This is a genomic window from Micromonospora fiedleri, from assembly GCF_016774385.1.
In the GTDB taxonomy this organism is placed as follows: domain Bacteria; phylum Actinomycetota; class Actinomycetes; order Mycobacteriales; family Micromonosporaceae; genus Micromonospora; species Micromonospora gifhornensis.
Genome location: NZ_JAETXL010000007.1, coordinates 400,832 through 457,540, shown reverse-complemented (window position 1 = coordinate 457,540; position 56,709 = coordinate 400,832). Strand labels below are relative to the sequence as shown.

At 70.2% G+C, this 56,709-nt stretch carries 50 protein-coding genes, 2 tRNA genes and 1 other RNA gene (2 of these 53 only partly in view); 26 read left to right on the top strand and 27 right to left on the bottom strand.

Translation table 11 applies throughout. The features are described from left to right. From JMF97_RS21840 to pgfA, 3 genes are all read left to right on the top strand, one after another. On the top strand, positions 1–4,107 hold the 3' portion of the coding sequence (locus JMF97_RS21840) for an alpha-(1->3)-arabinofuranosyltransferase (RefSeq protein ID WP_238359771.1). 267 nt of this gene lie to the left of the window's left edge; only the last 4,107 of its 4,374 coding nucleotides appear in the window; its start codon lies beyond the left edge, outside the window; it ends in the stop codon at positions 4,105–4,107. Then, the gene (locus tag JMF97_RS21835; RefSeq protein ID WP_203223207.1) at positions 4,104–4,925 is read left to right on the top strand and encodes a class I SAM-dependent methyltransferase; all 822 of its coding nucleotides are present in this window, start codon (positions 4,104–4,106) and stop codon (positions 4,923–4,925) included. The genes JMF97_RS21840 and JMF97_RS21835 overlap by 4 nt, the downstream gene beginning before the upstream one ends. Before the next feature lie 68 nt (positions 4,926–4,993). Then, the gene (pgfA, locus tag JMF97_RS21830) at positions 4,994–6,136 is read left to right on the top strand and encodes a cell envelope lipid trafficking protein PgfA (protein ID WP_203223206.1); all 1,143 of its coding nucleotides are present in this window, start codon (positions 4,994–4,996) and stop codon (positions 6,134–6,136) included. Positions 6,137–6,196: 60 nt separating this feature from the next. On the opposite strand, the gene JMF97_RS21825 is transcribed toward pgfA, so the two are convergent. Next, complete coding sequence (locus JMF97_RS21825; protein WP_203223205.1) at positions 6,197–7,867, bottom strand: DUF885 domain-containing protein; 1,671 nt, start codon at positions 7,865–7,867, stop codon at positions 6,197–6,199. Positions 7,868–8,002: 135 nt separating this feature from the next. Beyond that, on the bottom strand, positions 8,003–8,602 hold the full coding sequence (locus JMF97_RS21820; RefSeq protein WP_203223204.1) for a Uma2 family endonuclease: 600 nt from the start codon (positions 8,600–8,602) through the stop codon (positions 8,003–8,005). Between the two features lie 123 nt (positions 8,603–8,725). Here JMF97_RS21820 and JMF97_RS21815 point away from each other — a divergent pair, with 123 nt between their 5' ends. Further along, positions 8,726–9,712 (top strand): DMT family transporter, encoded by a 987-nt coding sequence (locus JMF97_RS21815; protein WP_203223203.1) that lies wholly within the window; start codon positions 8,726–8,728, stop codon positions 9,710–9,712. 230 nt (positions 9,713–9,942) lie between these two features. Here the strand turns inward: JMF97_RS21815 and JMF97_RS21810 are convergent, their stop codons facing one another. The 3 genes from JMF97_RS21810 to JMF97_RS21800 form a co-directional block, all read right to left on the bottom strand. After that, the gene (locus JMF97_RS21810; protein WP_203223202.1) at positions 9,943–11,004 is read right to left on the bottom strand and encodes a PHP domain-containing protein; all 1,062 of its coding nucleotides are present in this window, start codon (positions 11,002–11,004) and stop codon (positions 9,943–9,945) included. A 67-nt stretch (positions 11,005–11,071) separates the two neighbouring features. Then, a complete protein-coding gene (locus JMF97_RS21805) occupies positions 11,072–13,984 on the bottom strand; it encodes a glycosyl hydrolase (RefSeq protein ID WP_203223201.1) in 2,913 nt (970 codons plus the stop codon). A gap of 179 nt (positions 13,985–14,163) precedes the next feature. Then, positions 14,164–14,868, bottom strand: a complete 705-nt coding sequence (locus tag JMF97_RS21800; protein WP_438803772.1) for a M23 family metallopeptidase — start codon at positions 14,866–14,868, stop codon at positions 14,164–14,166. Positions 14,869–15,046: 178 nt separating this feature from the next. On the opposite strand from JMF97_RS21800, the gene JMF97_RS21795 reads away from it, so the two are divergent. The 4 genes from JMF97_RS21795 (at position 15,047) to JMF97_RS21780 (ending at position 16,989) form a co-directional block, all read left to right on the top strand. Next, complete coding sequence (locus JMF97_RS21795) at positions 15,047–15,388, top strand: hypothetical protein (RefSeq protein WP_203223199.1); 342 nt, start codon at positions 15,047–15,049, stop codon at positions 15,386–15,388. Between the two features lie 87 nt (positions 15,389–15,475). Continuing rightward, a complete protein-coding gene (locus tag JMF97_RS21790) occupies positions 15,476–15,643 on the top strand; it encodes a hypothetical protein (RefSeq protein ID WP_203223198.1) in 168 nt (55 codons plus the stop codon). Positions 15,644–15,776: 133 nt separating this feature from the next. Beyond that, positions 15,777–16,304 (top strand): tRNA adenosine deaminase-associated protein, encoded by a 528-nt coding sequence (locus tag JMF97_RS21785; RefSeq protein WP_203223197.1) that lies wholly within the window; start codon positions 15,777–15,779, stop codon positions 16,302–16,304. 241 nt (positions 16,305–16,545) lie between these two features. Further along, entirely contained in the window at positions 16,546–16,989 is a 444-nt protein-coding gene (locus JMF97_RS21780; RefSeq protein ID WP_203223247.1) for a nucleoside deaminase, read from the top strand. A 55-nt stretch (positions 16,990–17,044) separates the two neighbouring features. Here the strand turns inward: JMF97_RS21780 and JMF97_RS21775 are convergent, their stop codons facing one another. Then, entirely contained in the window at positions 17,045–17,500 is a 456-nt protein-coding gene (locus tag JMF97_RS21775) for an acyl-CoA thioesterase (protein WP_203223196.1), read from the bottom strand. Further along, on the bottom strand, positions 17,500–18,135 hold the full coding sequence (locus JMF97_RS21770) for a TetR/AcrR family transcriptional regulator (protein ID WP_203223195.1): 636 nt from the start codon (positions 18,133–18,135) through the stop codon (positions 17,500–17,502). The genes JMF97_RS21775 and JMF97_RS21770 overlap by 1 nt, the downstream gene beginning before the upstream one ends. Before the next feature lie 47 nt (positions 18,136–18,182). Here JMF97_RS21770 and JMF97_RS21765 point away from each other — a divergent pair, with 47 nt between their 5' ends. After that, the gene (locus JMF97_RS21765) at positions 18,183–18,338 is read left to right on the top strand and encodes a hypothetical protein (protein WP_203223194.1); all 156 of its coding nucleotides are present in this window, start codon (positions 18,183–18,185) and stop codon (positions 18,336–18,338) included. Positions 18,339–18,416: 78 nt separating this feature from the next. Here the strand turns inward: JMF97_RS21765 and deoD are convergent, their stop codons facing one another. Next, positions 18,417–19,124, bottom strand: coding sequence for a purine-nucleoside phosphorylase (deoD, locus tag JMF97_RS21760; protein WP_013736384.1), 708 nt, complete (start codon positions 19,122–19,124; stop codon positions 18,417–18,419). Between the two features lie 75 nt (positions 19,125–19,199). Here deoD and JMF97_RS21755 point away from each other — a divergent pair. Beyond that, positions 19,200–19,286, top strand: a tRNA-Ser gene (locus JMF97_RS21755). 130 nt (positions 19,287–19,416) lie between these two features. Here JMF97_RS21755 and JMF97_RS31450 read toward each other — a convergent pair. Next, positions 19,417–20,295 carry a DUF4231 domain-containing protein gene (locus tag JMF97_RS31450; protein WP_238359770.1) on the bottom strand — a complete coding sequence of 293 codons (879 nt, stop codon included), beginning with the start codon at positions 20,293–20,295 and terminating at the stop codon, positions 19,417–19,419. Positions 20,296–20,701: 406 nt separating this feature from the next. On the opposite strand from JMF97_RS31450, the gene JMF97_RS21745 reads away from it, so the two are divergent. The 3 genes from JMF97_RS21745 to JMF97_RS21735 are packed head-to-tail and all read left to right on the top strand — an operon-like array spanning position 20,702 to position 25,742. Then, positions 20,702–22,360, top strand: coding sequence for an FG-GAP-like repeat-containing protein (locus tag JMF97_RS21745; RefSeq protein ID WP_203223193.1), 1,659 nt, complete (start codon positions 20,702–20,704; stop codon positions 22,358–22,360). Next, positions 22,351–24,051 (top strand): FG-GAP-like repeat-containing protein, encoded by a 1,701-nt coding sequence (locus tag JMF97_RS21740; RefSeq protein WP_307817039.1) that lies wholly within the window; start codon positions 22,351–22,353, stop codon positions 24,049–24,051. Before JMF97_RS21745 ends, JMF97_RS21740 begins: the two co-directional genes overlap by 10 nt. Positions 24,052–24,101: 50 nt before the next feature. Beyond that, complete coding sequence (locus tag JMF97_RS21735; RefSeq protein ID WP_238359769.1) at positions 24,102–25,742, top strand: FG-GAP and VCBS repeat-containing protein; 1,641 nt, start codon at positions 24,102–24,104, stop codon at positions 25,740–25,742. Between the two features lie 58 nt (positions 25,743–25,800). Here the strand turns inward: JMF97_RS21735 and pruA are convergent, their stop codons facing one another. From pruA to JMF97_RS21685, 10 genes are all read right to left on the bottom strand, one after another. Then, positions 25,801–27,426, bottom strand: coding sequence for an L-glutamate gamma-semialdehyde dehydrogenase (gene pruA / locus JMF97_RS21730; RefSeq protein ID WP_203223191.1), 1,626 nt, complete (start codon positions 27,424–27,426; stop codon positions 25,801–25,803). 19 nt (positions 27,427–27,445) lie between these two features. Then, positions 27,446–28,375: a proline dehydrogenase family protein gene (locus JMF97_RS21725; RefSeq protein ID WP_203223190.1), complete on the bottom strand. Its 930-nt coding sequence runs from the start codon at positions 28,373–28,375 to the stop codon at positions 27,446–27,448. Between the two features lies 1 nt (position 28,376). Then, the gene (locus JMF97_RS21720; protein WP_203223189.1) at positions 28,377–29,324 is read right to left on the bottom strand and encodes a carbon-nitrogen hydrolase family protein; all 948 of its coding nucleotides are present in this window, start codon (positions 29,322–29,324) and stop codon (positions 28,377–28,379) included. 27 nt (positions 29,325–29,351) lie between these two features. Beyond that, a complete protein-coding gene (locus JMF97_RS21715; protein ID WP_203223188.1) occupies positions 29,352–30,590 on the bottom strand; it encodes a metal-dependent hydrolase family protein in 1,239 nt (412 codons plus the stop codon). A 17-nt stretch (positions 30,591–30,607) separates the two neighbouring features. After that, positions 30,608–31,303, bottom strand: a complete 696-nt coding sequence (locus tag JMF97_RS21710; RefSeq protein WP_203223187.1) for an ABC transporter ATP-binding protein — start codon at positions 31,301–31,303, stop codon at positions 30,608–30,610. Continuing rightward, on the bottom strand, positions 31,290–32,084 hold the full coding sequence (locus JMF97_RS21705; RefSeq protein WP_203223186.1) for an ABC transporter ATP-binding protein: 795 nt from the start codon (positions 32,082–32,084) through the stop codon (positions 31,290–31,292). Before JMF97_RS21705 ends, JMF97_RS21710 begins: the two co-directional genes overlap by 14 nt. Then, complete coding sequence (locus tag JMF97_RS21700; protein WP_203223185.1) at positions 32,081–33,109, bottom strand: branched-chain amino acid ABC transporter permease; 1,029 nt, start codon at positions 33,107–33,109, stop codon at positions 32,081–32,083. Before JMF97_RS21700 ends, JMF97_RS21705 begins: the two co-directional genes overlap by 4 nt. After that, on the bottom strand, positions 33,106–33,981 hold the full coding sequence (locus JMF97_RS21695; RefSeq protein WP_203223184.1) for a branched-chain amino acid ABC transporter permease: 876 nt from the start codon (positions 33,979–33,981) through the stop codon (positions 33,106–33,108). Before JMF97_RS21695 ends, JMF97_RS21700 begins: the two co-directional genes overlap by 4 nt. Positions 33,982–34,047: 66 nt before the next feature. After that, positions 34,048–35,283: an ABC transporter substrate-binding protein gene (locus JMF97_RS21690; RefSeq protein WP_203223183.1), complete on the bottom strand. Its 1,236-nt coding sequence runs from the start codon at positions 35,281–35,283 to the stop codon at positions 34,048–34,050. Further along, positions 35,274–35,789 (bottom strand): hypothetical protein, encoded by a 516-nt coding sequence (locus JMF97_RS21685; protein WP_203223182.1) that lies wholly within the window; start codon positions 35,787–35,789, stop codon positions 35,274–35,276. Before JMF97_RS21685 ends, JMF97_RS21690 begins: the two co-directional genes overlap by 10 nt. A 139-nt stretch (positions 35,790–35,928) precedes the next feature. On the opposite strand from JMF97_RS21685, the gene JMF97_RS21680 reads away from it, so the two are divergent. After that, entirely contained in the window at positions 35,929–36,519 is a 591-nt protein-coding gene (locus JMF97_RS21680; RefSeq protein ID WP_203223181.1) for a TetR/AcrR family transcriptional regulator, read from the top strand. Between the two features lie 26 nt (positions 36,520–36,545). Here the strand turns inward: JMF97_RS21680 and JMF97_RS21675 are convergent, their stop codons facing one another. From JMF97_RS21675 to JMF97_RS21665, 3 genes are all read right to left on the bottom strand, one after another. Then, positions 36,546–37,076, bottom strand: a complete 531-nt coding sequence (locus JMF97_RS21675; RefSeq protein WP_203223180.1) for a thioredoxin domain-containing protein — start codon at positions 37,074–37,076, stop codon at positions 36,546–36,548. Between the two features lie 39 nt (positions 37,077–37,115). After that, the gene (locus JMF97_RS21670; RefSeq protein ID WP_203223179.1) at positions 37,116–37,673 is read right to left on the bottom strand and encodes a hypothetical protein; all 558 of its coding nucleotides are present in this window, start codon (positions 37,671–37,673) and stop codon (positions 37,116–37,118) included. Positions 37,674–37,928: 255 nt separating this feature from the next. Further along, positions 37,929–38,013: transfer RNA gene (locus JMF97_RS21665), tRNA-Ser, on the bottom strand. 81 nt (positions 38,014–38,094) lie between these two features. Between JMF97_RS21665 and ffs the strand changes: the two genes are divergently transcribed. From ffs to JMF97_RS21620, 9 genes are all read left to right on the top strand, one after another. Beyond that, positions 38,095–38,184: signal recognition particle sRNA small type (gene ffs / locus JMF97_RS21660), an RNA gene on the top strand. Between the two features lie 173 nt (positions 38,185–38,357). Continuing rightward, complete coding sequence (locus JMF97_RS21655; RefSeq protein ID WP_203223178.1) at positions 38,358–41,273, top strand: DNA polymerase III subunit gamma and tau; 2,916 nt, start codon at positions 38,358–38,360, stop codon at positions 41,271–41,273. 213 nt (positions 41,274–41,486) lie between these two features. Further along, positions 41,487–41,795: a YbaB/EbfC family nucleoid-associated protein gene (locus JMF97_RS21650; RefSeq protein ID WP_013736363.1), complete on the top strand. Its 309-nt coding sequence runs from the start codon at positions 41,487–41,489 to the stop codon at positions 41,793–41,795. Between the two features lie 7 nt (positions 41,796–41,802). Then, complete coding sequence (recR, locus tag JMF97_RS21645) at positions 41,803–42,396, top strand: recombination mediator RecR (protein WP_013736362.1); 594 nt, start codon at positions 41,803–41,805, stop codon at positions 42,394–42,396. Positions 42,397–42,720: 324 nt separating this feature from the next. Then, positions 42,721–44,385: an ABC transporter substrate-binding protein gene (locus JMF97_RS21640; RefSeq protein ID WP_203223177.1), complete on the top strand. Its 1,665-nt coding sequence runs from the start codon at positions 42,721–42,723 to the stop codon at positions 44,383–44,385. Between the two features lie 77 nt (positions 44,386–44,462). Further along, entirely contained in the window at positions 44,463–45,467 is a 1,005-nt protein-coding gene (locus JMF97_RS21635) for an ABC transporter permease (protein ID WP_203223176.1), read from the top strand. Continuing rightward, on the top strand, positions 45,464–46,432 hold the full coding sequence (locus JMF97_RS21630; RefSeq protein ID WP_203223175.1) for an ABC transporter permease: 969 nt from the start codon (positions 45,464–45,466) through the stop codon (positions 46,430–46,432). Before JMF97_RS21635 ends, JMF97_RS21630 begins: the two co-directional genes overlap by 4 nt. Before the next feature lie 61 nt (positions 46,433–46,493). After that, on the top strand, positions 46,494–47,615 hold the full coding sequence (locus JMF97_RS21625) for an ABC transporter ATP-binding protein (RefSeq protein ID WP_203223174.1): 1,122 nt from the start codon (positions 46,494–46,496) through the stop codon (positions 47,613–47,615). Then, entirely contained in the window at positions 47,612–48,715 is a 1,104-nt protein-coding gene (locus tag JMF97_RS21620; protein WP_203223173.1) for an ABC transporter ATP-binding protein, read from the top strand. Before JMF97_RS21625 ends, JMF97_RS21620 begins: the two co-directional genes overlap by 4 nt. Before the next feature lie 58 nt (positions 48,716–48,773). Here the strand turns inward: JMF97_RS21620 and JMF97_RS21615 are convergent, their stop codons facing one another. Together JMF97_RS21615 and JMF97_RS21610 are read right to left on the bottom strand one after the other, a co-directional pair. Then, positions 48,774–49,217 carry a hypothetical protein gene (locus tag JMF97_RS21615; RefSeq protein ID WP_203223172.1) on the bottom strand — a complete coding sequence of 148 codons (444 nt, stop codon included), beginning with the start codon at positions 49,215–49,217 and terminating at the stop codon, positions 48,774–48,776. Further along, positions 49,199–49,861: an HNH endonuclease family protein gene (locus tag JMF97_RS21610; RefSeq protein ID WP_203223171.1), complete on the bottom strand. Its 663-nt coding sequence runs from the start codon at positions 49,859–49,861 to the stop codon at positions 49,199–49,201. Before JMF97_RS21610 ends, JMF97_RS21615 begins: the two co-directional genes overlap by 19 nt. A 108-nt stretch (positions 49,862–49,969) precedes the next feature. Here JMF97_RS21610 and JMF97_RS21605 point away from each other — a divergent pair, with 108 nt between their 5' ends. Further along, the gene (locus JMF97_RS21605) at positions 49,970–51,409 is read left to right on the top strand and encodes an MFS transporter (RefSeq protein WP_203223170.1); all 1,440 of its coding nucleotides are present in this window, start codon (positions 49,970–49,972) and stop codon (positions 51,407–51,409) included. A gap of 73 nt (positions 51,410–51,482) precedes the next feature. Here the strand turns inward: JMF97_RS21605 and leuA are convergent, their stop codons facing one another. The 3 genes from leuA to JMF97_RS21590 form a co-directional block, all read right to left on the bottom strand. Further along, on the bottom strand, positions 51,483–53,255 hold the full coding sequence (gene leuA / locus JMF97_RS21600; protein ID WP_203223169.1) for a 2-isopropylmalate synthase: 1,773 nt from the start codon (positions 53,253–53,255) through the stop codon (positions 51,483–51,485). A 218-nt stretch (positions 53,256–53,473) separates the two neighbouring features. Next, on the bottom strand, positions 53,474–54,022 hold the full coding sequence (locus tag JMF97_RS21595) for a nitroreductase family protein (protein ID WP_203223168.1): 549 nt from the start codon (positions 54,020–54,022) through the stop codon (positions 53,474–53,476). Between the two features lie 84 nt (positions 54,023–54,106). Then, positions 54,107–54,937 carry a hypothetical protein gene (locus JMF97_RS21590; RefSeq protein WP_238359768.1) on the bottom strand — a complete coding sequence of 277 codons (831 nt, stop codon included), beginning with the start codon at positions 54,935–54,937 and terminating at the stop codon, positions 54,107–54,109. A 208-nt stretch (positions 54,938–55,145) separates the two neighbouring features. Here JMF97_RS21590 and JMF97_RS21585 point away from each other — a divergent pair, with 208 nt between their 5' ends. Next, complete coding sequence (locus JMF97_RS21585) at positions 55,146–56,411, top strand: aspartate kinase (protein WP_013736350.1); 1,266 nt, start codon at positions 55,146–55,148, stop codon at positions 56,409–56,411. Between the two features lie 5 nt (positions 56,412–56,416). Beyond that, positions 56,417–56,709: the 5' end (the start) of an aspartate-semialdehyde dehydrogenase gene (locus JMF97_RS21580; protein ID WP_203223167.1), read on the top strand. The gene runs 769 nt beyond the window's last position; the window shows 293 of its 1,062 coding nt (coding positions 1–293); it begins with the start codon at positions 56,417–56,419; the stop codon falls past the right edge of the window.

The window sequence follows — 56,709 nt, the reverse complement described above, 5'->3', positions numbered from 1 at the left end:
GCCGGTCAACTGCTCGGCATCCCACCGTGGATCACCCAGCGGTTCTGGACGGCGCTGCTGCTGGCCGCCGCGTTCTACGGGCTGCTGCGGCTGGCCCGGGCGATGAACATCGGCACCGAACCGACCAGGTACGCGGCGGCGCTCGGCTACGCGTTGGCCCCGCGCATCCTCACCGAGGTCGGCGCGCTCTCCTCGGAGACGCTCTCCGCCGCGATGCTGCCCTGGGTGCTGCTGCCGCTGGTGACCGTACGCCGGATCGGCTCGCCACGCCGGGCCGCCGCGCTCTCCGCGCTGGCCGTGCTCGGCATGGGCGGGATCAACGCGGCGGTGGTGCTGATGGCGTTGGTGCTGCCCGGCGTCTGGCTGCTGACCCGGCGCTGGGACGCCGAACACCGGCGGCTGGTCGCCTGGTGGTGCGTCTGCGTGGTCGGGGTGTGCCTGTGGTGGATCGTGCCGCTGCTGCTGCTCGGCCAGTACAGCCTGCCCTTCCTCGACTACATCGAGTCGTCCACCACCACCACGGCGGTGGCCTCGCTGTTCCAGGCGGTACGCGGCACCAACCAGTGGGTCGCGTACATCGTGCAGGGCGAGCCGTGGTGGCCGGCCGGTTGGCTGCTGATCGACCACCCGGTGCTGATGGCCCTCACCGCGGTGGTCGCGCTGATCGGGTTGGCCGGGCTGGCCGGCAACCTGCTGCCCCAGCGGCGGTTCCTGGTGGCCGGCTTCCTCGCCGGGCTGACCCTGCTCACCATCGGCTACGTCGGCGCGGTGGACAGCCCGGTCTCCGAACTGGTCCGGGGGCTGCTCGACGGCCCGCTCGCCCCACTGCGCAACGTGCACAAGCTCGACCCGGTGCTGCGGCTGCCGCTGATGCTCGGCTTCGCGCACGGCGTCGACGCGGTGGCCACCCGGATGCACCACGCGCTGGCCCGACGCCGGCCCGGTGTGCGGCTGCGCCCGCTGGTCTTCGTACCGGTGCTGATGCTGGTGCTGGGCGCGGCCGCACCGGCCTGGCTGGGGCTGCTGCGGCCCGGCCCCGGCTGGGCGGACCTGCCGCCGCACTGGCGCTCGGCGGCGACCTGGCTGGCCGACCGGGACGCGCTGGCCCGCACGCTGATGGTGCCCGGTTCCGGCTTCGGGCAGTACGAGTGGGGACGTACGGTCGACGAGCCGTTGCAGGCCCTGGCCGGTGCGCCGTGGGCGGTCCGGCACCAGATTCCGCTCGGCTCGGCCGGTAACACCCGGATGATGGACACCGTCGAGGAGGTGCTGGCCGGCGGACGTGGCTCCACCGGGCTGGCCGACCTGCTCGCCCGCTCCGGATTCCGGCACCTGCTGCTGCGCAACGACATCGACCGGATCCAGGTGGACGCCCCACCGGTGGCGGTGCTGCGCCGGGCGCTGGCCGAGTCACCCGGCATCACCCGCGTCGCCACCTTCGGCAGCACCGACGCCCTGACCCGGACCATCGGCAGCCCGGTCGACGAGGGGTTCGACACCCTGCCGGCGATCGAGGTGTACCAGGTCGACGCGCCGGTCCCGGCCGCCTCGGCGGTGCTCACCGCCGACGTACCGACGGTCAGCGGCGGCCCGGAATCCCTGCTGGCCCTGCTGGAACAGGGCGTGGTGGAACGGGACCGGCCGGTGGTGCTCGCCGGCGACCGGGACGGGACACCCGAGGCGACCGGTGACTCGTGGATCGTCACCGACGGGCTGCGCCGCCGGGAACGCGACATCGGCCGGGTGCGGGACAACCTCTCCCAGACGTTGACCGCGAACGAGTCGGGACGGCAGGGCCGGGTCGCCCTCGACCTGCTGCCCTTCTCCGGCGAGCAGCATCAGACCACCGCGACCTACCAGGGCGTACGCGAGGTGTCGGCGTCCTCGGCGGTGAGTTTCGTGGACACGCTCGGCCCGGCCGACCCGTCCCGCCTGCCGTTCGCGGCCGTCGACGGCGACCCGCGCACCGCCTGGCACTCGGCACCGTTGAGCGGGCCGGTCGGGCAGTGGCTCGAAGTCGACCTGGACACCCCTCGCCAGGTGGAGAACGTGCACCTGTCGTTCGTCAGCGACCTGGCCGTGGGCTGGCCGGTGACCCGGTTCCGGCTGACCACCGACCGTGGTTCGGTGGATCACGAGGTGGCCCCGACGCTCGGCGGCCACACGTACTACACGCTGCCCGGACCGACCAGCCGGGTACGGGTGACCGTGCTGGCGGTGGCCGAGGGACGCCTCGACGGTGCCGTCGGCATCCGCGAGCTGACCATCCCGGACACCGAGCCGCGTCGCGCGCTGCGTGCCCCCACCGACCTGCCGCAGGATCCGGCCGGACCGGTGAGCTGGGTGTTCAGCCGCGGCCCGGCCGACCGGCCGGCGTGCCACCTCGCCCAGGCGTCGGAAGCCGACCGGATCGTCCCGGTCGGGTCGCCGGTGCGGGCGGCCGACACGGTGATCCGTTGCGACCGGTTCCTGGCCCGGGTCGGTGAAGAGCCGCTGGGGTTGGACCGGATCTTCCGCAACCCGGCCGCCGGCACGTACCGGATGGCGTTGCGGGCGGTGGCCCGTCCGGGCGGCGAGCTGAAGCTCTCCGGCCTGAAGGTGACGGCGAGCGCCTCGTCCCGGCTGGCCGGAGACCCGGCCGTGACGGCGTACGCGGCGATCGACGGTGATCCCGGTACGGCCTGGCTCGCCGACACCGGCGACCTGCGGCCCACCCTGCGGCTGAGCTGGTCGGGCCCGCGTCGGATCGACCAGCTGCGGTTGCGGGCCGCGCAACTGCCGGTCGGCTCGCTGCCCGACGAGGTCGAGATCCGCACGCCCGGCCGCGAGGTGGTCGTGCCGGTGGGCGCCGACGGGACGGTGCGCTTCCCGGCGGTACGCACCAACCGGATCGAGATCGTGGTGCGCTCGACCGAACTGCGGATCGCCGACCAGCGGGGCAACGGCTGGCCCGCGACGGCAGGCATCGCCGAGGTGGAGATCCCCGCCCTGGCGAAGCTGCTGGAGCCGGTCGACGCCGAGACCCGGGTCATCGAGCGGTGCGGCGACGGGCCGACCGTCGAGCTGGACGGCCACCGCTACGACACGTCGGTCGACGCCCGGCTCGGCGACGTGCTGGCCGGTCGGCCGGTGTCGCTGCGGGTCTGCGGGCCGGGCGGTGCCGTGCTGGATCTGCCGGCCGGCGGGCACCGGCTGGGAACCTCGCCCTCGAAGGGCTTCCTCGTGCAGGACGCGAGCCTGCGACCGGTGGCGGACGCGGCTTCCGGTGCGGCGGACGGTGCTGTAGCGGACGGTGCGACCTCGCCTGCGGCGGACGGTGGCGCCGCGCATGCTGTCGACGGTGTCGGCAAGCCTCGGCATCGGGCCGTCACCGTGCTGGACTGGGCACCGACGGATCGGACGCTCCGGGTCGACGGCGGGGAGTCGGCGCTGCTGGTGGTGCCGGAGAACGCCAACCCGGGCTGGACGGCCACGCTGGGCGACACGCCGCTGACCCCGACCCGGGTCGACGGTTGGCAGCAGGCGTGGGTGCTACCGGCCGGTGCCGGCGGCGAGGTCAGGTTGGTCTTCGCGCCGGACCGCGCCTATCGGGGTGCCCTGCTGGCCGGCGCGTTGACGGTCGTCGGGGTGCTGCTGCTGGCCACGTGGCCCGCGCGCCGCCGGCTGGACACCGTGCCTGTCGCGTCCGTGGATGGCGGCGGGGCCGCAGCTATCCCGGCGGAGGCGCCGGCCTGGCTGATCGGTGGGTTGCTGGTGGTGCTGCTCGCCGCGCTGGGTGGGGTGCTGCCGGTGGCGATCGTGCTGGCCGCGATGGTGCTGCGGCAACTGGCCGTGCGGGCCCTGCCGGTGGTGGTGCTCGGCGGCCTCACGGTGGCCATCGTGATCGCGGTGACCGGACGGGTGCAGGGCCACGGGCAGAGCTGGGCCTACGGCTCCTGGGTGCAGGCGGCGATGCTGGTCGCGGTCGGCGCGGTGGTCGCGGCGGTCATGCCCACACCCGGCGTACGGACCGACCCGCCTGTCGCGCATGATGTGACGCCGGGCACATCCGGACAGCCGCCACAGGCGGCCGAGGACGGAACCGAGGACGGGACGGTGACGCGGTGACGACAGCGGACGACCGGGCGCGGCGGGCGGCACGGCGTCGCTTCGCCACCCTGCGCCGGTCGGTGACCCTGTTCCGGGCATTCCTGGTCGAGCAGACCGACCCGGACCACTTCTACGGCCTGCTGGCCGCCGACTCGGTACGTCAGCTGCACGGCTACACCGAGTTGACCGGCCGGACCGTGCTGGACGTGGGCGGTGGGCCGGGATACTTCGCCGCCGCCTTCCGCGCGGCCGGGTCCCACTACGTCGGGCTCGACCCGGACGTGGGTGACTTCTCCGCAGCCGGGGAGTCCGTGGCGGGCATGCTGCGGGGCAGCGGCACGGCCCTGCCGGTACGCACCGGCAGCGTGGACATCGCGTTCTCGTCCAACGTGGTGGAACACGTCGCCGAGCCACCCCGGATGCTCGACGAGATGGTACGGGTCACCCGACCCGGCGGGCTGATCTTCGTGTCGTACACCCCGTGGTTCTCGCCCTGGGGTGGGCACGAGACCGCGCCCTGGCACTATCTCGGCGGCGACCGGGCCCGCCGCCGGTACGAACGCCGTACCGGACGACCGCCGAAGAACCGGTTCCGGGAGACGCTCTTCCCGGTGTCGATCGCCGACACGCTGCGCTGGGCGCGGAGCAATGACCAAATCGATATGGTCGATGCGCTGCCCCGCTACCACCCGTGGTGGGCCCGCTGGGTGATCCGGGTTCCCTGGCTGCGGGAAGTGGTGGCCTGGAATTTCGTCCTGGTGTTGCGCCGTCGCGCGGAGCATCAGCCCGACACGGTGCAGAAATCAGAGCTGACCGGGGGTCGCGTTGCTATGTGACCAGGTAGTAACCTCGCGGCCATCCCACTGATTGACACCGACGAAATTCGCTCCTCTAGGGAGGAAACATGAAGCACCGCGCCGTGGGTGCCGTGCTGTTCGGCGGGGGCGTCCTGCTCCTGGCGTTGGCCGCCGGACTGGTGTTCGTCGTCAAACCGGCGATGACCAAACTGCCCTACGACCTGGATCCCTCGACCTCGGTCGCCGAGGCCAAGGGCGCAACTTTTCTCCAGATCACCAACGGCGCGGTCGACATCGACCAGGCTGACCTGAAGTCCACCATCCTGGTCACTCCGGAACGCGACAAGACCGCTGCGCTCAGCGGTGACCTCGCCGGCGACACCGTGGTGTGGCGGGTCGGCCAGACCGTCGACCGGACCGACACCAAGGAACTGGTCAGCGCGTACGGCGCGGAGCTGGCCCTGGACCGGGTCTCCGGTGCGGCCGTGGAGTGGAACGACCAGTTCCTCGACGACAGCGGCGCCCCGGAGAAGGTCTCGTTCGCCGGGCAGGTCTACAAGTTCCCGTTCAACGCGGAGCAGAGCAACTACGAGGTCTTCGACCGGGACCTGCGGCAGACCCGGATGGCCGAGTTCAAGGGCACCGAGGAGATCGAGGGCCTGGAGACGTACCGGTACGAGCAGGTCATCACCGACGAGAAGCTGCCGCTGCCCGCCGAGCGGATCGCCCTGCTGCTCGGCGCGCTCGCCCCGGGCGCGACCGCCGGCGACATCGTCTACAGCAACACCCGTACGGTCTGGGTCGACCCGGTGACCGGCTCCTACATCAAGGTGCGGGAGCAGCAGAAGAAGGTGCTGACGCCCAACACGGGCGCACCGGTGACGCTGCTGGACGCGGACTTCGTGTACAACGACGAGACCGTGACGGCCTCCGCCGACCGGGCCAAGTCGAGCCGGGGCCAGCTGGCGATCCTGGGCGTGTGGGCGCCGCTCGCCCTGGTCGTGCTGGGCCTGGCGCTGATCGTCGCCGCGCTGCTGTTCTCCCGCCGGCCCGCCCCGGCGGCCGTGGGCACCCACCGGGCCGGGACGGACCCGGCGCCGACCCGGGTGGACCAGCCGGCGGTACGCGACGACGAGCGCGCGGCCGGTCCGCTGACCGACGAGATCCCGCCGGCGTCGACCAACTGGCGCTCCGAGGAACCCACCGTGCCGCTCCAGCGCGGAACGCAGGGCGAGGCGGAGAAGCGCTGACCCGCTGAGCACGCTGAAGGGGTGGACCCACACGGGTCCACCCCTTCAGCATGTGCGCAGTCAGAGGCGGGCCAGCGCCCGACGCAGCGGGTCGAGCCCGAGCGCACCCAGGTCGAGCGCCTGCCGGTGGAACTCACGCAGGTCGAAGTCGGCGCCCTTGCGGGTCTTCGCGTCGTCGCGGGCCTGCAACCAGATCCGCTCACCCACCTTGTACGACGGTGCCTGCCCCGGCCAGCCCAGGTACCGGTTCAACTCGAACCGCAGCATCTCGTCCGGCACCCGGCAGTGCTCCCGCAGGAACTCCCAGCCCAGCTCGGGCGTCCAGCGTTCGCCCGGGTGGAAGTCGAACGGATTGTCCTTCGGGATCTCCAACTCCAGGTGCATGCCGATGTCGACGATCACCCGCGCCGCCCGGAACGCCTGGCCGTCCAACATGCCGAGCTTGTCACCCGGATCCTCCAGGTAACCCAGCTCGTCCATCAGCCGCTCGGCGTACAACGCCCAGCCCTCGCCGTGCCCGGAGACCCAGCAGAGCAGCCGCTGCCAGCGGTTGAGCATCCCGGCGCGGACGGCGGTCTGTCCGATCTGAAGGTGATGGCCGGGGACGCCCTCGTGGTAGACGGTGGTCACCTCGCGCCAGGTGGAGAAGTCCGTGATTCCCTGCGGTACCGCCCACCACATCCGGCCCGGCCGGGCGAAGTCCTCGCTGGGGCCGGTGTAGTAGACGGAACCGTCGCTGGTCGGCGCGATCATGCACTCGATCCGGCGTACTTGCTCGGGGATGTCGAAGTGGGTGCCGTGCAGCTCGCTGATCGCCTGGTCGGCGAGCTGCTGCATCCAGTCCCGGAAGGCTTCCTTGCCCTGGATGGTGCGGGTCGGATCGGCGTCCAGCGCGGCCACCGCCTCATCGATGGTGGCGCCGGGGGTGAGGATCTGCCCGGCCACCGTACGCATGTCGGCCTCCAGGCGGGCCAGCTCGGCGAACCCCCAGGCGTACGTCTCGTCGAGGTCGATCCGGGCACCGAGGAAGTACTGCGAGGCCAGCTCGTACCGCTCCCGCCCGGCGGCCTGCTTCTGCCGCCCGTGCGGAGCCAGCTCGGTGCGCAGGAACTGCCCGAACTCGGCGATCGCCGCGGTGGCTGCCGCCGCCCCCCGACGCAGGTCGGCGTCGAGGGCACCCTCGGCACCCAACCGCTCGATCAGCCCGTGGAAGACGTTGTCGCCCTGCGGGTCGACCCAGGAGTCGCACTGCTCGGCCACCTTGAGCAGCTGAGCCTGCGAGCTGACGTGGCCCTTCGCGGCCGCCTCGCGCAGCGTGGTCTTGTAGCCCTCCATCGCACCGGCGAAGAGGCTCAACCGGGCGGCGATGTTTGCCTGCGCCTCGGCACCCTCGGTCGGCATCAGGTCGAAGACCATTCGACTGTGGTGCAACCCGCTGGTGATGACGCTGACCTCGCTGGTCGTCTCCCCGGTCTCGTAGCGGGCGAGGTCGAGACCCAACCGCTCCTGCATCGCCTCCCGGGCGATGCGCTCGGCCTCCGTGTCCGGCTCGGTGGCGTCGAGGTCGGCCAGGGTGCGGCGGGTCAGGTCGGCCTGGGCGGCGTACCCGTCCGGCGACAGGTCGTCCAGCTGGTCGTCATAACCGGAAATGCCGACGTAGGTGGCGCCGGTCGGGCTCAGCGCGGCCCACTCGGCGACGTAGCGGTTGGCGATGTCGTCGATTCGTCCCACGCACGCGACCCTACGCGAGACGGCCGGACGGAGGCTGCCGTCTTTCCGGCCCGTCCGCACCGGCGTGGCGACCCGCCGATGGCTGTGGGGTGCCTGGTACGGCGGCGGCCCTGTGTCGTTGTCGGTGGGCGACGGTCAGGGGAGGAGGTCGGCCGGATCGAAGTCGATCGGGAACGGCTCGTCGGCGCGTAGCCGGTGGCCGCTGACGGCCTGGGCGAGGGTGTCGTAGCCGCCGAACTTGCCGAGGGTGAACAGCTCCACCGCGGCGTGCCGGAGTCGGCGGGAGATCTCCACCCGCATGAAGTACGGCACCCGCCCCTCGGCGCAGCGCATCGGCGTGTCGACGAAGTCCTGGCGGCGACTGCCGGGCGAGACGAACTCGACGGCCATGGTGCACAGGTGCGCCGGAATCCAGCGGTCCTCCTCGTCGGTCTTCGGCAGCGCGTGCAGGACGGTGACGTCCGGCTGGATCCACCGCTGCGGCGAGAAGGTCAGATTCACCTGACCGAACACGTAGATGCCGTGAGCCCTGGCGGCGGGCTTGAGGAGATGGGCGAGCTCGATCTCGCCGTAGCTGTTCGTGCCGACCTCGGCGGGCGTCATGACCAACCTCCCGTCGATGCACTCGTAGCGCGCATCGGGTAGCTCAGGCAGCGGGAGGTAGCGCTCGGCGAGCTGGGTCGTCCACATTCCGTCGAGATCGACAAGTGGGTCGAAGCGCATCGGCATCGCCATGGGTTCACACCTCCTCGGCCGGTCAACGCACTACCAATGTAGGTGGTTTCTGTGGTGCGCGACACGGCGGCGGAAATCCGCAGGACAACGTCGTGCTCCAGGGGCAGAGTGTCAGGGGTGACCATGGACTTCACCCCTGACAAGCCGGCCTTGCGGAGCTGGCTGCCCGGATTCGTCGCACTCGCCGCCATCTGGGGTTCCAGCTTCCTGTTCATCAAGGTCGGCGTGGCGGAACTGCACCCCCTGCACCTCACCCTCTACCGGGTCGGCGCCGGTGCGCTGACCCTGCTGGTGGTGCTCGCCCTGCTGCGGGACCGGCTGCCCCGGGACCCGCGCGTGTGGGGCCACCTCTCCGTGATCGCCGCCCTCGGGGTGGCGGTGCCGTTCAGCCTGTTCGGCTACGGCGAGCAGCGGATCGAGTCGTTGCTCGCGGGCATCTGGAACGCCACCACCCCGCTGGTGGTGCTGCCGATGGCGGTACTGGTGTTCCGTACCGAGCGGTTGACCGTACGCAAGGCAGTCGGGTTGGGGCTCGGCTTCGCCGGTGTGCTTGTGGTGCTCGGCGTCTGGCAGGGCGTCGGCGGTGCCCACCTGGTGGGTCAGCTGATGTGCTTCGCGGCGGCGGCCTGCTACGGCCTCGCCATTCCGTACCAGAAGAAGTTCGTCGCGGGCAGCAAGCTCTCCGGACTGTCGCTGTCGACCGCGCAGCTGGTGCTCGCCACGGCCCAGCTCGCCATCGTGGCGCCGCTGGTGGCCGGCGCGCCGCCGGTACCGACCAGCCTGTCGCCGAGCGTGGTCGCCTCCGTACTCGTGCTGGGCGCGATCGGTACCGGGCTGGCCTTCGTCATCAACCTGCGCAACATCCGGATCGTGGGTGCTACCACGGCCGCCATGGTGACCTACCTGATCCCGGTCTTCGCCATCGTGATCGGTGCGCTCGTGCTCGACGAGCGGCTCACCTGGCACCAGCCGGTCGGCGCGCTGATCGTCTTGCTCGGCGTGGCCGTGTCGCAGGGGCTGATCGGCCGCCGCCGCCGGGCGGGCACCGCGCGACCTTCCGACGGAGTGGGCGCCGGGGCGAAGCCGACCGCGGAACTCGCGACCCACTGACCGTCCGCGACCTCACGCCCGGCCGTGGTGCGCTCACCGTTACGGCGGAATGGCGGTAACGCGGCACCACGGATACCGCCATTACGGCGATGTGGAGTCGATCAAGCGCTGAGGCCCCGGTTTCGGGTGGAGTCGGGGCCTCGGGCGTCCTGTCTGGAGGCCGAGTGTCTCGCTGGGTCAGAAGGCAGGCTGGTCGGGGCAGGGAGGGCAGGGGGCAGGGGGCAGGGTGGTCAGGGGGTTGTCCAGGCGATCAGGTCCTCGGCGGTCCAGGTGTTGATGACGCGGTCGGCGGGGACGCCGCAGCGGGCTGCCCGTTCGCAGCCGAAGCGCTGCCAGTCGAGTTGACCGGGGGCGTGCGCGTCGGTGTCGATGGCGAAGAGGCAGCCGGCCTCCAGTGCGCGGCGGATCAACCGCTTGGGCGGGTCCTGACGCTCGGGCCGTGAGTTGATCTCCACGGCGGTGCGGTGTTCCACGCAGGCGGCGAAGACCGCGTCGGCGTCGAAGTCGCTCTCGGGGCGGGTCCGGGCGCGGTGTCCGCGGTCGCCCGGACCGGTCACGCCGGCCGGGCGGGACGACACCATCCGGCCGGTGCAGTGCCCGAGGATGTCCAGGTGCGGGTTGGCGACGGCGGTCAGCATCCGCCGGGTCATCTTGGCCCGGTCGTCGTTGAGGCCACTGTGTACGGAGCCGACCACCACGTCCAGGCGGGCGAGCAACTCCTCCGCCTGGTCGAGGGAGCCGTCGGCGAGGATGTCCACCTCGATGCCGGTGAGGATCCGGAATCCTTCCGGCAGCGCCTCGTTGAGCTGTGCCACGTGGTCGAGTTGCCGGCGTAGCCGGTCCGCGGTCAGGCCGCGTGCCACCTTGAGTCGGGGCGAGTGGTCGGTCAGCACCAGGTATTCGTGGCCCAGCTCGACCGCGGCCAGCGCCATCTCCTCGATTGGCGAGCCGCCGTCGGACCAGTCGGAGTGGGTGTGGCAGTCGCCGCGCAGCGCGGCACGCAGCCGGCTCGCCTCGGCGTCCAGGTCGGTGCCCTCGGTGGCGAGCAGCCGACGCAGGTAGACCGGTTCCTCGCCGGCCAGCGACTCGGCCACGCAGCGGGCCGTCACGTCACCGACGCCGGCCAGCTCGGTGAGCTTGCCGGCCCGGGCCCGCTGCGCCACCTCTGCGGCCGGCAGCGCGGCCAGGGCGCTCGCGGCGGACCGGAAGGCCCGGACCCGGTAGGTGGCCTCGTTCGCCCGCTCCAGCAGGAAGGCGATCCGACGCAGGTCGGCGATGGGATCTCGGGTCATGTTCTGCAACCTACGCGCCCGCGCCGCCGGTCGGGAGACGACCGGCGGCGCGGGGTGGTGGGACCGATCAGCTGTACGGCAGCCTGATCACCGACTGGTTGCCGACCCCGAGCGTGCTGGGGTTGTTGCCGATGGCGGACCAGACCTCCACCCGTACGGTGCCGTTGCGCAGGTTCCCCAGCGATCCGGTGCTGGAGTGCAGCCCGGCCGCCTGGGTGTACCGCTCCCAACCGGGTACCGGGTCGGTGGCGAAGTACCGGTAGGTCTCCACCCGTTCCCAGGAACCGTTGCCGGTCAGGTCGTACGAGATGCGGGCCTGCACCCCGTTGCCGACCGCCTGGCCGGCGTCGAGCAGCAGTTCGAACGCGGTCTGCCCGCCGTTGTGGTTGAGGTTGAGCCCGGTCGCGGTGAACACCACCGGGTTACGTGGGGTGCCGTCGTAGTTGCCGCCGCCGGCGCTGGTCACGGTGGTGCTGCCGGCGGATCCCGCCGCGCCCAGACCGCCGCCCGACAGCAGGTAGCGCACCGGCGAGCTGGCCGGCCCGGTCGGGGTCGGGGTGGGAGTGGGCGTCGGGGTCGGGGTCGGCGTGGGAGTGGGCGTCGGGGTGGTGGTCGGTGGGGGCGTGCCGCCACCGCCGCTGCCGCCGCTCCAGGTGTGCGCGCCGCTGGTGACGGTCCGTCCCGGTGCCACCGACAGCTGCGTCCCGTCGGAGAACCGTACGGTCAGCTGGGTGTTGGAGATGTTGCTGGCCACGTACGTCCGGGCGCCGTTGCGGTTGAAGACGGCGGCCAGCGGGTGGTTGGCGGTGATCCCGGTGTCCACCCGGCCCAGCGCGGCCAGGTTGCGCACCCAGTGGAAGGTGTGGGCCCGGCTCTCGCCCTCCTCCGGGGTGTAGCCGGGGTTGGCGCGCAGCTTGGCCAGGGCGGTGTCGGCGTCGCCGAGGGCCAGGAACTGCCAGTGCATGTCCTGCCAGATGGTCGGCTCGCCGCCGTTGTTGCGGACCAGTTCGGCGTACTTCTGGGCGTTGTAGTTGGGGTGGTAGCCCAGGTAGAGGTGCCCGCCGGTGATCGGCAGCAGGTTGATGCCCTGGATCATCTCCGGCTCGGCGCTGAACCAGGTGGCGTACGCCCCGCCGTCGCCCCAGACCATGCCGACGTTGTTGTGGCCGAACGCGGCGGGGAAGTTCTCGCCGGTGACGTCGAACCAGTACTCGTGGATGGCGGCGGCCTGGGTGGTGTAGATGAAGATGCCGGCGTCGCGTACGGCGGTGTTGCCGGTGGCCTGTCCCCACTGGATCAGGGCGTTGGCGAAGTTCATCCCCTCCGACGAGGACTCCTGGTTGTTGCCGCTGGCGAACGCGCCGTGCCCGGCCGCCCAGTCGTGCCCGGCGTAGATGTCGAAGTCACGCAGGTACGGGAAGCGGCTGTCGGTGCGGTCGTAGTTGTTGGCGTCCCGGATCAGCAGGTCGATCATGCCGCCGTACTGGTCCTGGCGGGCCCACGCCGGGTCGAACTTGGCGAGCGTCGCGGCGGCGGCGATGTAGTAGCCGTAGTGGAAGTGGTGGTCGTTGAGCTCCTGGTCGGAGCCGTACGAGGCGGGGTAGCCGATCAGCGTGCCCCAGCGCTGGTCGTAGTAGAACAGCCGCTCGGTCTCGCCGGGCGAGGCGGTGAGCCAGTCGGTGAGCGTGGCGCGGATGGCGTTCAGCGCGGCCGTACGGGTCTCGGTGTCGCCGACCTGGTCGGCGATCTCGGCGATCCGGGCCGCCCGGCCCAGCCCCTTGCCCGTCCAGTAGGTGTCTCCGCCGCGCTGGTCCATCGGGTTGGCGCGGGTCGCCGCCAGGTGCTGGCGCAGCGTGGTCAGGTCGGCGCCGGCACCCGTGGCGACGGCGGGCACCTCGGGCAGTACGCCGTGGAAGCGCATCGAGGTGCGGAACTCGGCTACCCCGGTGAGCACCTTCATCCGGCCCCGGGCCGACGGGTAGGTCTGGCTGATCGGGGTGGCCCCGGTCAGCGCCTTCCACTGGTGCGGATAGAGGCTGACCACCGTACGCGTCTCGGTGCCCTCGCGGGGGGTGGTGGTGAAGGTGTACCGGGTCTCCACCTGGCTGCTCGACTGCTGGTAGGTGTAGGCGACCCGGGTGCCGGTGACGTGCGTGTGCGCGTACCGGCCGTAGGTGGTGGCGAGTTGGGCGCGGGTGGTGCCGTCGGCGGTGGCCGGCAGCAGGGCGACGGAGAAGTAGCCCCGGCCGGCGAGGTTGGAGCTGATCCGTGCGCCGTTGACGGTCCAGGTCGCGCCGCTCGGCGCGTACGCGACGTAGTCGTGGCCGCGGACGGTGAAGCCGATGGTGGCACCGCTGTTGGACCAGACCGTGGGGCTGCCACCGGTCGCGTTGATCACCGCGTCGCCGCCGGTGCTGCGGAAGTACGTGAACGGCAGACCGTGCCCGATGGTGGCCCGCAGGGTGCGTGACCCGTCACTCCAGTACGGGGTGACAGTCCAGTCCGTCCAGTCGTCCACCAGGACGTTCGGGGCGCCCAGCCCGGCCACGCCGACCCGGATGTCCTCGACGTAGGGGTACTTGAACTCGCCGACCCCGGTGGCGGTGCCGGTGATGGTGGCCGTGGAGGTGGCGGAGAAGCCGAGACCGTCGGTGACCGGCTGGTAGGCGACCGGGTGGGCGTGCAGTGGCTCGCTGAAGGCGCAGTTGAAGCGCTTCCACAGCAGCGAGGACCACCAGTCGTTGGTCGGTACCGGCCCGGCGGGTGCGGCGGCGGTGGCGTACTGCCGGGGGTTGGTGGTGAGGTTCCCGCAGCCGCTGGGGAGCGGGCCGACGGGGGTGGTGGTGTAGCTGCCCGCGCCGACGGGCGCGGCCTGTGCGGCGGAGGTGGCGATGACGGCCAGCCCGCCGAGGACGAGGGCCGCGGCGGCGCCGGCGGCCAGGAGTCGGTGGTGGGTGCGGTGTGGGACGGGAGGTCGCATCTTTCCTCCATCGCGCCGGTCCGGCCGCGACCGGTGGGCGCGTTTCGTCGTCATTGTGAGTTTAGGTAGTCCAGAGAGCGCTCTCTGAGGTTGTTAGGCGGACGGTAGTTCACGAATGAGACCTCCGTCAATGTTGCGAAGTGATGACGTGCGAATGACGCGGGACGTGACGCCCCGGTTCAGCGCCCCGGTGGTTTCGCCGGACAGCCGTGCCGGCGATGCCATCGGCCCACCTCGGCCGCCGGTGCGCGGTTGCCGCCCTTGCGCCACGAGTCGAGGTACGGCGCGGGCCAGACCACGCCCCGACGGATCCACCAGCCGTCCTCACCCAGGCACGGTGGAGAGATGCCGAAGTGCAGGTGGCAGACGTTGTTGGCGTTGCCCGTGCGGCCCACGGTGCCGAGTTGCTGACCGGCCCGTACCCGCACGCCGGGCTCGATGCCGACGGCGATCTCGGTCAGGTGCGAACCGTAGTAGCGCACGCCGTCGTCGCCGAGCACCGACACCGACAGGCCACCGTTGTACGGGCCCTGTGGGCCCCGCTTGTCGTACCGGTCCCGGCGGCTGACCTCGCCGACCGTACCGTCGGTGACCGCCACGAACGGTTCGCCGCAGTCGGCGAAGATGTCCGTGCCCGGGTACCCGGAGTGGGTCGGGTGGTAGTCGACGTTGCGGGCGCGTACCGGAAAGACGTGCGGCAGCCGGTCCCGACCCGGGGTGGCGGTCGGCGCCGGCTGATCGGCGCTCTCCGGCCCCGGGCTGTCGGCGGTCGGGGTGGCGCTGGACGGTGCCGTCGGGCTGGTCCCGGTCGGACTGCTGGTCGGGCTGCTGGTCGGTGCGGACCAGGTGGGTCCGGGGCCGGTCGCGCAGCCGGCGGCGAGCACCGGCACGAGCAGCAGCGCCGCGTACGGCAGGTGTCGTCGTCCGGTCAGCGCAACCACCCGGCCATCCTGACAGAACCCGTCCCGTCCGGCCCGGCCGCGTACGCTCGCCCGCCCGACCAGCGGCGGTCCAGCCGGTACGGTGAGCAGTACCGGCCAGGCGTGGGAGGAGTGGCCAGCGATGATGCCGTACAGCCCGTCGGGTCTCTTCCCCAGCGGACGCCCGCCGCGACCCACCTACCGTGAGCCGCACCCGGTCAGCGGCGCGGCCATCGCCGCCGGCGCCACCGGCACGACCGCCTGGTTGGTCATCTTCGGGCTGCTCGGCGGCAGCCTCACCGGGTACGCCTGGTGGACCCTGATCGCCGGAGCGCTGGCCTGGCTGGTGGCCCTCCTGCTGGTCCGGTACGGCGACCGGGGGGTGGCCACCGGCATCGCCATCGTGACCGCCGGAGGGTGGAGCATCGCCGCTGCCGCGGTTGCCGCCCGGTGGTGGACCAGCGGTGACTGGCCGCTCTGGTGATTCCTACCGGCATTGAGTGCGTTGCGTCGTCGTGCAGGCACTGAAACCCATCTTGACTGTGCCGCCAGGACTCGGCACTCTCCCGGTATGGCCTGGACCACTCCGCGGCTCGACCCGGATCGCAGCCGTCGCCGCCTTCAGCTGCTCGCGCAGTTGGCGGACGCCCGCGCGATACGCGAACGAGAACGGCCACAGCGGGCGCGCACCCAACGACTGCGCGAGCTGATCGCCACCCGTCGGCGGCTCGCCGGCTGAGCGGAACCAGATACTTCCCCAGGAATGACCGGCCGGCGCTTCGGGGCGTTGACCGGTCGCCTACCGATCCGACCGGCTAACGTGCACGCGTAACGGCTGGCGTGAGCTGTGCCAAGGGCTACTTGGGGGGACCGTGTCGTACTTCGCTGCGGCCGTGGTACGCGAAAAGGGCGGCTGGACAGCCGCCGAGCTGAGTCTGCGGGGTGTCGCCGACGTCGACGATGTCGCCGAGCGGCTGCGCGACGTCGGACCGGATGCCGACCTGTCGCTGTTGTTCGTCGAGGCGGACGACACCTACCTGGTCATCCTGCGCCTCGACGAGGGTGAGGACCTGCGGGTCTTCGGCTCGGACTCGGCCTTCGCGGAGGAGTCCCGGCTGGGTGCCCTGCTGGTCGGTGACCTCAAGACGTCGATCGCCGGGCTCGACGACGCCGAAGAACCGCCTCCCGCCACGACCAGTGGCGACGACAACGAGCAACCGGCCGTCGACCCGGAGGCCGACCCGGTCGGTGAGGCGGACATCCTGGCCGACCTGGGCATCACCGCGCAGCAGTTGCTCGCCCTCTGCGCGCACGAGGGACTGATGCCGGCCGACGTCACCGCCGAGGTCTGCCAGGTGCTGGGCTGCGTCGACGACGTCGAGGAACTGCGTGAGGTCTGATCCAGCCGGCGGCGCACCGCGGGGTGGTGTCGGACCTGCCGGCGGGGTGTCGCTGGGTAGCGCCGGACCTGCCGGCGCGCCGGTGGGCGGTGGGGAGCCGGCGGACGCGACCGATCCGGCGTTGGAGACGGTCCGGGCCGGGCAGCCCACTCCCGGTGCGGTCGGCCGGGTGGGGCCGGGCGCGCACGAGGGCCTGGCCGATCCGGGCGGCGTCGGCCGCCGGCAGCGCCACGAACTCTGGATGCGCCGCGCCCTGGAGGTCGCGGTCACCGGTCCGGACGTTGCCGACCCGTCCCGGCAGGCCGACGACGTACCGGTGGGGGCGGTGCTCTACGGCCCGGACGGTGACGAACTGGCGATCGGCCGCAACGAGCGGGAGCTGACGGGCGATCCGACCGCGCACGCCGAGGTGCTGGCGCTGCGGCGGGGCGCCGAACGGCTGGGCCGCTGGCGGTTGGACGGCTGCACCCTGGTGGTCACCCTGGAACCCTGCACCATGTGCGCGGGCGCGCTGGTGCTGTCCCGGGTGTCCACCGTGGTCTTCGGCGCGTGGGAACCGAAGACCGGTGCCGCCGGCTCGCTCTGGGACGTGCTGCGCGACCGCCGCCTCAACCACCGCCCCGAGGTGTACGGCGGAGTCCTCGCCACCGAGACCGGCACCGTCATGCGCGCCTTCTTCCGCTGAAGCCCTGCCTCGCCGCTGCCCTCGCCGCTGCTGTTGCCGGTCGCTGGTGTTCTCGTCAGGCGGGGCGCAGCAGGGCGCCGGCGATGCCTCGGGCCAGGTCTGTCCAGGCCGCCGGGCGCAGGGTCGCCGGGTCGAGCCGGACGACGGCTCGCCGTCCCTCGGCGTGCACCGTCGTGCCGTCGAGCGAGTGGAACCGGAAGCCGTAGACGGCGCTGCTGGTGCCGAGGTGTTCCACCCAGAAGTGCACCCCGACCGGCCCGGTGCCGGTGATCGGGGCACGGTAGCTGATCGCGAACTCGCGAACCGCGTGGAACACGTCGGGGGTGGTGGCCTGCCCGTTGCTGAAGGCGACCCCGTTGGCGGACCAGTACGCGGTAAGCGCCCGCTCCAGCAGCAGCGCGTACCGCGCGTTGTGCAGGATGCCCATGGCGTCGAGGTCGTCGAAGTGCACCATGGCGTGCTCGACGTGGCCGTACTCGACGGCGGTGGGGTCGGCGACGGCGTTGCTCATCAGGTGCCTTCCGGTAGCAGGGTGGGATCGGGGCACAGGCCCCGGAGCCGGTCCAGCACACTCCGGCGGGCGTGCCGGTAGGTGCTCTCCGGGTCGAAGAGTCGGGAGCGCATCGCGGCGGCGATCCCGAACGAGTCGATCTCGTACGCCAGCAGCGCCACATCCACCTCGGCCGGGAGTTCGCCCAGCTCGACCGCCTCGCGGACGAGCCGCTCCAGGAACGCGGTCCAGTCGGCGAGGACCGTGGCGAGGCGATCGTGGACTGCACCGGGCCGGGCGTTGAACTCGAACTCGGCGGTGCCGAAGAAGCACCCCCCAGGCAGCACCCGGGTGGCGTAGAAGTTGATCCGGGCCTCGTGCAGTGCGTGGATGCGGCGTACGCCCTGAGGGGCGCGCAGGGCCGGGGTGATGATCAGCTCCTGCCACTGGGCCACGGCCCGGTCGATGGTGGCGAGCTGAAGCGCCTCCTTGGAACGCCAGTGCGCGAAGATGCCGGACTTGCTCACCCCGAGGGAGTCGGCGAGATGCCCGAGCGACAGCCCGTCGAGGCCGTTCTCGCTGGCCAGGCTGACGGCGGCATCCAGCACTGCGGTGCGGGTGCGCTCACCCCGGGCCAGCCGGCCGTCAACGGTCATACCTGCACCCTACACAACACGACCGACCGGTCGTGCTTATTTGTTCGGTGACCGCCGTCACCCGCTTGTGGCGGCTTCGCCGTTTCGGCGGAATGGCGGTTACGCGGGGCTGCGGATACCGCAATTACGGCGATATGGAGTGGATCAAGCGCTGGGGCCACGGCGGTGCGGTGCTCGACGTGGGCGGCGAGGGCGGATCGTGACCTTGAGCCGCTGACCAGACCGACACGAAGCGTCCCGCCACCGACGAGCGGTGACGGGACGCCGACGGGTGCCGCGAGTCAGGCGACGATGGTGTCCAGGGCGATCTCGACCATCTGGCTGAAGGTCTGCTCCCGCTCCTGGGAAGTGGTCTTCTCACCGGTCTTGATGTGGTCGCTGACGGTCAGCAGGGTCAACGAGCGGGCCTTGAACCGGGCCGCGATCGTGTAGAGCGCCGCCGACTCCATCTCCACCGCCAGCACCCCGTAGTCGGCCAGCCGGTCGTAGAGGTCCGGCCGGTCCGTGTAGAAGGCGTCCGCCGCCAGGATCGGCCCGACCCGCATCGCGATGCCGCGCCGCTCGGCCACCTCCACCGAGGTACGCAGCAGCCCGAAATCGGCCACCGGGGCGTAGTCGATCAGCCCGTCGAAGCGCACCCGGTTCATGTTCGAGTCGGTTGACGACCCGATCGCCGCGATCACGTCCCGCAGCTGAAGATCCTCGGACAGGGCACCGCAGGAGCCGACCCGGATCAGCGACTTCACGCCGTACTCGTTGACCAGCTCGTGTGCGTAGATCGAGGCGGACGGCATGCCCATCCCGGACCCCTGCACCGAGACCTCGACGCCGTTCCAGCGGCCGGTGAAGCCCAGCATCCCCCGGACCGTCGAGTAGCAGTTCGCGCCTTCGAGGTAGGTCTCCGCGATCCACTTGGCCCGCAGGGGGTCACCCGGCATCAGGACCCGCTCGGCGATCTCGCCCGGCTTCGCGCCGATGTGCGTACTCATGCCAGTGATCCTGCCAGGCCGGGCGGCCGGGGACCGGTTCGGCGTCCGAACCGGGAGTCCTGTAGCCTACTCGGCGGTGGCGTGTCCGAGTGGCCTAAGGAGCACGCCTCGAAAGCGTGTGAGGGTTTACGCCCTCCGCGGGTTCAAATCCCGCCGCCACCGCTCGTGAACAGCGAGAACGCCCGGTCGGTCCGAGAGGACCGGCCGGGCGTTCCGCTTGGTGGTCTCGGTTGTGGTCTCAAGGCCCTGATCTGCCGTGTCCGACCCGGGTGCCTTTGGACGATGCCCCCGCTTACTCCTCGCGCTTGACCTCGGCTGGCTGGTCCAGCTGTTGCTGCCGCTTGTTCTGTTCGTCGCGCAGCCTCTCCACAGTGTCAGCGAACAGGGCATACGCCCTCTTTTCGTCGAGCCCGAGGTACTTGCCCACGCGAAGCTCTACCGCCTCGTACTCTCGCTCAATCGCGTCGGCCGTCTGTTGCGAGTTGAAGCTGCGCTCGTGGTACTTGAAATATCCGGTGAATCCTGCCGACAACCCAACAGCAGCGCTGGCAGCTACGGTCAGCCATCTGGCCTGGCTGAATGCCACGGATGCTGTCGCAATCGCGGATGTCGCTACCGATCCGACGATGATGACGCTTTGAAATCGATTATGAATTCGTCGGCTTCGTCCGGCATCTTCGCGGAATTGTGAAATGAGATCCGGGACGTCATCTCTGTAGCGTTTCTGTGCCAGTAAGGCGGGGTCCCCTTCGCCGGTGGTGGCATTGGTGTCTACTTCCGCCTGCGTGCGTCGCCGTACCACGTGGAGCTTCTTGATGAAGATGCGTGTGCTTCGCATGCGCTTGTACTGCCAATACGCCAGTACTGGTGAGGCGAGCAGGGACACGGCCAACGCTACGTACAGCCAAGTCGAGTACCGCCCTGCCTGGCTGTCTTGGAGGAATGTCGCAACCACTGCGGCAGTCGCAAGCAGGATGTTTCCCAGGAAGATCCAAGTTAGTGCAACCTTGCGCCACAATTCCTGGAGGTGGAGCTTCTCTTCCGCGTCCAGGATCAGGCTTCGGAGGTGGTCAGGATGCCAGCTTTTGGAGCTGTTGTTGATTACTTCTTTCCATTTTTCCTCGGCTGCGGAACCCCTAGTTCCCCAAAGCCTCGATATTCCCGACCACATGGCGTTACGTTATGACTACACGTGCCAGTCAACAAGGTGAATGCGAGTCGCCTTGCCGACAGTTGTCCTGTGGTCGGTTACATCCGTTGCCGTATGCGGTCGTCCATGGGTGGACGCTCGGAGCGCTGGTCATGTGCGCTGTCTAGCGGCCGGGACGCATGATCCCAGACCGCAGGTTTGTGCGTCTGCAGCCCTGCCGGTTCAAATCCCGCCGTCGCGGCTCGTGGACAGTGAGAACGCCCGGTCGATCCGCGAGGATCACATCGGGCGTTCTGGTGCCTGTCCGAAAGCTGCTCCTATGGCCAGCTTCGGGCCAGCCAGGCTGTGATCTCTGGCCGGACAGACATGGCTTTTGATCTACGTGTCCCTATGCTGTGAGTGCGACAACAGGGATGCGGGGGTTTCGATGCGGCGCAGGCTTGCCGGGCTGACGGTTCTGACGGTGTTGGCCGGGCTGGCGGTGAGCACTCCCGCCCAGGCCGCCGACGAGTTCCGGACCATCACCCGGGATGGCCTGATCATGCAGTACCACCGGGTGGCGAAGGCGGTCACGCCGGTGAAGGGGACCGGGGCGACTCGCTCCGACTTCGACGGCGACGGGGTCGACGACATCGCGGCCTCGGCCGGCTGGCTCAACCACAGCCTGCCGCACTATCCGACGGGCGTGGTGGTGGTGCGCTACTCGTCCGCGCCGCACGTCGACTATTTCATCGGCACGGGCGTGGACAACATCTCCAGCTTCGGCATCGCCCTGGTGGCCGGTGACTTCAACGGTGACGGCTACGACGACCTGGCGATCGGTGACGCCGACGAGGCCGACACCAAGAAGAACAATGCGCATGGTGGGGGTGTCTGGATCATCCCAGGCAGTCGCACGGGCCTGGTTGTCGACTCGACCAAGCACTTCAACCAGAGTTCCCCTGGGGTACCCGGTGAGTCGGAGAACCGGGACGCCTTCGGTGCCTCGCTGGCGGCCGGTGACATCAACGGCGACGGGCGGGACGACCTGGCGATCGGGGCCTTCAAGGAGGCGATCGGCAGCGTCAAGGAGGCCGGCGCGGTCACCATCCTGTACGGCGGTAGTGGCGGCCTGACCGGCACCGGGGCCCAGCAGTTGCACCAGAACCAGGCGGCGGTGCCGGGTTCGGCGGAGCGCCGCGATCATTTCGGCATGTCGCTGGCCATCGGCAAGGTCAACAACAACAAGTACGCCGATCTGGTCATCGGCGCGCCGCACGAGAATGACGGCAGCGGCGCCAACGGCAGCGGCATGGTGACCCTGATGTGGGGTTCGGCCAGCGGGGTGAAGCTCAGTGGGGCCACCTCGGTCACCGGCGCGGGGGTGTACAAGGCGACCGGCCGCAAGGACACCATCGCCTGGTACCTGGGCATGTCCCTGGCGATCGGTGACGTGAACGGTGACGGGCTGGGCGAGGTGATCGCCGGGGCGCCGAACGCGCAGACCCCGCACGTCGACGGTGGTCTGATCGCGGTCTTCACCGGTCGTACCGGTGGCGCGGGGCTGTCCGGCAAGGCCGTGAAGATCATTACCCAGCGTACGACCGGGGTGCCGGGTTCGCCGGAGAGTGGGGACCGGTTCGGCGCGACCCTGGCGGCCGGTGACGTGACCGGCGATGGTCGGGCGGACGTGCTGGTCGGCGCGTACACCGAGGCGATCGGTACGAAGGACGAGGCGGGCATGATCGTCCTACTCAAGGGTTCCTCGTCCGGGCTGACCGGCACCGGCGCGCAGGGGTTCGACCAGAACCACTCCGTCGTCCCGGGTGGGGCCGAGCGCGGCGACCGGTTCGGCGGCTCGCTGGCGCTGCTGAACCTCAACGGCAAGGGCCCGCTGGACGCCCTCGTGGGGTCGACCCGAGAGGAGGTCGCCGGTGACATCCCCGGCTATCCCTCCGCGACGTTGTCCCGGTTTCACGGCTCATCCAGCGGGATCGTCCCGCAGTCCGGTTCGTGGAGCGGGCGTGCCCTGAACACCGACCGGCTGGAACTGCTGGAGTACGGCCATCGGATCGCCGGGCCGCAGAGCAGCGGCCCGTGGTACTGAGCAGGGAGACGGGGGCGCAGATGCGGCGCAGGCTTGCCGGAGTGTCGGTGTTGGCGGTTGCGGCGAGCCTGATGGTGGGCACTCCCGCGCAGGCGGCCGAGGAGGAGTTCCGGACCATCACCCGGGAGGGCGTGATCCTCCAGTTCCATCGGGTGCCGAAGCCGGTAGCCCCGGTGAAGGGGGCCGGGCCGACCCGTTCCGACTTCGACGGTGACGGAATTGACGACGTCGCGGTCGCCAGCGACTTCACGCAGGACAGACTGGCGCACCGGGCGACCGGGCTCGTGGTGGTGCGCTACTCGTCCGCACCGCATGTCGACTACTTCGCCAGCGTGCTCGTTGCGGAAGGCGGCTGTCGCTGCTTCGGCATAGCGCTGGCCGCCGGCGATTTCAACGGCGATGGTTACGACGACCTGGCCATCGGTGACTCGGTCGAGGTCGACCCAGTGCAGAGGACCCGTGCCGGTGGGGTGTGGGTGATCCCGGGCAGCCGGAGTGGTCTGGTGGTCGACTCGGCGCAGCACTTCAACCAGAGCAGTCCCGGGGTGCCCGGGGCGGCGGAGAACCACGACTGGTTCGGTGCCGCGCTGGCGGCCGGTGACATCAACGGCGACGGTCGGGACGACCTGGCGATCGGGGCGCACGGCGAGTCGATCGGCAAGGTCAAGGAGGCCGGTGCGGTCACCGTGCTGTACGGCGGGGTGGGTGGCCTGCGGACGACCGGTGCCCAGCAGCTGCACCAGAACCTCGCCGCCGTGCCGGGTGCCGCCGAGCGCCCTGACCACTTCGGCTTCACGCTGGCCATCGGCAAAGTGAATGAGAACAAGTACGCCGACCTGGTCATCGGCGCGCCGCACGAGAACGACGGTCAGACCTGGAACGGCAACGGCATGGTGACCCTGATGTGGGGTTCCAAGAACGGGGTGAAGCTCAGCGGCGCCACCTCGGTCACCGGCGCGGGGGTCTACAAGGCGACCGGACGCAAGGACACCATCGCCTTGCAGCTGGGCATGTCGCTGGCGATCGGTGACGTCAACGGTGACGGGCTGGGCGAGGTGATCGCCGGGGCGCCGACCGCGCAGACCCCGCACCTCAACGGCGGTCTGCTGGCGGTCTTCACCGGCCGTTCCGGTGGCGCGGGCCTCTCCGGCAAAGCCGTGAAGATCATTACGCAGCGTACGGCCGGTGTCCCGGGTAGCCCGGAGCAGGGCGACGAGTTCGGCGCGACGATCGCAGTGGGTGACGTGACCGGTGACGGTCGGGCCGACGTGCTGGTGGGTGCCCCTGCTGAGGCGATCGGTAAGAAGACCGGGGCAGGCATGATCGCTCTGCTCAAGGGGTCTGCCGCCGGGTTGACCGGCGCCGGCGCTCAAGGCTTCGACCAGGACCACGCGGTGGTGCCGGGCGGTACGGAGCGCTTTGACCTGTTCGGCGCCTCGGTCGCCATCCTCAATCTCGACGGCAAGGGGCCGCTGGATGCTCTAGTGGCGTCGACAGGTGAGAACGTAGCCGGTGATCAAGACTTGTATCCTTCCGGGACGTTGTCGCGGTTCCACGGCGCCCCGGGCGGCCTCGTGCCGCAGGCGGGCTCCTGGAGCGCCGCGTCGCTGCGCACCGATCGACTCTGGCCGTACTGGTACGGCTCAAGGATCGCCGGCCCGCAGAGCGGCGGACAACGGCACATCTACTGATCACCTAAAAGCGGGGGTTCTTGATGCGGCGAAGTGTCGCAGGACTGTCCATGTTGGCGGTTGCCACCGGTCTGGCGGTGAGTGTGCCCGCTCCGGCGGCGGCGAACGACTACCGGACGGTCACCCGGGACGGGATCGTCCTTCAGCACTACCGGGTGGCGAAGGCGACCACCCCCGTCAAGGGGACCGGGCCTACCCGGTCCGACTTCGACGGTGACGGCGTCGACGACATCGCCGCCTCCGCCGATCCCTCCGAGCACCGCTTCCCGCAGACCCCGATGGGTCTGGTGGTGGTGCGGTACTCCTCGGCACCGTACGTCGACTACTTCGCTACCGCGGTCACGCCGGCCGGCGGTTGTGGCTGTTTCGGGGAGATCCTCGCCGCCGGGGACTTCAACGGTGACGGCTACGACGACCTGGCCGCCTCCGACTACGGTGAGTACGATCTGAGCGCGAAGGCGAACGCCGGCGGGGTCTGGGTGATCCCGGGCAGCGTCACCGGCCTGCGGCTCGACGGGGCGAAGCACTTCACCCAGAGCACGCCGGGAGTGCCGGGCGCCTCGGAGGAGGGCGACTGGTTCGGTTCGGCGCTGGCGGCCGGTGACATCAACGGCGACGGCCGGGACGACCTGGCGGTCGGGGCGTACGGCGAGGCGATCGGCAAGGTCACCTACGCCGGGGCGGTGGCCGTCCTGTACGGCGGGGCCAACGGGCTGACCGGCACCGGTGCGCAGCAGTTGCACCAGAACCAGGCCGCCGTTCCGGGTTCCGCCGAGCGCAACGACCACTTCGGCTGGACCCTGGCCATCGGCAGGGTCAACAACAACAAGTACGCCGACCTGGTCATCGGCGCACCGGGCGAGAACGAGGACAGCTCGCCTACCGGCAGCGGGATGCTCACGCTGATGTGGGGCTCGGCGAACGGGGTGAAGCTCAGCGGGGCCACCTCGGTCACCGGGGCGGCACTGCGCAAGGCGACCGGTCGTGACGACAGCTACGTGCGGAGCCTCGGCATGGCCCTGGCCATCGGTGACGTCAACGGCGACAAACTGGGCGAGGTGATCGCCGGGGCGCCGTACACGCAGTCCCCGAAGGGCAACGAGGGCATGGTCGCGGTCTTCACCGGTCGTACCGGTGGCGCCGGTCTGTCCAGCGGCGCGGTGAAGATGTTCAGCCAGCGTACGCCCGGGGTGCCCGGCTCACCGGAGGTCGGTGACCTGTTCGGTGCGACCCTGGCGGTGGGTGACGTGACCGGCGACGGCCGGGACGACGTGCTGGTGGGCGCGCCCGGTGAGGCGATCGGTACGAAGAAGCGGGCGGGCACGGTTGCTCTGCTCAAGGGGTCCGCCTCCGGGCTGACCGGCACCGGCGCCCAGGGCTTCGACCAGGACCACCCGGTCGTACCGGGTGGGGCCGAGAGCAACGACCAGTTCGGCGGTGCGGTGGCCATCCTCAACCTCGACGGCATGGGCCCCCTCGACGCGATCGTGACCTCGCCCAGGGAGATGGTCGGCGCGGACTCGGAGCCGCCCGCATCCGGGTCGGTAGCCCTGTTCCACGGTGGTTCCGGTGGATTGGTTCCGCAGTCCGCCTCGTGGAGTGGTGCGAGCATGCGCACCGACTTCGTCTGGCCCAAGTGGTACGGACGTCGCCTGGCCACCGCCCAGTCCGGCGGCCTGATGTACCACTGATCTGCGCCGATCACCCCCGCCACCGCCTGCGCAGCAGGGATGGCGGGGGCGACGGCGTTCAGGCCATGTGCGGGTAACGGTGGTCCGTCGCCGGCACGAAGGTCTCCTTGATGGTGCGGGCACTGGTCCAGCGCAGCAGGTTCTGGGCGGAACCGGCCTTGTCGTTGGTGCCGCTGGCCCGCCCGCCACCGAAGGGCTGCTGGCCGACCACCGCCCCGGTCGGCTTGTCGTTGACGTAGAAGTTCCCGGCCGCGAAGCGCAGCACCTGCGCGGCGTGCGCGATGGCCGCGCGGTCCTGCGCGATGATCGAGCCGGTCAGCGCGTACGCGGAGACGGACTCCAACTGGGCCAGCGTCGCCTCGTACGCCTCGTCCTCGTAGACGTGCACCGCGAGGATCGGCCCGAAGTACTCGGTCGTGAAGACCTCGTCGGTCGGGTCGGTGCACTCGATGATCGTGGGCCGGACGAACCAGCCTTCGCTGTCGTCGTACCCACCACCGGCGAGGATGTTGCAGCTGGCGGTGGCGCGGGCCCGTTCGATCGCGACGGCGTGCCGGGCGAAGGCCCGTCCGTCGATGACCGCCCCCATGAAGTGGGACAGGTCGGTGACGTCGCCCATGGTCAGCGACTCCACCTCGGCGATCAGGTCCTCCCGCAGCTGGGGCCAGAGCGACCGGGGCACGTACGCCCGGGAGGCGGCCGAGCACTTCTGCCCCTGGAACTCGAACGCCCCCCGGATCATGGCGGTACGCAGCACGTCGACGTCGGCCGACGGGTGGGCGACGATGAAGTCCTTGCCGCCGGTCTCGCCGACGATCCGTGGATAGCTGCGGTAGCTGCCGATCCGCTCGCCGACCGTGCGCCACAGGTGCTGGAAGGTCGAGGTGGAGCCGGTGAAGTGGATGCCGGCCAGATCCGGGTCGGCCAGCGCCACATCGGAGACGGCCAGACCGTCACCGGTCACCATGTTGATCACCCCGGGCGGCAGGCCGGCCGCCTCCAGCAGGCGCATCGTCCACCACGCGGCCAACTGCTGCGTCGGCGACGGCTTCCACACCACCGTGTTGCCCATCAGGGCGGGCGCGGTGGGCAGGTTCCCGGCGATGGCGGTGAAGTTGAAGGGCGTGATCGCGTAGACGAAGCCCTCCAACGGCCGGTGGTCGACGCGGTTCCACACGCCGGGCGAGGACTGCGGCTGCTCGGCGCGGATCTGCCGGGCGAAGTGCACGTTGAAGCGCCAGAAGTCGATCAGCTCGCAGGCCGAGTCGATCTCCGCCTGGAACGCCGTCTTCGACTGGCCCAGCATGGTGGCCGCGTTCAGCGTCTGCCGCCACGGCCCGGCGAGCAGGTCGGCGGCCTTGAGGAAGACCGCCGCCCGCTCGTCGAAGGAGAGCGCCCGCCAGTCACCGGCGGCCCGCTTCGCCGCGTCGACCGCCGCCCGGGCGTCGTCGTGGGTGGCGTTGCCGAGGGTGCCGAGGACATGGCGGTGGCGGTGCGGTTGGACGATGTCGATCCGGTCGCCGCCGCCCATCCGGCGTCGACCATCGATCGTCATGTCCAGTTCGAACCGCTGGCCGGCGAGCTCGCCCAGCTTCGCGGCCAGCCCGATGCGTTCCGGGCTGCCCGGCGCGTACGAGAGGTTCGGCTCGTTGACCGGTGCAGGGGTGGTGGTGACGGCGTCCATCAGACTGCGTTGCTCCTGGTCAGTTGCGGCTGGTGAGAGCCCGGAAGAAGAACATGAGGTTGGCCGGACGCTCGGCGAGACGCCGCATCAGGTAGCCGTACCACTCCTCGCCGAACGGCACGTACACCCGGACCTGGTGGCCTGCTTCGGCGAGTCGCCGCTGCTCGGTGGGGCGGATGCCGTACAGCATCTGGAACTCGTACCCGGTGACGCCGCCGGGGCGGCCGGCGGCCAGCCGGGTGCCGGCCACGATGAGCTCCGGGTCGTGCGTGGCCAGCATCGGGTAGCCAGGACCGGCCATCAGGATCTCGGCGCACCGCAGGTACGCCTGGGTCACCTCGGCACGAGCCTGGTAGGCCACGCTCGCCGGCTCCCGGTAGGCGCCCTTGCACAGCCGGACCCGCGAACCGGCGGTCGCCAGGTCACGGCAGTCGCCCTCGCTGCGCCGCAGGTACGCCTGGATGACCGCGCCGGTCTCCGGGAAGTCCCGACGCAACTGGGCGACGATGCCCAGCGTCGAGTCGGTGGTGGTGTGATCCTCCATGTCCACGGTGACCGTGGTGCCCGCCCGCGCGGCGGCCGCGCAGATGCGGGACGCGTTGTCCAACGCCACGGCCTCACCCTCGCGGGGCAGGGCCTGACCGAGCGCGGACAACTTGATCGAGACCTCCGCCATGCCGGTCAGTCCGGCGTCGGCGAGCCCGTCGAGCAGTGCGACGTACTGCCCGGTGACGTGCTCGGCGTGGGCCCGGTCGGTGGTGTCCTCACCCAGGTAGTCGAGGGTGGCGAGACAACCTGCGTCGTTCAGCCCTTCCGACGCGCGTACGGCGGAGGGCACGTTCTCGCCGGCGACGAACCGGTCCACGACGGCACGGGTGAGCGGGGTGGCCTCGATCGCCCGCCGGGCGCGGCGGCTGGCCGCGGTCTTCAGGATGACCTGACGCAGCATGTCAGCCGGCCTTCTGGTCGAGCGGACCGCGCGGGGTGGGCGCGGGACGGTCGGTCGGCGCGTACGGGGCGGGGTCGACGATCGGGCCGTACAGGTCGGGTCGCCGGTCCTGGAGCAGGTTCAGCCCGAAGAAGCCCTCGGTGCGGCTGGCCAGCGTGGTGGCGTCCAGGTCGGCGGTGTGCGTGACCAGGCCCTCCTCGTCGGTCAGCATCGCGACGACCTTGCCGTACGGGTCGACGATCTGGCTGTGACCCCAGTAGTCGAGCCCGGCGGTGTAGACGCCCTTCTCGCAGTGGTTGGCGACGACCAGCCACGACTGGTTGAAGAAGGCGTTGGCCTGGGCGGCGAGGTCCATGGCGAAGCCGTGGTAGTCGTCGGCCGGGTCGTGGCCCTTCATCGGCCACGCCGTGGAGTTCAGCACCAGCGTCGCGCCCTTGAGCGCGAAGACCCGCATCAGCTCCGGGAAGGCCAGGTCGTAGCAGATCAGGCTGGCGACGCGGGCGAACGGCAGGTCGAACACCGGTGCGGACTGGCCGGCGTTGAAGTACGGGAACTCGAAGGTGTTGTGGGTCTTGCGGTACACGCCCACCACACCGTCGGGGCCGATCAACGCGGTCGCGTTGAGGATCACGTTGCCGTGCGCGGCCCGCTCGGCGAGCCCGAGCTGGACGTACATGCCGTACTCGGCGGCCTTGGCCCGGATGGCCTCGGTGGCCGGGCCGGGCACCGGCTCGGACTCGCGGAAGTAGTACTGCTTCTGCGCGGCGGTGCCCTTGTCACCGAGGCCGAAGGCGAAGTCGGCGTAGCCCTGCAGGCCGACCTCCGGCAGCACCAGCACGTCGACGCCCTTGGTGGCGGCCTCGTCGATCATCTCCAGGAACTTCGCCAGGTTGCGTGCCTTGTCGTGCTCGATACGCACGTTCGCGGCGGCGAGGGTCACGGGTGCCATGGTTTTCCTCCTCGTCAGGGGGTCGGATCAGGAGAGCTCGTACTTGACCAGGTCGCCGCCCTTGATGACGACGGGTACGGCGGTGGGGCTGGCGAAGACCGCGATGTCCTCCCAGGGGCGTCCGTCCACGACGATCAGGTCGGCGAGCTTGCCGGCCTCGACCGTGCCGAGCCGGTCGGCCAGGCCGAACAGTTCGGCGTTGACGCGGGTCGTGGCGATCAGCACCGCAGCGGCCGGCATGATCTCCGCCTTGAGGGACAGCTCCCGGTGCTTGTGCTCGAACATCGGACCGAGCAGGTCGGAGCCGCTGGCGATGCGGACGCCGGCACGGTAGGCGTACTCCAGCGAACGCAGGCCCTGCTCGTGGGCCATCCGGATCTTCTCCAACGGCTCCGGGGCGACCCCGTGCTCGGCACCCTGGCGGTGCAGCAGCTCGTAGGTGGAGAGGGTGGGCACCAGGTAGGTGCCGACCTCGGCGAGCAGCGCGGCGGTCTCCTCGTCCATCAGGTTGCCGTGCTCGATCGAGCGGACGCCGGCCTCGACGCAGTTGCGGATCGCGGCGGAGGAGTAGGCGTGCGCCAGCACGTACTTGCCGGCGGCCTCGGCGGTCTGCACCGCCATCCGCAGCTCCTCCGGGCTGTACTGGATGGTGTCCAGCTCGTCGGCGGGGGACATCGCGCCGCCGCTGGCCATGACCTTGATCTGGTCGGCGCCGGTACGGATGTTCTCCCGTACACCCTTGCGGATCTCCTCCGGGCCGTCCGCGACGATCGCGTTCATGCCCACCTGGGAGCAGCACTCGACGGTGTTGCCGCGCTCGGTGGGACGCCGCCAGTCGGCGTGCCCCCCGGTCATCGACAGCGGCGCGTTCGACACCAGCAGCCGGGGACCGAGGATGTCACCCTGTTCAACGGCCTGCCGGAAACCCGCGTCGCAGCCACCGGCGTCCCGCACGGTGGTGTAGCCCTGCATCAGGGTGCGGTTCAGGATCCGCCCCATCTTCAGCGCCGCGTGGCTGGTCTGGTAGTTCCGGTGCTGTTCGAGGATGTTGACGTCGATCGCGCCGATGTGCACGTGCGCGTCCATGAGGCCGGGCATCACGGTCCGGCCGCCGCAGTCGATCACGCGGTCGGCGCTGGCCGGCACCGCACCGCCGGCCGCGACGTCGACAATCAGCTCGCCGTCCACCACGACGGTGGCACCCTCCACGGGCTCCGCGCCGGTGGCGTCGAAGACAGTGGCGTTCGTCAGTGCGATGGTGCTCACGTGAGTCCTTTCGATTGTCAGTGATGGACGCCGAACGCGTCGGCGACGAGTTGGTCGACCTGGGCGGAGTCGGTGGTGTCGATGACCCGGTCGACGGTGCCGACGCGGAGCAGGACGAGTTCGTCGGCGACGCTCGCGGCCCGCGCGACGCTCTGCTCGACGAGCAGCACCCCCATGCCGCGCGAGCACAACTCGGCGATGTAGCGGTAGATCTCGTCGATGACGACCGGTGCCAGGCCCAGACCCGGCTCGTCGAGCAGCAGGTACTTCGGGTCGCGCAGCAGCGCCCGACCCAGCGCCACCATCTGCTGCTGCCCGCCGGAGAGCAGCGACACCTTCTGGTGGGTACGACCCTGCAACGCCGGGAACAGGTCAAGCACCTCGTCGATGCGGGCCCGCTGCGCGCGGTTCGCGCCGACCGTCAGGTTCTCCAGGACGGACAGCTGGGACAGCAGGCCACGCCCCTCGTGGACGACCGAGATGTGGTGGTCGTTGACCCGCCGGTGCGTCGGCTTCGCCGAGATGTCGACGTCGTCGACGCGTACCGATCCCTCGGTGCGGACCGCGCCGAGGATGGCCCGCAGTGTGGTGGTCTTGCCGGCACCGTTCGTGCCGACCAGGGCGACGGTCTTGCCCGGCGGTACGCGCAGGTTCACCCCGAACAGGGCCTGGGTCGAGCCGTACCAGCCCTTGACCGACTCAAGCGTCAGCACTTGCGGCCCTCCCGAAGTACGCGAGCTGCACCTGCCGGTCACCGAACACCTCGGCCGGGGTGCCGTCGCGCAGGAAGGCACCGGAGTCGAGGGCGATGACGTACGAGCAGAGGCTCTTGACCAGGTCCACGTCGTGCTCGACGACGACCATGGTCGACGGATGGTTCTCATGGACCCGGGTGAGTACGGCGGCCAGCTCCTGCCGTCCCTCCTGGTCGAGGCCGGCGGCCGGCTCGTCCAGCAGGATCACCGACGGTGCGGAGACCAGGACCCGGGCCACCTCCACCAGGCGGCGGCTGGCGAACGGCAGTTCGTCCACCCGGCGGTGCGCCTGCCGGGCCAGGCCCAGCAGGTCGAGCACCTCGGTCGCCGCCGCCATGTCCCGGTTGCGGGCGCGCCACTGCGACGGCAACGCGAGGAACTGGGCGAGCGCGTTCGGCTGCGGCAGTCGTTCGGTCCCGACCAGCACGTTCGTCAGCACCGACTCGCGTTCCATCAGCCGTACCGTCTGGAAGCCGCGTACCACGCCGGCGAGGGCGCGGCGGCGGGTGCCGAGCGCGGTGATGTTGCGGTGGCCGATGTGCACGGAGCCCTCGGCGATCGGGGTGAAACCGCTGATCGCGTTGAGCAGTGTGGTCTTGCCCGCGCCGTTGGGGCCGATCAGGCCGCTGATCCCGCCCGCCGGCAGGCTGACGGTGACGTCACGCAGTGCCTGGAAGGCGCCGTACCGGACGGTCAACCCTTCGGTCCGTACGTGCGGCGCGTCGGTGGTCGTGCTCATTTGGATTCCTCCTCGTCCCCACGTACGCCTCTGATCCGACGCCACACGTTGCGTCCGAGCCCGACGATGCCGTCGGGCACCACCAGCGCCACGATCGCCAGCAGGGCGCCACCCACGATCGGGTAGAGGTTCGGCTGGCCGGCCAGGGTGAACACCTCGGGCATCAGCACCACGTACGAGGCGCCCAGCCAGGCCCCCAGCACGGTGCCCGCGCCGCCGATCACCACGGCGACGAAGAGGTACACCGAGGCGAACAGGTCGAAGTCGGGCGGTGCGATGAATCCGGTGATGCCGGCGTAGAGCCAGCCGGCGACGCCCGCGTACACAGCGCTGATCAGGAACGCGGTGATCTTCGTACGGGCCACCGCCACGCCGACCGACTCTGCGGCGAGTTCGCTGTCGCGTATGGCGAGCATCCGGCGGCCGAGCTGAGTCCGGCCGAGGTGCACGGCGAACGCGGTGGCGATGGCCGCGGGGACCAGCGCGATCAGGTACGCGTGCAGCGGTTCGCTGGAGTCCAGCCGCCCGAACAGGAACGGGTCGACCGAGGCCCCCTGGGTGCCACCGGTGAGGTCGGTGGTGTTCCGGATGGCCCAGGCCAGCAGCTCACCGAAGGCGAGCGTCACCAGCGCCAGCCGCATGCCGGACAACCGCAGCGTGGGTACGGAGACGACAAGCGCGGCGACCAACGCCACGCCGATGACCGCGGCGAGCTGCATGACGGGTCCGTAGCCGTGGTTCGCCATGACGTAGGTGGTGTAGGCGCCCACGCCCATGAAGGAGGCGTGCGCCAACGACATCTGCCCGGTCCGCCCGTACAGGATGTCCAGGCCCAGGGTGGCCACCGCGAACGCGAGGACCTGCGCCGCCATGAACACCCAGTAGTCGTCGAAGAGCAGCGGCGGAACCGCGGCGATCACAGCGAAGACGGCCACCCGGGTCAGCAGGCGGGGTACGCCCCGACCTTTGCCCACCGTCGGGTTCTTCCCGTCGCGGCGGGGCCGCGTCATGGTGGTGCCGGTCATGCTCGCACCTCGTTCCGCTCGTTGACGAACCGCTTCGGCACCAGCGCCAGGACGACGATGATCAGGAGGAAGACCGCCGGCGTGCCGGCGCTCGCGCCGAGCAGGTAGACCGCCAGCGACTCGTAGACCCCGAGCGCCACGGCGACCACCAGTGGCAGCCAGAACCGGTCGAGGCCGCCGATCATCCCGGCGATGAACGCCTTGATCAGGAACGGCGTCATGTAGAACGCGTCGACCGACAGCCGGCTGGCGACCAGGATGGCGACGACCGCCGCGATCAGACCGGCCACCGCCCAGGTGGCGGTCCGCAGCGCGCGGACGTTCACGCCGGCCGCCTGCGCGATGCCGGCGTCCTCGGCGCTCGCCCGCAGCGACGTGCCCAGGCTGGTCCGGTTGAGCAGCAGGTACGCCGCTAGAACGGTCACCACGGTCAGGCCGATGACGATGCCGTCACTCATGCTGACCACCACCCCGGCGACCTCGGTGCGGGTGTCCGCGCCGAGCGAGACGAAGGTGTGCGCGTTGGCGTCGATCAGCTGCTGCATGACGGCCGTGATGAGCAGGAAGATGCCGAGGGTGACGACCAGGTCCAGGCCCGGCCGACCCGCCGGGATCCGGCGAATGGCGGCGAAGTCGATCGCGCTGTTCACGATCACGGCGATCAGCACACCGATCACCAGCGCCACCGGCACGGGCAGGCCCTGCTCGGAGTAGAAGAACCATGCGCTGAAGGCGGCGATCATGCCGACCTGCCCGTACGCGAAGTTCATGCTCTTGCTGACCTGGAAGACGATCAGCACGCCCAGCAGGAAGAGTGCGTAGAGGCTGCCGGTGGTGACACCACCGAGAATGATCTGACCGAGGTCACCCACGTGGACTCCTGGTCTCGTACTGGTCCGGGGGTGGGTCGGACTGCGCCGGACCCACCCCCGGAGAGGTCACTTCTGCAGGGACTTGGTCTCTTCGAGGACGACGAGCTTGTCGCCCTTGATCTGGCCGATGCCGACCGCGTCGACGCCGGCACGGTCGCCCTTGCCCCAGGTGACCGGGGGCAGGATGCCGGTCTCGAAGTTCTCGAAGGTCTCGAGCGCCTCGATCACACAGCCGCGGTTGAGGCCCTCGGCCCGCTTCAGCGCCTCGGCGGTCAGCTGCGCCTGCACCCAGCCGAGCTGGTTGAACTTGCTCGGCGCCTTGCCGGTCTGCGCGGTGAAGTCCGCGACGAACTGCTTGACCAGCGGGTTCTCGCTGTCCAGCGACGAGGTCTCCAGCGCGACCAGCATGTCCTGCGAGAGCGCACCGAACTCCTTGATGTAGGAGTCGTCGCTCATGCCGGCCCAGGCACCGGTCTTCGGGGTGTACCCGATGCGGGACATCGCCTGGAGCAGGCCGCCGGTGTCGGCGTTGGTCAGGATGAGGAACACGTACTCGGCGTTGAACTGCTTGAGCTGGGTGGCGATCGGGGTGAAGTCGGTGGTGCCCGGCGTCTCGGGGACGTAGAGCAGCTCGATGCCCTTGCCCTCCAGCGCCTTCTCCATGCCGAGCTTCGCGTTGTCACCGACGTTGCCGGCCACACCGACGAGCGCCATCTTCTTCGGCGTCTCCTGGGCGAGCACGTAGTCGGTCAGGATCTCGAATTCCTGGATGTAGTCGACAGTCGCCATGAAGACGTACTGGTTCTTGTCGCCGCCGAGCTCGTCGCTGGGCGCGTACGGGGCGATGGCCGGTACCTTCTTGCGGTCGAGGTACGGCACGGCGCCGAGGAAGTTGGGGGTGCCCTCACCGCCGGAGACGACGAGGATCTCCTCCTTCTCGACCAGCTGACGCATCTGCTTCTGCGCGGTCGACGGGTCGTACGCGTCGTCGAGGATGATCGGCTTGATCTTCCGACCTTGCACGCCACCCTCGGCGTTCAGCTTGGCGTAGTACGCCTCCTGCCCCTCCTTGGTGCCGAGGCCACCCGCGGCACCCGAGCCGGACAGTGGCATGGTGGTGCCCACCAGGATCTCACTGTCCGTGACACCCGGACCGATCTCCTTGGTGTCACAACCGTTTGTCGACGAGCCCGACGAGCCCGCCGACGAGTTCGAGTCGCCGGTCGCGTTACCGCACCCGGCGGCGAACAGCATGCAGGTGCTCGCCAACGTGGCGACGACCAGCCGTCCCTTCAACCGCATGTCTTCTCCCTAGTTGTGCAATCTGTTGGTGCGAACACCTCGGCCGGGTGAGCGTCATCGGTGATCTTGGATAGGACCCGGGTGGCGACGGCCAGGGCCACGTCCACGGCGGATCGGATACTGTGCGTCGCGACGCCTGTGGAGTCGGCGGTGAGCAGTTGGTACTCTCCGGCGACTGCGGCGAACCGCAGGGTTCCTCCGGGCACCGCGATCGGTGCCCATGGGCGGACCTCGTGGTCGAGAGCGCGGGTCCAGTGCAGGCCTACGGAGAAGCCCGACTCGACGGGAAGGATGCCCACGTGCAGATCCCAGAAGGATCGGCTGGCGAAGCCCAGGGCACTCCATTCCCAGCTCGCCTCGGCGGCACGGAGCGCCGCGGCGGCGGGGGAAGGGTCCTCAGCCAGTTCCGGGCCCCAGGCGACGTGGATCTCGGGGCGTCCGGCGAGGGCCGTCCGCAGGCCGTCATGGACCGCGAGCAGGCCATCAGCTGCTGCACTATCCGGCATGTGTCACCTCCCCAGCGACCCCTACCGACCAGTCGGTACGTTGAGGAGGACCGTACCGGACCGACCGGTCGGTCCGGTAGCTTGAAATCGAAACGTAACCCGCTCGCATTCGGCCGGGGTTACTGAAAGGGACGATCTGATGCGAACGAGGAGCGAAGACACGCGGGCCCGCATCCTCACCGCCAGCGCAGACCTGTTTGCGCGGCAGGGGTATCACGGGACGGGTCTGGCGGAGCTACTCGACGCGGTCGGCCTGCAAAAGGGCGGCTTCTACCACCACATCGCCAGCAAGGAAGAACTGCTGCTGGAGATCATGCTCGACCCGATCGACCGCATCCTCGTCAGCAGCGACCAGATCCTGGCCGCCGACGCCGACGCCACCACCAAGCTGCGGCAACTCGGTACCGACCTGGGCAACGCGATGGCCGCCGACCTCGCCGCCTGGACGGTGTTCCTCCGCGAGTACAGCGTCCTCGGCGCCGACGGCAAGGCGCAGATCCTCCAGCGCCGCCAGCAGTACCTCGACCGGTGGCGGCAGGTCCTCCAGGAGGGCGCGAGCGCGGGCGAGTTCCGGCCGCTGGACCTCGCGTTCGTGGAGGGCATCCTGGGCCTGTTCATCTACACGTTCGTCTGGGCTCGTGCGTCGACCCCGCCCGAGGAGCTGACCCGCTCGATCATGCAGGTGCTGATGCCCGGGATCTGCCTGCACCCGGTCCCGCAGCCCCGCTGAACGATCGGCCTAACGCTGCCCCCGGGTCAGCAGGGGCCGTGGCCTTCGACGAAGAGGCGGTGTGCCCAGCTGGCGTAGCCGGCGATGATCTTCTGGACCGCCTGACCGTCGTGCAGGAAGAGGTAGGCGCGGTCGCCGTCGCGAGCAAGTAGACCGTCGAGACGGTACGTCCCCTGTGGAGCGTTCAGCTCTCGTACCGTCGGATATGCGGCCCGGACCTCGGCGATCGGTGTGCCGGCCGTGATCCCCTCAGGGGTGCGGACCGGGTCGCCGGCCCAGAGCAGCACCAGCCGATCGTCGATGAAGATCGGACTGACCATGGCGTGACCGGCCAGCGTCGGGCCGCAGGCGTCGACGTCGGTCCGAAGTATCCCGCGTCGGGTCAGCTCGGCCTCGGTGTCGCCGAAGTCCACATCGGCCAGTCCGTCGAGATCGACCACGGTGACCGACGCGACGGGTTCGGGCATGGCGATGCCCTCCGGTGGCATGGGTCCGCTGCCCGATGCCGAGGCAGCCAGAAGCAGTGCGGCGATGAAGCCGAATTGTCGCAATTTCATCAGAATCCCCCAGTCACCAACGTGACGGGAGCGCAGAGGTTATTGCCGGGCTTCCCATTCCTCGGCCAACTCGTCCCAGTAGTCGGCGCTCAGCCCGCGTCGCCCGTGCGTGAGCCATCCTTCGGTGCTGCGCTCGACGTGCAACCCCAGCTCGGCGAAGGGATCGATCCAGGTGCCGGGCTCCGCGCCCAACTCGATCAGGGCGGCGTTGATCGGCCACTGCGGTCGCGGCCCGTCGAACGCCGAGTCGAACCGCGGCCCCCAGGCCAGCGCGCCGTCCAACCACACCGCGGCCGCCTGGTGCCCGGCACCACCGGCGAACTCCGCCTCGACGTACGCCACCGGCCCGCGCCGCGACCAGCGGGTCAGCGTTTCGGTAAGCGCGGGGGAGAGGGTGAGGGCGAAGGGCTGCTCCGGGCCGGGCTCGCCGGTCGCGTAGTCCAGGGCGGCGCCGGTCAACTCCTGCACCAGCTGTGGAGTCACCGGCAGCAGCGCGAAGTCCTGCCGCAGCTCGCCGAGCACGGCATGATCCAGGTCGCGGGTCTCCTCGCGCAGCAACTCGGCGTCCGCGACGATCGCGCTGAGCTGGTAACTCACCCCGCGTCCACAGCCTGTGGATAGAACATGTGTACGACGCCGGTCTGGAGCGGGTTCGTCCGCGCACGTACTCCCACCCGGCCAGTATCGCCGCTCGGTCGCCGCAGCGTGAGCACGCGCCGTTTCGGCGATATGGCGGTGACACCGCCGCCCGGATACCACCACTTCGGCGATACGGAGTTGATCAGCCCCGTACCGACGACTCAGGGCCGGTCCCCGTGGGGCCGGCCCTGTCGTTTTTCCTGCTCGGATGAGCGGAGGATACGAGATTCGAACTCGTGAGGGTGTTAACCCAACACGCTTTCCAAGCGTGCGCCCTAGGCCTCTAGGCGAATCCTCCGCGAGCCAGGATACAGGTCCCCGAGACGTTGCCCACCCCACCACCCCCTGAAGATCGACGACGGGTCGGGTAGGCTGGTGCTACCTCCCGTGCGGCGGTACCTCGTGAACCTCCCCAGGGCCGGAAGGCAGCAAGGATAAGCGAGCTCTGCCGGGTGCACGGGGGGCCTTTTCGTCTCAAGGCCCCGTGATCGACGCCGTTTCGGCGGTATGGGGGTGTCCCGGGCCTGTCGATGCCGCCACATCGGCGTAACGGAGTCGATCACAGGTGAGTGCCCGGCGGGGTGGGTGGTCAGTCGGGCGCGGGCGGCGGAGAATGGCGCGGTCGAGAGGAGGCGGGACGCCGTGGCATTGGCGCTCTACCGCAAGTACCGGCCGCGTACCTTCGCCGAGGTCATCGGGCAGGAGCACGTCACCGAGCCGCTGTCGCAGGCGCTGCGTAGCGGGCGGCTCAACCATGCGTACCTCTTCTCCGGGCCGCGTGGGTGTGGCAAGACCTCCAGCGCCCGGATCCTGGCCCGCTCCCTCAACTGTGAGCACGGTCCCACCCCCGAGCCGTGCGGGGTCTGCGCGTCGTGCCGCTCGCTGGGCAGCGACGGGGCCGGCTCGATCGACGTCATCGAGATCGACGCGGCCAGCCACGGTGGCGTGGACGATGCCCGTGAGCTGCGGGAGAAGGCGTTCTTCGCGCCGGCCAGCAGCCGCTTCAAGATCTACGTCATCGACGAGGCGCACATGGTCTCGTCGGCCGGCTTCAACGCCCTGCTCAAGCTGGTCGAGGAGCCCCCGGAGTACGTCAAGTTCATCTTCGCCACCACCGAGCCGGAGAAGGTCCTCGGCACGATCAAGTCGCGGACCCACCACTACCCGTTCCGGCTGATCCCGCCGAAGGTGCTGCGGCCCTACCTGGAGCAGCTCTGCCAGGCCGAGGGCGTCGAGGTCGAGCCGGCGGTGTTCCCGCTGGTCGTGCGGGCCGGTGGCGGCAGCGCCCGGGACAGTCTCTCCGTACTCGACCAGCTCATCGCCGGTGCCGGCCCGGACGGTGTCACGTACGCCCGGGCCGCCGCGTTGCTCGGTGTCACCGACGCGGCGCTGATCGACGAGATGTGCGACGCCCTGGCCGCCGGGGACGGCGCCGCCGCGTACGCCACCGTCGACCGGGTCGCCGAGGCCGGGCACGACCCGCGCCGGTTCGCCTCGGATCTGCTGGAACGGCTGCGTGACCTGATCGTGCTCCAGCAGGTGCCGGACGCCGCCGCCAAGGGCCTGATCGACGGCCCGGCCGACCAGATCGAGCGGATGACCGCCCAGGCCCAGCGCCTCGGCCCCGCCACGCTGTCCCGCTGCGCCGACATCGTGCACAACGGCCTGGTCGACATGCGCGGCACCACCGCGCCCCGGCTGCTGCTGGAGCTGATCTGCGCCCGGATGCTGCTGCCCGCCGCGGACGACTCCACCGGCGGCCTGCTCCAGCGCCTCGAACGCATGGAACGCCGGCTCACCCTCGCCGGCACCGACGCCCTGCCGGCCGCCGCCGACTCCGCGCCGGCCACCACCACCCCGACGGTACGCCCCCAGCCTCCCGCCCCGCCCGCGGCTGGCGCCGCGTCTGCGCCTCGGACCGCCGGTGAACCGGCGGCTCCCGGTACCCCTTCCGGGGTGGCCGCCGCCCGCGCCGCCGCCGCGAACGCCAGCACCCGCGCGCAGGCCCCCGTTAGCTCGTCTACCCGTGGACCGGCGGCAAGTGACACGGCTACCCGTGGACCGGCGGCAAGTGACGCCGGTGCCCATCAGCCGTCCGCCGGTGCTCCGGCAGCCGACGACGGAAGCGGCCACGGTGTGAACCGGGAGGCGACGAGAGCGCCGAACCCGAACGGTGCCGGTCAGGGACCAGTGGGCGCGCATGCTGGTGACACGGCCGCCTCCGGTGGTCCGGCCGATGCGCCGCCGTCGCGTCGTCCAGTGCCGCCCTCGGCGGTCATGCCAGACCCCGTCACACCCGAGCCGCCTCGACCCGGCGCGGTGCAGCCCGGTGTGCTCGACGCCGCCGCGGTGCGCCGGATCTGGCCCGAAGTGGTCGGCAAGGTGGGCCGCAAGAGCAAGAAGGTCGCCGCCTGGGCCCGCGAGGCCACGGTGCGTGAGGTCGACGGCCAGACGCTGGTGTTGACCTTCCGGTACCCCTTCCACGCCCAGGCCCTCTCCAACGAACCCGAGTTGCTGATCGAGGCGCTCTACGAGGAGTTGGGTGGCCGCTGGCAGATCCGGTGCGAGGTGGCCGGCGAGCGTGGCGGCGGCGCGCCGGCGAGTCCGCGTGCCGCGTCGGCTCCACCCCGTCCGGCGCCCGCCCCAGCCAACAGCAGGGCGGGGACCGAACCGTCCGCCGGCTCGTCCAGCGCGGAGCGTGGCGCGCCAGGTCGACCCGGTGGAGGCGTTGGACCAGCCACCGGCCCCGCAAGCTCAGCAGGCGTCGCGAACCCGTCCGGTGCTGCGACCTCGTCCGGTGCTTCGGGCTCGGGCGGGGCTACGGGCCCAGCCGGTGCTGCTAGCTCGGCCGGAGTTGCGGGCTCGCCTGGTGCTGCGGGCTCGGTCAGGGCTGCGGGCTCGGTCAGGGCTGCGGGCTCGGCCGGTGCCGGGAGCTCGGTCGGGGTGGCGGAGGCGGTCGACGACGAGGGTTGGCCGGAACCGGCCCGCCCTGGCGGCTCTGCTCCCGTGGCCTCGGCGGCGACCGATGTGGTCGACGAGTGGCCCGAGCCGGCGCGTCCGGGTGGCGGAGGTGACCAGACGGCCCCGTCGGCTCGTGGCGCGTCCGCCGGCACGACCGCAACCGCCCGTGCCGCGACCGAAACCGTCTCGCCCACCGCCGCGCCGACCAGCGGCAACACCAAGGCCACCCCGGCGAGCAGCACCCGGGCCGTTCCGGCGACCAGCACCAGGGCCGCCCCGGCGAGCAGCGCGATCGCCGCGGCCCGTGCCGCGGCGGCCGGGCGAGGTGCGCGTACCGATCAGGCGACCCGGCAGACCGCGGACGCCGAATTCGCCGGTGAGCCCCCGTACGATCCGGACTTCGACGGCCCGATCCGCAACACCGGTGCTCAGCCTGCCCCCACCGCCGCCTACGAAGGCTTCGACCCGGGCGACGAGCCGCTGGACGAGATCATCGACGAGAAGACCGCCCGCGAGTCGAGCGAGGAACAGGCGCTACGCCTCCTCCGCGAGGCCTTCGCCACCACCGAGAAAATCAGCGAACTCGACGCCCGCTGACCCCCCGTACACCGTCGATCTTGCACTTCTTGCCGGGGTAAAGGCCGCGTTCTGGGCAATTCGGCGACCAAAAGTGCAAGATCGGCGCGGGTGGGGCGGGGGTGGGGTGGGGGTGTATGGGGGCGGGGTGGGGTCGGTGGGGGCGGTTAGGGTGGGCGTGGTTACGTAAGCCGAGTCAAGGGAGCCGTCGTGCGGCCTGGTGGACAGCCGAACATGCAGCAGATGCTGAAGCAGGCGCAGAAGATGCAGCAGCAGATCGCCAAGGCGCAGGCCGAGTTGGCCGAGGCCGAGGTCACCGGCACCGCCGGTGGTGGTCTGGTCACCGCGACGGTCTCCGGGGCGGGCGAGATCAAGAGCATCAAGATCGATCCGAAGGCGGTCGACCCGGAGGACGTGGAGACCCTGGAGGACCTGGTCGTCGCGGCGTTGCACAACGCCAGCGAGGCGGCTCGCCAGTTGACCGAGCAGAAGATGGGCCCGGTGGCGGGCGGGATGGGCGGCCTCGGCCTGCCCGGGTTCTGAGCCGCAGATGTACGAGGGTGCCATCCAGGACCTGATCGACGAGTTGGGTCGGCTGCCGGGCGTCGGTCCGAAGAGCGCCCAGCGGATCGCCTTCTACGTGCTGTCCGCGGATCCGGCCGACGTCAACCGGCTGGCGGGCGCGTTACGCAAGGTCAAGGAGTTGGTGCGGTTCTGCACCAACTGCTACAACGTCGCCGAGTCCGACCAGTGCCGGATCTGCCGCGACCCGCGTCGCAGCGACGAGGTGATCTGCGTGGTCGAGGAGCCGAAGGACGTCGTGGCGATCGAGCGGACCGGTGAGTTCCGCGGGCGCTACCACGTGCTCGGTGGGGCGATCAACCCGCTGGAGGGCATCGGTCCGGACAATCTGCGCATCCGGGAGTTGATGACCCGGCTCGGTGGCGGTGCGGTCCGTGAGTTGATCCTGGCCACCGATCCGAACACCGAGGGCGAGGCGACCGCCACGTACCTCGCGTTGATGGTCAAGCCGATGGGGATCTCGGTGACCCGGCTGGCCAGCGGGCTGCCGGTCGGCGGCGACCTGGAGTACGCCGACGAGATCACGCTGGGCCGAGCCTTCGAGGGCCGGCGGGCCGTCTAGAGGCGTCGCCGGGCGGGTCGCCGGGGCAGTGTTCGAGCCGTGCCCGCGCTGGCGGGTACGGCTCGCGCGGCCCGTGAACGTATGACACTGTCGTGATCGGACGTTCGATCGATGTAACAGAATGATATCGATTGGCGTGGGGTTATTGGGCTGTTTGTCCGATAGTCCGATGGGGGTTGTTACGGCGCTCGGTCACTAAGGACACGATCCGGTACCAAGAGCTTCCCGTGCCGTTTCCGGGCAGTCCGAACGGGAGCTAAGGTCACCGCCAGCGGTGACCCTGTCACCACGTTGTCCGTACCCCCTAGGACGAGGTGAAGCACCATGCGTGCATCCAGGCCGAAGGTCGCTATCGCGGCCATGGCGGCCGCGGCCCTCGCGGTAGCAGGCTGTGCCGAAAGCGACCGTGAAGAAGGTTCCGGCGGTAGTAAGAAGGACACCCTCGTCTTCGGCGTTGCCGGAGACCCGAAGGTGCTCGACCCCAGCCTCGCCAGCGACGGTGAATCGTTGCGCGTGGCCCGTCAGGTGTTCGAAACCCTGGTCCGCCCGGAGGAGGGTGGCACCAAGGTCAGTCCCGGTCTCGCCGAGTCCTGGGAGCCGGACGCCGCCGGCACGACCTGGACGTTCAAGCTGCGTTCCGGCGTGAAGTTCCACGACGGCGAGGAGTTCAACGCCGAAGCCGTCTGCTACAACTTCAACCGTTGGTACAACGCCAAGGGCCTGATGCAGAGCCCCGACGTGACGGCGTACTGGCAGGACATCATGGGCGGCTACGCCGCCAACGAGGACCCCGCCCTCGGCGAGAGCCTCTTCAAGTCCTGCACCGCCACCGACCCGACCACGGTCAGCCTGGCCTTCACCCGGGTCTCCAGCAAGATCCCGGCCGCCCTGATGCTGCCGTCCTTCTCCATCCACAGCCCCAAGGCGCTGGAGCAGTACGAGGCCAGCAACATCTCGGGCAGCGCGGATGACATCAAGTACCCGGCTTACGCGACCGCGCACCCGACCGGTACCGGTCCGTTCAAGTTCAAGTCCTGGGACGTCCCGAACAAGACGCTGACCCTGGAGCGCAACGAGGACTACTGGGGCGAGAAGGCCAAGCTCAAGAGCCTGATCTTCAAGACCATCTCGGACGAGAACGCCCGTAAGCAGGAGCTGCGTTCCGGCGGCATCCAGGGCTACGACCTGGTCGGCCCGGCCGATGTGGAGCCGCTGAAGGGCGAGGGCTTCAACGTCCTGACCCGTCCGGCCTTCAACATCCTCTACCTGGCGATCAACCAGAAGGGGAACCCGAAGCTGGCCGATCTCAAGGTCCGGCAGGCGCTCGCGCACGCGATCAACCGCCAGGCCCTGGTCGACTCGAAGCTGCCCCCGGGCGCCCAGGTCGCGGTGAACTTCTTCCCGGACACCGTCGAGGGCTGGAACGGCGACGTCACCAAGTACGAGTACGACGTCGAGAAGGCCAAGGCGCTGCTGGCCGAGGCCGGTGCGTCGGACCTGACCCTGCGGTTCCACTACCCGACCGAGGTCACCCGGCCCTACATGCCGAACCCGAAGGACCTGTTCGAGCTGGTCTCGGCGGACCTCCAGGCGGCCGGCATCAAGATCGAGGCGATCCCGCTCAAGTGGAGCCCGGACTACCTCAACGCCACCACCTCCGGTGACAAGCACGACATCCACTTCCTCGGATGGACCGGCGACTACGGCGACGGCTACAACTTCATCGGTACGTTCTTCGACCGGCAGAAGGACGAGTGGGGCTTCAACAACCCGGCCCTGTTCGAGAAGTTCAAGAAGGCTGACAGCACCGCCGACATGGCGGAGCGCACCGCGCTCTACAAGGAGCTGAACGCCGACATCATGAACTTCCTGCCCGGTGTGCCGATCTCGCACTCGCCGCCGGCCATCGTGTTCGGCAAGGACGTGACCGGGGTCAAGGCGAGCCCGCTCACCGACGAGCGGTTCTCCACCGCCGAGTTCAAGTCCTGACCTGAAGCACCGACCGCGGGCGGGCGCTGTTACCCACAGCGTCCGCCCGCGATCCTCAGCACCCCTCCGAGGCCGCCGTGTTCCGGTTCATCGTCAGACGCCTACTACAGCTGATACCCACGCTGTTCGGGCTCTCCATCCTGTTGTTCATCTGGCTCCGGCGGCTGCCGGGCGGCCCTGAGACCGCCATCCTCGGCGAGCGGGGTACGCCTGAGATGCGGGCCGCCATTCGCCGTAACCTCGGCCTCGACGAGCCGATCCTGATCCAGTACGGCCGGTTCGTGAAGCGGATGCTCCGCCTCGACCTCGGCACGTCCATCTCCACCAAGCGCGAGGTGACCACCGAGTTCCTCCAGCGCTTCCCCGGCACCATCGAGCTGACCATCACCGCCATGGTGATCGCGATCGGCATCGGTATCCCGCTGGGCTACCTGGCCGCCCGCAAGCGCGGCCGGTTCCTCGACTACGCGTCCGTCGGTGGATCGCTGATCGGCATCTGCATCCCGGTCTTCTTCCTGGCGTACGTGCTCAAGGCGATCTTCTCGGAGAACCTCGGCTGGTTCCCGTCCAGCGGTCGCCAGGACCCGATCCTCGGCGCCACCCGGATCACCAACTTCTTCGTCCTGGACGGGCTGATGACCCGGGAGTGGGACGCCGCCGCCGACGCGCTCTGGCATCTGGTCCTGCCGGGCATGGCACTGGCCAGCATCCCGTTGGCGATCATCGTCCGAATCACCCGGGCGAGTGTGCTCGAAGTGCTGGGCGAGGACTTCGTCCGCACCGCCGAGGCCAAGGGCCTGACCGAGAACGTCGTACGCCGTCGGCACGTGCTGCGCAACGCGATGCTGCCGGTGGCCACCTCGATCGGTCTGCTCACCGGCGGCCTGCTCTCCGGGGCGGTGCTCACCGAGACGGTTTTCGCCTTCAGCGGGATCGGGGCCTTCCTCGCCGAGTCCATCAGTAACCGTGACTATCCCGTACTGATGGGCTTCATCATGATCATCGCAGTGGTCTACGTGATGGTGAACCTGATCGTGGACCTCTCGTACAGCCTGATCGACCCGAGGGTGAGGGTCCGATGACGATCATCAGCGGGAAGAAGCGCGAGAAGATCGACCGCCTCGCCGAACTGGCCGCCCGGGAGGACGAGCGCGGGGTCAGCCTCTGGCAGGACGCGTTCCGCCGGCTGCGACGTAACCCCGCCGCCATCGTCGGCGCGGTCATCCTGGCCATCTTCGTCCTGGTCGCCATCTTCGGGCCGTTCTTCGTGCCGTACGGCCCGAAGGACACCATGGGCATCCGCGAAGGTGTGGTCAAGGTGGGGCAGGGCCTCATCCCCGGCCCCTCCTCCGAACACTGGCTCGGCTACGACCACCAGGGTCGGGACGTGTTCAGCCGGATGATCATCGGAGCCCGGCAGACCCTGCTGGTCGGCGTGGTCGCCACCCTGATCGGTCTGGCGCTCGGTGCGCTGATCGGCGGTGTGGCGGGTGCCGCCGCCGGGCTCGGCGGCCGGTGGGGCCGCATGGTGGACGCCGTCCTGATGCGCTTCATCGACATGCTGCTGGCGCTGCCCAGCCTGCTGCTCGCGGTGAGCATCGCGGCGCTGCTCGGGCCGAGCCTGATCACCGTCATGATCGCCGTCGGTATGGTCTCGGTGCCGGTCTTCGCCCGGCTGCTGCGCGGCTCGATGATCGTCCAGTCCAACAAGGAATACGTGCTGGCGTCCACCTCGCTCGGCGTCAGCAAGTCGAAGATCGCGCTGGCGCACGTGCTGCCGAACTCGCTGGCCCCGGTCATCGTGCAGGCCACGCTGACGCTCGCCACCGCGATCATCGAGGCCGCCGCTCTGTCGTACCTCGGTCTCGGTAACCCGGACTCGTCCGTACCCGAGTGGGGCGTCATGCTGGCCGACGCGCAGCCGTGGCTCGGCATCCGGCCCGCACTGGCCATCTACCCGGCGGTCGCCATCATCATCACCGCGCTGGGCTTCACCCTGCTCGGTGAGGCGATGCGTGAGGCCCTCGACCCGAAGCTGCGGAAGTAGAAATGTGTGAAGCGCGAGGAGTGAGCTTGCGAGCCCCGCAGTCGCGAACGGAAGGCCGGTAATGGCACTACTTGAAGTGGAAGACCTCTCGGTCAGCTTCGCCCGGCGTGGTCAACGCACCGTACGCGCCGTCGACGGGGTTTCCTTCACGGTCGACACCGGTGAGGTGGTCGGGCTGGTCGGTGAGTCCGGCTGCGGCAAGTCGGTGACCTCGCTGGCCATCATGGGGCTGCTGCCCAAGCAGCCCGGGTTGACGGTGGGCGGCAAGGCCGTCTTCGACGGCACCGACCTGCTTCAGCTCGACGACCGGTCCCGGCGCGACATCCGGGGTCGGGACATCGCGATGATCTTCCAGGATCCGCTGTCGTCGCTGAACCCGGTCATCCCGATCGGCCTCCAGGTCACCGAGGTGCTGGCCCGGCACCGCGGGATGAAGGGTGAAGCGGCGGCCAAGGAAGCCGCCCAACTGCTGGACCGGGTGGGCATCCCGGACCCGAAGCGGCGGCTGAAGGAATATCCGCACCAGCTCTCCGGTGGGATGCGGCAGCGGGCCCTGATCGCCATGGCGGTGGCCTGCCAGCCGCGCCTGCTGATCGCCGACGAGCCGACGACCGCCCTGGACGTCACCATCCAGGCGCAGATCCTGGAACTGCTCAAGGACCTGGTCCGCGACTCCGGCACCGCGCTGGTGATGATCACCCACGATCTCGGTGTGGTGGCCGGCATGTGCGACACGATCAACGTCCTGTACGGCGGCCGGGTGGTGGAGACCGCCCGACGGCGTCCGCTGTTCCGCGAGCCCCGGCACCCGTACACCGTGGGGTTGCTCGGGTCGGTGCCGCGTCTGGACGCCGGACGTGGCGAGCGGCTCACCCCCATCCCGGGCTCGGTACGGGATCTGCTGCCCTGGGTGGAGGGTTGTGCCTTCGCCCCGCGCTGCACCCGGCGGGTGGATGCCTGTGTGGGTCAGCCGCCGGAGCTGGTGACGGCGCACGACGGCCGCAGCTACCGTTGCGTCAACCCGGCCCCGCCGGCGGGCGCAACCCCGGCAGCGGCACCCGTCGACCCGGCAGCACCCGTCGACCCGGCGGCATCTGTCGACCCGGTCGGCCCGGCGGCTACCGGCGAGGCGACCTCGGCCGGTGGCCAGGTGCCGGCGCCGCGCGAGGAGGAGAAGCCATGACCGACAGCGACATCCTCGTCGAGGTACGGGACCTGAAGGTGCACTTCCCGATCAAGCGGGGAGTGCTGTTCGACCGTACGGTCGGCCACGTCAAGGCGGTCGACGGCGTCGACCTGCGTATCGCGCGGGGCAAGACCTACGGGCTGGTCGGCGAGTCGGGTTGCGGCAAGTCCACCCTCGGGCGGGCGTTGCTCCAGCTCAACCCGCCGACCGCCGGGCAGGTCAGCTTCGACGGCGTCGAGCTGACCACCCTCGCACCGAACAAGCTGCGCGCCATGCGCAAGCGGATGCAGATGATCTTCCAGGATCCGATGTCCAGCCTCGATCCCCGGCAGAACATCGAATCGATCCTGACCGAGGGTCTCCAGACGCACGGCATCGGCGGCAGCCGGGAGGAACGCCGGAAGATCATCTCGGAGACCCTGGACAAGGTCGGGCTGCCGCGCTGGGCCCTGTCCCGCTATCCGCACGAGTTCTCCGGCGGGCAGCGGCAGCGCATCGGCATCGCCCGTGCCCTGGTGCTGGGGCCGGAGCTGATCGTCGCCGACGAGCCGGTCTCCGCGCTGGACGTGTCGATCCAGGCCCAGGTGGTCAACCTGCTCGACGAGTTGCAGGACAGCCTCGGCCTGACCTACCTGGTGATCGCGCACGACCTGGCGGTGGTCCGGCACATCTCCGACACGGTCGGCGTGATGTACCTGGGCGCACTGGTGGAGGAGGCGCCCGGTGACCGGCTCTACACCGAGCCGCTGCACCCGTACACCCGGGCGTTGATGTCGGCGGTGCCGGTGCCGGACCCCGACGTCGAGGACCGCCGCGAGCGCATCCTGCTCGCCGGTGACCTGCCCTCACCGGCCAATCCGCCGGCGGGCTGCCGCTTCCACACCCGGTGCCCGTGGGCGCAGCCGACCCGCTGTGCGGACGAGCGTCCCGTGCTGCGGGAGATCGGCGAGAGCCGGGTCGCCTGCCACTTCGCGGAGCGGATCGCCAGCGGTGAGCTGCGTCCGCACAAGGTGAGCGTGGAGATCGTCCGGCCGGCGGGTGAGGGCGAGGAGCCCGGCACCGTCTCGGCGCCCAGCGAACCCGGCTCCTTCGTGTAGAACAGAGGCCCCTTCCGGCACGCGTACCGGAAGGGGCCTCTGTCCACGTCTGGAGGGCTCAGCCCTCGGGGCGGTTCAGCAGGCCGACCGCGATGCTGTGCACCGCGTCCAGGCCGGCGGCGTCGTTGAGCGCAGCCTTGCCGCCGCTGACCACGTACCACTCGTCCGCGTCCTTGTACTGGACGTGCAGCGTGACCTGGCCGTCGGCGAACTCGGTGCGCAGGGTCAGCTCACCGGTGACCACGCCGACCTCGTCGGTCATCACCCCGCCCGGCCCGGGCACGATGTCCGTGGTGCGGCTCTGCGGGCCGCTCGCGCCCCCGGCGTCGGCGATCATCCCCGCGCCCGGCACCTCGACCTCGCTCGCGGCCGCGCCGTCGGCGGTCATCCCGGCCGTGGTCGGGCCCGGGCCGCCGGTCGCCGCCGCATCCGTCCCGTCGGCGTCCGGCGTGCGCTCGGGCGTCGGGTCGTCGGCCGCTCCGGTTACGGCTTGCTCTCCCATGTGCAGCCCTCCAACATGTCGGTCAGTGCGGCCTTCTCGGCACTGGTCACCGTCAGCTGCCAGTGGTGCTTGACCGCCACCCAGTCGTGGGCGTATTGGCACCAGTACGACTGGCTTGGCGGCTTCCACTGGGACGGATCCTGGTCACCCTTTGCCCGGTTGGAAGAGGCGGAAACCGCGAAAAGCTGCGGCCGGTCCAGATCGTTGGCGAAATCGCCCCGCTTGGTGTCGTCCCACTCGTCGGCTCCGGAACGCCAGGCGTTGGCCAGCGGAACCATGTGGTCGATGTCCACCTGCAGGGGATCGGTGAAGCTGCGGCCGTCGTACACGCTCTCCCACTGGCCGCCGACGACGTTGCAGCCGGAGCGCTGAATGCCCTTGCCGTCGCGCTCCAGCACCGTGTCGCGGACGTCGCAGTTCTGGCCGGTCTTACGCCAGTGCGGGAAACGCTTGCGGCTGTAGCCGCGCATCGGGTTGGCCTCGGCGACGGTCAGCTCGGAGAGCATCTGGTTGACGGTGCCACCGCCGCTGCTCGACGAGGCGTCCGGCACCTCGTCGAGCGGAACACACCCGGCCGCGCCGAGGGTCAGCGCCGCGACGAGCGCGAGCGCCCCCAGGGCGCGGGGTCCTGATCTGGTACGCACAGACGACACCTCTCCAGCTTGCGGGTATTCGCCGATCCCGCACAGTACCCGTACGGTGTTTTGGCGTTTCGTAGTGTCTGGCAGATGGTGCACGGCAGATTGGTAGGCATGCCTGAACCCGCACCCGCCCTACGGATGAGTACGGCAGCCGGCCGGGGCACCCTCGCCGCCGCCGTACTCGCCTCCGGCATGGCCTTTCTGGACACCACCGTGGTCAACGTGGCCCTGCCCAGGCTCGGTGAAGACCTCGACGCCTCGGTCTCCGGCCTACAGTGGACGGTCAACGGATACCTGCTGACCCTGGCCGCGTTCGTCCTGCTCGGCGGCGCGCTCGGCGACCGGTTCGGCCGGCGAAGGGTCTTCCTGCTCGGCGTTCTGTGGTTCACCGGCGCGTCGGTGCTCTGCGGTCTGGCCCTGCGGACCGACTGGCTGATCGCCGCCCGCCTGCTGCAAGGGGCCGGCGCGGCCCTGCTGACCCCCGGCTCGCTGTCGTTGTTGCAGGCCAGCTTCCATCCCGACGAACGGGCGAAGGCGATCGGCGTCTGGTCGGGCCTGTCGGGAGTCTCCACTGCACTCGGCCCGCTCCTCGGCGGCTGGCTGATCGACGCCCTCTCCTGGCGGTGGATCTTCTTCCTGAACGTGCCGCTGGCGGTGCTGGTGGTGCTGGCCGCCCTGCGTTGGGTGCCGGAGAGCCGGGACGAGAGCACCTCGCGGACCCGGGGGACCGGCGAGCGTGGCCGACGCTTCGACGTCGCCGGTGCGCTGCTGGGTGCGGTCGCGCTGGCCGGTGTCACGTACGCCCTGGTCGACGCGCCGGGTCGGGGCCTGCTGTCGCCGCCGGTGGCCGGGGCGGCCGTGGTCGCGGTGCTCGCCGCGGTGGCGTTCGTGCTGGTGGAACGGCGACGCGGCGAGACGGCGATGCTGCCGACCGGGCTGTTCGGCAGCCGGCTGTTCTCGGTGCTGAACGTCTTCACCGTGCTGGTCTACGCCGCGCTCGGCGGGTTCACCTTCTTCATCGCCGTCTACCTCCAGAACGTGGTCGGCTGGTCGGCGTTCGTGACCGGGCTGGCGCTGGTGCCGATGACCCTGCTGTTGCTGGTCGGCTCACCGGTGGCGGGGGCGCTGTCGGCGAAGATCGGACCACGGCTGCTGCTGACCGTGGGGCCGGCGCTGGCCGCTGTCGGTCTGCTGCTGCTGCGCGAGGTCGGGCCGGGCGCGTCCTACTGGCGGGAGGTGCTGCCCGGGGTGGCGGTGTTCGGGCTCGGACTGACCATGGTGGTGGCGCCGCTGACCGCGTCGGTCCTGGCCGCGGTCGCCGACCGGTTCGCCGGGGTGGCCAGCGGCTTCAACAACGCCGCGTCCCGGGTGGGCGGGCTGCTCGCGGTCGCCGCCCTGCCGTTGTTGGTCGGGCTCTCCGGCACCGGGTACGCGCAGCCGACCGAACTCACCGCGGCGTATCGGGGGGCCCTGCTCTGGTGCGCCGGGCTGCTGCTGGCCGGGGCGGCCATCGCCGCGGTGCTGGTGCACCGTCCACCCCGCGAGGGGTGAGGACGGGGGCTGCAACGTTGACAGGGGCCCCCTGCTATGCAGAATGCGTTAACAAGGGGCCCTTCCTTGCACCTCAGCGGTGGGCGCGGTTGACGGCGCTGGTGACCGCCTTGATGGAGGCGGTGACGATGTTGGCGTCCATGCCGACACCCCAGACCGTGCGACCGTCGACCTCACACTCGACGTACGCCGCGGCCTGCGCGTCGCCACCGGAGGAGAGCGCGTGCTCGTGGTAGTCGAGCACCCGTACCGCCACTCCGGTCGAGGCCAGCGCGTTGACGTACGCGTCGATCGGGCCGTTGCCGATCGCGGTCAGCGCCTGCGGCTTCCCGGCGACGTCGACCTTCGCGGTGATCTCGACCTTGCCGTCGGCGGTGCCGATGGCGTACTCGGTCAGGGCCACCCTCGGGTCGCTCTGGTGGTCGAGCAGGTACTGCGCGGCGAAGATCTGCCACATGGTCTCCGGGGCGACCTCGCCACCGTCGTGGTCGGTGACCTGCTGCACCACGCCGGAGAACTCGATCTGGAGCCGGCGGGGCAGGTCCAGCTGGTGCTCGGTCTTCATGATGTACGCGACGCCGCCCTTGCCGGACTGCGAGTTGACCCGGATGACCGCCTCGTAGCTGCGGCCCAGGTCCTTCGGGTCGATCGGCAGGTAGGGCACCGCCCAGGTGAACTCGTCGACAGGTACGCCGGCCGCCGCCGCGTCGGCGTTCAACGCGGCGAAGCCCTTGTTGATGGCGTCCTGGTGGGAGCCGGAGAAGGCGGTGTAGACCAGGTCACCGGCGTACGGGTGACGCTCGTGCACGGGCAGCTGGTTGCAGTACTCGACGGCCCGCTTGACCTCGTCGATGTCGGAGAAGTCGATCATCGGGTCGATGCCCTGGGAGAAGAGGTTCAGGCCCAGCGTGACCAGGTCGACGTTGCCGGTGCGCTCGCCGTTGCCGAACAGGCAGCCCTCGATCCGGTCCGCCCCGGCCAGCAGGCCCAGCTCGGCGGCGGCGACGCCGGTGCCCCGGTCGTTGTGCGGGTGCAGGCTGAGCACCAGGCTGTCGCGGCGGGGCAGGTGCCGGTGCATCCACTCGATCGAGTCGGCGTACACGTTCGGCATGGCCATCTCGACGGTGGCCGGCAGGTTGATGATCAGCTTGTGGTCCGGCGTCGGGTCGATCACCTCGATGACCTTCGCGCAGACCTCCAGCGCGTACTCCAGCTCCGTGCCGGTGTACGACTCGGGCGAGTACTCGTAGTGGATGTCGGTGTCCGGGGTGTGGATCTCGGCGTACTTCTGGCACAGTCGGGCGCCGGTGGTGGCGATGTCGGCGATGCCGTCGCGGTCCAGCCCGAAGACCACCCGACGCTGGAGCGTGGAGGTGGAGTTGTAGAAGTGCACGATCGCCCGGCGCGCGCCGCGCAGGGATTTGAAATTCCGCTCGATCAGGTGCTCCCGGCACTGGGTCAGCACCTGGATCGTCACGTCCTCGGGGATCAGATCCTGCTCGATCAGCTGCCGGACGAAGTCGTAGTCGGTCTGGCTGGCCGACGGGAAGCCGACCTCGATCTCCTTGTAGCCCATCTGGACCAGCAGTTGGAACATCCGGCGCTTGCGCTCCGGCGACATCGGGTCGATCAGGGCCTGGTTGCCGTCGCGCAGGTCGACCGCGCACCAGCGGGGGGCGGCCTCGACGTGCCGGGTGGGCCAGGTGCGGTCGGGCAGGTCGATCCGGAACTGCTGCCGGTACGGCTCGTAACGGCGGTACGGCATCCGGCTGGGACGCTGCCGGGCGATGGGATCGATGTCGGTGGTGCTGGCTTGGTGAGCCATGGCGAAAGTCTCCTGGGTCATGTGACGTCAGCAGTGGCTGTCGGCAGCGGTGCCGAGAGGGAAGGATCCGGGGCAGTGCTGGCGGCGCGGTTCGACTCCGCGACGAGGTGCCGGCCGTCAGGCCTCGTCGCGGCGACCAAGGAGAAGGCTCGCCTGCCACATGACAGAGTCACCCTACGTGATGGGGATGAGGGTGGGAAGGTGCGTCCGCAATATGAGACGCAGTTCGCATCTGTTGGTCACCGAGGCGCATCGTCGCAGGTCAGGACCATGTCACCGAGAGGTCGACGGTGGCGCAGACCCGTTTCGTCGGGCACCAGGTCGGCCGGCAGGCTCAGCGGATCACCCAACTTCCCGACCGCGACCACCACGTACGGTCGCAGGTCGTCGGCCAGGTCGAGGTCGGCCGCCAGGCCCACCCGATCCAGGTCGGTGAGTTGACGGACGTACAGGCCGAGCGCGGTCGCCTGCACGGTGAGGTGGGCCACCGCCTGGCCCAGGTCGTACGCGGCCATCGGGTGTCCGGTGCGAGGGTGTGCGACGAGCAGCAGCAGACTGGCCCGTCCGGCCCAGCGCTGCTCGCCGGGCGGCAGGTTGACCAGGATTCGTTTGAAGGTGTCGTCGTCGCGGTGACCGACTGCGAACCGCCACGGCTGCCCGTTGTCGACCGAGGGTGCCCAACGGGCCGCCTCCAGCAGCGTCGCCGCCTCGGCTCGGGTCAGTTCGGCGTACGGGTCGAAGGCTCGGGGGCTCCACCGGAACGCCAGTAACGGAGTGAGGTCGGTCATGTGACCAGTGTCCCCTATGGGGGATTTGATCACTTTGGTCCGGGCGAGTGGATGTGGTGAAAAGCACCCGTAACGGATATGCCGTCAGGGCGTTCCGGTGACGGTCGGGTCGACGTCCGCTGTCGTCGGTACGTCGGTGGGAGCGGTCAGGCCCAGCGGCTCGCCCTCCACCACCGGCCCGGCCAACTGCACCGAGGCGGGGGCCGGCTCCGGCGTCGCGGCCAGCGTCAGGGTGCCGAACGCCGCGCGTACCGCGGTGAGGGTGCCGTCCGCGTCGAAGCAGTAGATCCCCACGTCCAGCGGCGGATTGATCGACGCCGCGGTGGTCTCCACGGAGTAGCAGGAGCCGCTGGCCCCGGCGGGTGCCATGGCGGGGGAGACGGACAGTGGAGCGCGTCGGTCGGTCAGCACGTCCAGCCAGTCCGTGAACGGGTGCTGCACCCGGGGGTCGAGTCGGCGTGGCAGGGTGTCGTCCCGCTCGCCCAGGCGTACGCAACTGGCCGGCTCCGGGCGGGTCGGCGTGGGCAACGCGCACTGGAACAGCCCGTCGGTCGTGGCCGCGAGCGAGATGTCGGCCGTGCCGCCGAGCGCACCGCCGGGCACGTCCACCCGCCAACTGCCGTCGTTCGCGCTGGTGACCAGGACCAGCCGGTCCGCCTCGCCGTCGACCCGCAGCGTGTAGCGGGCGACCAGGTGCCGATCCTGGGCGGCGGCGGCGTGCGCGGCCAACTCGTCGCGGGCGGCGTCCATCCCCACCGGGCGAGGCGCCGAGGTCGGTGGCGGCGGATCGGCGGGCGGATCGGCCGAACAGCCGACGAGCAGCACGGACAGGGCAAACACGAACGGGGCGACCCGGTGGGCGTACACCCGGTCATTCTCGGCGTTGAGGGCGTCGCGCGGACACCCCCCGGGCATGCTCTCGTTTCCGGCGTGTCGCGCGCCACGTCGCCCGCGTACCCGGGCCGGATCGTGGGATCACCTGACCCGGCGGTCAGAGCAGACCGATACGCTGACGTCGACCGACCCGCGCCGCCGGCCACCGGTGCCGGCGGCGTCGGCACGCTCAGCCTGAGTGCCGCCCGGCAGCGGCACGCTCAGGGCAACCGGGAGGGAGTGCGCCGTCGTGGCACTCGTGGTGCAGAAGTACGGCGGATCCTCCGTCGCCAACGCCGAGCGGATCAAGCGGGTGGCCGAGCGGATCGTCGCCGCCCGTAAGGCCGGCGACGACGTGGTGGTCGTGGTCTCCGCGATGGGTGACACCACCGACGAGCTGCTCGACCTGGCCAACCAGGTCAGCCCGCTGCCGCCCGGTCGCGAGCTGGACATGCTGCTCACCGCCGGTGAGCGGATCTCCATGGCGCTGCTCGCCATGGCCATCCACAACCTGGGCTACGAGGCCCGCTCGTTCACCGGTTCGCAGGCGGGCGTGATCACCACCTCGGTGCACGGCCGGGCGCGGATCATCGACGTCACTCCGGGGCGGCTCAAGGGCGCGCTCGACGAGGGTGCCGTGGTGATCGTCGCGGGCTTCCAGGGCGTCTCCCAGGACACCAAGGACGTCACCACGCTGGGGCGGGGCGGTTCGGACACCACGGCGGTGGCGTTGGCCGCCGCGCTGAACGCCGACGTCTGTGAGATCTACACCGACGTGGACGGCGTCTTCACCGCCGACCCGCGGATCGTGCCGAACGCCCGGCACATCAAGCAGATCACCTACGAGGAGATGCTGGAGCTGGCCGCCTGCGGCGCCAAGGTCCTGCACCTGCGCAGCGTGGAGTACGCCCGCCGGGCCGGGCTGCCGATCCACGTTCGTTCGTCATACTCGACAAACACCGGCACGATGGTCACCGGATCGATAGAGGAGCTTCCAGTGGAGCAGGCACTGATCACCGGAGTGGCTCACGACCGCAGCGAAGCCAAGATCACGATCGTCGGGGTGCCCGACGAGCCGGGCGCTGCGGCGCGGATCTTCGACACCGCGGCGAGCGCCGAGATCAACATCGACATGATCGTGCAGAACGTCTCCACCGAGGGCACCGGTCGCACGGACATCTCCTTCACCCTGCCCAAGGCCGACGGCCCCACCGCGATGGCCGCGCTGAGCAAGATCCAGGAGTCGGTCAACTTCAAGGGCCTGCTCTACGACGACCACGTCGGCAAGGTCTCCCTGATCGGTGCCGGGATGCGCTCGCACCCCGGTGTCGCCGCCGGCTTCTTCGCCGCGCTGGGCCAGGCCGGCGTCAACATCGAGATGATCTCCACGTCGGAGATCCGGGTCTCGGTGGTCTGCCGGGACACCGACCTGGACGCTGCGGTCCGCGCCATCCACGAGGCCTTCGACCTCGGCGGCGACACCGAAGCCGTGGTGTACGCGGGGACGGGACGGTAGGGCGGGTGGCCGGGCTGCCCACCCTGGCCGTGGTCGGGGCGACGGGAGCCGTCGGCACGGTCCTGTGTGAGCTGCTCACCGGGCGTCGCAACGTCTGGGGCGAGATCCGCCTGCTGGCCTCGGAACGGTCGGCCGGGCGCAAGGTCCGCTGCCGGGGCGAGGAACTCACCGTCCAGGCGCTGACCGAGGAGGCGCTCGACGGCGTCGACGTCGCGATGTTCGACGTACCGGACGAGGTCGCCGCACACTGGGCGCCCATCGCCGTACGCCGGGGAGCGGTCGTGGTGGACAACTCCGG

What these genes read in the sequence shown, in the direction of transcription:
- pgfA (WP_203223206.1), top strand. Translation starts at nt 4,994, where the DNA reads ATGAAGCACCGCGCCGTGGGTGCCGTGCTGTTCGGCGGGGGCGTCCTG.
- JMF97_RS21820 (WP_203223204.1), bottom strand. Translation starts at nt 8,602, where the DNA reads ATGGCGATGCCGATGCGCTTCGACCCACTTGTCGATCTCGACGGAATG.
- JMF97_RS21815 (WP_203223203.1), top strand. Translation starts at nt 8,726, where the DNA reads ATGGACTTCACCCCTGACAAGCCGGCCTTGCGGAGCTGGCTGCCCGGA.
- JMF97_RS21810 (WP_203223202.1), bottom strand. Translation starts at nt 11,004, where the DNA reads ATGACCCGAGATCCCATCGCCGACCTGCGTCGGATCGCCTTCCTGCTG.
- JMF97_RS21805 (WP_203223201.1), bottom strand. Translation starts at nt 13,984, where the DNA reads ATGCGACCTCCCGTCCCACACCGCACCCACCACCGACTCCTGGCCGCC.
- JMF97_RS21795 (WP_203223199.1), top strand. Translation starts at nt 15,047, where the DNA reads ATGATGCCGTACAGCCCGTCGGGTCTCTTCCCCAGCGGACGCCCGCCG.
- JMF97_RS21790 (WP_203223198.1), top strand. Translation starts at nt 15,476, where the DNA reads ATGGCCTGGACCACTCCGCGGCTCGACCCGGATCGCAGCCGTCGCCGC.
- JMF97_RS21780 (WP_203223247.1), top strand. Translation starts at nt 16,546, where the DNA reads ATGCGCCGCGCCCTGGAGGTCGCGGTCACCGGTCCGGACGTTGCCGAC.
- JMF97_RS21775 (WP_203223196.1), bottom strand. Translation starts at nt 17,500, where the DNA reads ATGAGCAACGCCGTCGCCGACCCCACCGCCGTCGAGTACGGCCACGTC.
- JMF97_RS21770 (WP_203223195.1), bottom strand. Translation starts at nt 18,135, where the DNA reads ATGACCGTTGACGGCCGGCTGGCCCGGGGTGAGCGCACCCGCACCGCA.
- deoD (WP_013736384.1), bottom strand. Translation starts at nt 19,124, where the DNA reads ATGAGTACGCACATCGGCGCGAAGCCGGGCGAGATCGCCGAGCGGGTC.
- JMF97_RS31450 (WP_238359770.1), bottom strand. Translation starts at nt 20,295, where the DNA reads ATGTGGTCGGGAATATCGAGGCTTTGGGGAACTAGGGGTTCCGCAGCC.
- JMF97_RS21745 (WP_203223193.1), top strand. Translation starts at nt 20,702, where the DNA reads ATGCGGCGCAGGCTTGCCGGGCTGACGGTTCTGACGGTGTTGGCCGGG.
- JMF97_RS21735 (WP_238359769.1), top strand. Translation starts at nt 24,102, where the DNA reads ATGTTGGCGGTTGCCACCGGTCTGGCGGTGAGTGTGCCCGCTCCGGCG.
- pruA (WP_203223191.1), bottom strand. Translation starts at nt 27,426, where the DNA reads ATGGACGCCGTCACCACCACCCCTGCACCGGTCAACGAGCCGAACCTC.
- JMF97_RS21725 (WP_203223190.1), bottom strand. Translation starts at nt 28,375, where the DNA reads ATGCTGCGTCAGGTCATCCTGAAGACCGCGGCCAGCCGCCGCGCCCGG.
- JMF97_RS21720 (WP_203223189.1), bottom strand. Translation starts at nt 29,324, where the DNA reads ATGGCACCCGTGACCCTCGCCGCCGCGAACGTGCGTATCGAGCACGAC.
- JMF97_RS21705 (WP_203223186.1), bottom strand. Translation starts at nt 32,084, where the DNA reads ATGAGCACGACCACCGACGCGCCGCACGTACGGACCGAAGGGTTGACC.
- JMF97_RS21700 (WP_203223185.1), bottom strand. Translation starts at nt 33,109, where the DNA reads ATGACCGGCACCACCATGACGCGGCCCCGCCGCGACGGGAAGAACCCG.
- JMF97_RS21690 (WP_203223183.1), bottom strand. Translation starts at nt 35,283, where the DNA reads ATGCGGTTGAAGGGACGGCTGGTCGTCGCCACGTTGGCGAGCACCTGC.
- JMF97_RS21685 (WP_203223182.1), bottom strand. Translation starts at nt 35,789, where the DNA reads ATGCCGGATAGTGCAGCAGCTGATGGCCTGCTCGCGGTCCATGACGGC.
- JMF97_RS21680 (WP_203223181.1), top strand. Translation starts at nt 35,929, where the DNA reads ATGCGAACGAGGAGCGAAGACACGCGGGCCCGCATCCTCACCGCCAGC.
- JMF97_RS21675 (WP_203223180.1), bottom strand. Translation starts at nt 37,076, where the DNA reads ATGAAATTGCGACAATTCGGCTTCATCGCCGCACTGCTTCTGGCTGCC.
- JMF97_RS21650 (WP_013736363.1), top strand. Translation starts at nt 41,487, where the DNA reads ATGCAGCAGATGCTGAAGCAGGCGCAGAAGATGCAGCAGCAGATCGCC.
- recR (WP_013736362.1), top strand. Translation starts at nt 41,803, where the DNA reads ATGTACGAGGGTGCCATCCAGGACCTGATCGACGAGTTGGGTCGGCTG.
- JMF97_RS21640 (WP_203223177.1), top strand. Translation starts at nt 42,721, where the DNA reads ATGCGTGCATCCAGGCCGAAGGTCGCTATCGCGGCCATGGCGGCCGCG.
- JMF97_RS21630 (WP_203223175.1), top strand. Translation starts at nt 45,464, where the DNA reads ATGACGATCATCAGCGGGAAGAAGCGCGAGAAGATCGACCGCCTCGCC.
- JMF97_RS21625 (WP_203223174.1), top strand. Translation starts at nt 46,494, where the DNA reads ATGGCACTACTTGAAGTGGAAGACCTCTCGGTCAGCTTCGCCCGGCGT.
- JMF97_RS21620 (WP_203223173.1), top strand. Translation starts at nt 47,612, where the DNA reads ATGACCGACAGCGACATCCTCGTCGAGGTACGGGACCTGAAGGTGCAC.
- JMF97_RS21615 (WP_203223172.1), bottom strand. Translation starts at nt 49,217, where the DNA reads ATGGGAGAGCAAGCCGTAACCGGAGCGGCCGACGACCCGACGCCCGAG.
- JMF97_RS21605 (WP_203223170.1), top strand. Translation starts at nt 49,970, where the DNA reads ATGCCTGAACCCGCACCCGCCCTACGGATGAGTACGGCAGCCGGCCGG.
- leuA (WP_203223169.1), bottom strand. Translation starts at nt 53,255, where the DNA reads ATGACCCAGGAGACTTTCGCCATGGCTCACCAAGCCAGCACCACCGAC.
- JMF97_RS21595 (WP_203223168.1), bottom strand. Translation starts at nt 54,022, where the DNA reads ATGACCGACCTCACTCCGTTACTGGCGTTCCGGTGGAGCCCCCGAGCC.
- JMF97_RS21590 (WP_238359768.1), bottom strand. Translation starts at nt 54,937, where the DNA reads ATGCCCGGGGGGTGTCCGCGCGACGCCCTCAACGCCGAGAATGACCGG.